Here is a 41,937-nt window from a genome sequence, read left to right on the forward strand (position 1 = left end):
TTCCCGCTCCGTTCGGTCCCACCAGTCCATAGAACGTGCCCGTCGGCACGGTGAGGTCGATGCCGTCGACGGCGTGGGTGCTCCCGAACCGCTTGGTGACCCCCCGGAGCACGAGCGCGTCGGCCGACCAGGAAACCGCGGCTGCGGCATCCCTTCTCCCTGCCGTGCCTCCGCTCGCGGCCCCAACGGGCGACGCGCTCGTGCTCCGGGGGGTCACCAAGCGGTTCGGGAGCACCCACGCCGTCGACGGCATCGACCTCACCGTGCCGACGGGCACGTTCTATGGACTGGTGGGACCGAACGGAGCGGGAAAGACCACGACGCTGTCGATGATCGCCGGCCTGCTCGAACCGGATCGCGGCACCATTCACATCGGGGGAGTGGATGCCGCCGCCAAGCCCCTCGCTGCCAAGAAGCTGATGGGCGTGCTGCCGGATCGACTGCGCACCTTCGATCGCCTCACCGGCCGCCAGCTGCTCTACTACTACGGCGTGCTGCGCAAGCTCCCGCCCGCCGTCGTCGAGAGCCGCACCGCTGATCTGGCGCGCGCGTTCGACCTCGAAGACGCCCTCGGTCGGAGTGTGTCCGACTACTCGGCCGGCATGCTGAAGAAGGTGATGCTGGCCGGAGCGCTGATCCACTCGCCGCGTCTGCTCGTCTTGGACGAGCCGTTCGAGGCGGTCGACCCGGTCTCGAGCTCGATCATCCTCGACATCCTCTCCGCCTACGTCGCGCACGGCGGCACGGTGATCCTCTCGAGCCACGGCATGGAGTTCGTCGAGCGCGTCTGCACCCGCGTGGCAGTCATCGTCGCCGGACAGGTGCTCGCCGAAGGCACGGTCGCCGAGGTCCGGGGCGAGCTGACGCTGGAGCAGCGCTTCGTCGAACTGGCCGGGGGCCTCAGCGACGTGGAGGGTCTCGAGTGGCTGCACACGTTCTCCGACTGAGGATCGCGCTGCTGCTCGGCACGCTCCGCGGAGACGCGGCGCACGTCGTCCGCGTCGTCGGCGCCCTGCTTCTTCTTCTCGTCGCGACGGGTGCGGCGTGCTGGAGTCTGCTGACGATGCGGGATGCCGCCACCGAGGAGGTGCTCGCCGTCACGGTTCTCGGTGGCTCGGCGGTCACTCTGGGCTTCGCGCTCGCGCCGCTCTTCGGGTCGGTGGACGACCCGCTGGACCCGCGGCGATTCGCGCTCTTCGGCCTGCCGCGCGGCGGGCTCGCGCTCGTGCTCGCGGTCGCCGGACTGATCAGCGTGCCGATCCTCGTGCTGCTGGCCGTCGCGGTGTGCGCCGCGATCGTCTGGGCCGACCACGGCGTTCCGGTCGGCGTCGGGATCGTCAGCGTCGTGCTGGGCGTCCTGACGTGCACGCTGCTGGCGCGCGTGTGCATGGCGCTGGCGTCGCTGTTCCTGAGAGAGCGACGCTCGCGCGAGCTGTCCGGCGTCTTCGTTCTCGTTGTGCTCGTGGTCGTGGTGCCGGTCGGCGTGTTCCTGGCATCGCTCGAATGGCAGGGCTCCGTGCCTGCGCAGCTGCTCGAGGCGGTGGATGCGCTGGCGGTGACGCCTCTCGGCGCTGCGTGGGCGCTCCCCGGCGTCGTCGCGGTCGGGGGCGAGGCCTGGCTGCCCGTCCTCGTGGCGGTGGGAACCATCATCGTGCTCGGTCTGCTGTGGGCCTGGGCGGTGCGCCGGCTGCTCACGACGACGGAACGGCCCACCACCGGCCGCGCGCGCGGCGGTCTCGGCTGGTTCGGGGTGGCTCCTGGCACCCCCGGAGGCGCGGTCGCGGCGCGCAGCCTCGTCTACTGGTTCGGTGATCGGCGCTACGTCGTCAACGGCCTCGTGATCCCTTTCGCGGCCGCCATCACGGTGGTGCCGCTGCTCGTCGCAGGCGTCCCGCCCGAGCTCGTCGCGCTCGTGCCCGTGCCGTTCGCCGCGCTGTTCCTCGGCTGGCTGCCGCACGACGATCTCGCCTACGACTCCACCGCGGTGTGGATGCACATCGCCAGCGGCATGCGCGGCGTCTCCGATCGCGTCGGACGCCTGGTGCCGGTGCTCCTCGTCGGTGTGCCGCTGCTGGCGGTCGCCATCCCGGTCGCGACGCTGCTGCATGGGCGTTGGGCGGTGCTGCCGGCGCTCACCGGGGTGTGCGCGGCGCTGTTCCTGTCGGGCCTGGGGCTGTCGAGCATCTCGTCGGTCGTCGCCCCGTACGCGGTGTCGCGCCCCGGCGAGAGCCCTTTCCAGCAGCCGCAGCGCACGACCGCCGTGGGCGCCCTGGCGCAGGGAGCGGTGATGCTGGGAGCGCTCGTCCTGTCGGCGCCGGTGCTGTGGTGCGGCTGGCTCGCGCTGCAGGGAGACACGGATGCCGCGGACATGGCGCTGTGGGGAGGGCTCGCCATCGGACTCGGCGTGCTCGCCGTCGGCATCACGATCGGTGCGATCGCCTTCGAGCGGCGCGGCGGGCGCCTGATGGAGTTCGCCGAGTCGACCTGACCTCGTCCGGACCGGCCCGACCGCGTCGAGCCCCGACTACACTGGCAGACCATGAGCACCCCGCTGGACAGCCCCGACCAGGGCGGAATCGCGACCCTCGATCGCGAGCTCGAAGAGCTCCTCAAAGAAGAGAACATCGAGCCGGGTGACCACGAGCGCTTCTCGCATTACGTGAAGAAGGACAAGATCCTCGAGTCAGCGATCACGGGAAAGCCGGTGCGCGCGCTGTGTGGCAAGAAGTGGACACCCGGCCGTGATCCGGAGAAGTTCCCGGTCTGCCCGACCTGCAAAGAGATCTACGAGTCCCTCGGCGCCTGAGGCGCGGTCGACCGTGCGCCCGTCCGGTCACTCCGCGTCCGCGTAGATCGTCGGGATGGCGGGGTCGGACCGGCTCAGGGCGAGAGCGCGCACCGGGAGCTCCTCCCGCACGCGGGCGTGATGAGCCCGCGCGGCCTCCACGCCGGCGGGGCCTTCGAATGCGGCATCCGGCTCCCCGTCGGTCACCAGCGGCACCTGCAGCGCACGCGCGCCGGGGTGCGACGCGCCGGTGTCCAGCGCCTCGAAGCCATCCGACACGACGACGAGCTCGCTCGTCGCGGTTCCCTCCTCGAGCGTGCGGAACGCGGCCTTGCGGCCGCCCTTGGATGCCTTGTCGGTGGACGCCTTCGCCACCCCCACCCACCCGCCTTGGGCGTCCTGCCGCGCGACGAGCTTGTAGACCATGCCCGCCGTCGGCGTGCCCGATCCGGTGACCACCGAGGTTCCGACACCGTACGAGTCGACGGGGGATGCCGCGAGCGCCGCGATGGCGTACTCGTCGAGGTCGCTCGTGACGGTGATCCGGGTGCCGGTCGCCCCCAGCGCGTCGAGCTGCGCGCGCACTTCGGCCGCCACGGTGGGCAGGTCGCCGGAATCTATCCGGACCCCGCCGAGCCCGGTGCCCGCGATCCGCACAGCGGTCTCCACGCCGCGGTGGATGTCGTAGGTGTCGACCAGGAGCGTGGTGTCCGTGCCCAGGGCATCGATCTGCGCGCGGAAGGCGTCCTCCTCGGTGTCGTGCAGGAGGGTCCACGAGTGCGCGGCGGTGCCCATCGTGGGGATGCCCCACAGCCGGCCCGCTTCGAGATTCGAGGTCGCGGCGAAACCGGCGATGTAGGCCGCGCGCGCGGCCGCCACGGCCGAACCCTCCGCCGCCCGCCGGGAGCCCATCTCGGCAAGCGGCCGGTCACCGGCGGCGACGCTCATGCGCGCGGCCGCCGTGGCGATGGCCGAGTCGTGGTTGAGCACGCTCAGCGCGAGCGTCTCGAGCACGACGGCCTCGGCGAAGCTGCCCTCGACCGTAAGGATGGGCGAGCCGGGGAAGTAGAGCTCGCCCTCGCGGTACCCGGTGATCGAGCCGGTGAAGCGGTAGCCCTCGAGGAAGTCGAGGGTCGAGGCATCCACCACCTTCTCGTCGCGCAGGAACCGCAGCTCTTCGTCGTCGAAGCGGAAATCGCGGATCAGCGAGAGCAGGCGGCCCGTGCCGGCCACGACGCCGAACCGTCGCCCCGCCGAGAGTCGCCGCCCGAACAGCTCGAAGACGCAGCGGCGGTCGGCGGTGCCGTCGCGCAGGGCCGCGTCGACCATCGTGAGCTCGTAGCGGTCGGTCAGCAGGGCGGTCGAGGCGCCCCCTCGCGAGGCGTGGCCGTGGGTCATGCGGGCCAGCCTAGTGAGCGGCTGGCGTAGGCTGGGGCATCGTGAACGACGCGCCGATCGGAATCTTCGACTCCGGAGTCGGCGGTCTCACCGTCGCGCGGGCCGTCTCGGCGCTGCTGCCCCAGGAGTCGATCCTCTACATCGGCGACACGGCGCGTTCGCCCTACGGGCCGAAGCCCATCGCGGACGTCCGCCGCTACGCGCTCGAGGTGCTCGACGACCTGGTGGACCAGGGCGTGAAGATGCTCGTCATCGCCTGCAACACCGCATCGGCCGCCATGCTCCGCGACGCGCGCGAGCGCTACGACGTGCCGGTCGTCGAGGTGATCAACCCGGCGGTGCGTACAGCGATGTCCACGACCCGCAACGGGCGCGTCGGAGTGATCGGCACCGCCGGCACGATCTCGTCAGGGGCGTACCAGGACATGCTCGGCGTCAACGCCCAGCTGACCGTGTTCGCGCAGGCCTGCCCTCGCTTCGTGGAGTTCGTCGAGGCCGGTGTCACGGGCTCGCCCGAGGTGCTCGCCGTCGCCGAGGAGTACCTGGCACCGCTGCGCCACGCCGGGGTCGACACGCTGGTGCTCGGCTGCACCCACTATCCGTTCCTGGAGGGTGCCATCAGCTACGTGATGGGACCGGAGGTGAGCCTCGTGTCGAGCGACACCGAGACCGCGAAGGACGTCTACCGCCAGCTGGTCTCCCGCGATCTGCTTGCGGGACCGGATGCCGAGCCCCAGCATGTCTACGAAGCCACCGGTGCGTCGGCCGACGACTTCCTTCGTCTCGCCCACCGCCTGATGGGCCGCGAGGTCAGCTCCGTGCGACTGGTGCAGACCGGCGCCATCGACCTGCCCACCCGCCTCAGCTGAGGCATCCGTGTCCCACAATCCCCCCACCATGTCCCGAAACCCACCGTTCCCGGCGTCGGGAAGCGATCGAATTCGGGACCTGCGCACCGTCAGAGGAGAGAAATGACCGACATCACCCGTGCCGACGGTCGCACCGTCGACCAGCTGCGTCCCGTCACGATCGAGCGGGGCTGGTCGAGTCAGGCCGAAGGCTCGGCGCTCATCTCGTTCGGCAACACCAAAGTGCTGTGCACGGCGTCGTTCACGAACGGCGTGCCGCGCTGGCTGAGCGGCAAGGGCAAGGGCTGGATCACGGCCGAGTACGCCATGCTGCCGCGCGCCACGAACGAGCGCAACGACCGCGAGAGCGTCAAGGGCAGGATCGGCGGGCGCACCCACGAGATCTCGCGGCTGATCGGACGGGCCCTGCGCGCCGTCGTCGACACGAAGGCGCTCGGCGAGAACACGATCGTCATCGACTGCGACGTGCTCCAGGCCGACGGCGGCACCCGCACGGCCGCGATCACGGGCGCGTACGTCGCTCTGGCCGACGCCATCGAGTGGGGCCGGCGCAAGAAGTTCATCGGACAGAAGGCGAACGTGCTCTTCGACTCGGTGGCGGCCGTGTCCGTCGGCATCATCGACGGCGAGCCGATGCTCGATCTCGCCTACGTCGAGGACGTGCGCGCCGAGACCGACATGAACATCGTCGTCACCGGCCGCGGCCTGTTCGTCGAGGTGCAGGGCACGGCGGAGGGCGCGCCGTTCGACAAGCGCGAACTGGATGCGCTCCTCGAACTCGGCGTGAACGGCTGCGCCGACCTGCGCACGCACCAGCTCGCCGCACTCGGCGAGGGAGCCGGCGAGGGCGCAGCGTGACGGCGCACCCGGACGACATGGCCGAGGCGATCGCCGCCGCAGAGGCCCAGACGGCGGTGGCAGGCTCGGACGTGAACGGGGCTGTGCGTCAGATCGTCCTCGCCACCCACAACCGTCACAAGGTCGAGGAGTTCCAGGCGATCGTGGCGGCCACGCGCCCGGACCTCGTCGTCGTCGCCTACAACGGCCCCGAGCCCATCGAGGACGGCGTCACCTTCGCCGAGAACGCGCTGATCAAGGCACGCGCCGCGGCGGAGCACACCGGTCTGCCGGCGCTCGCCGACGACTCGGGCATCTGCGTGGACGTGCTCGGCGGCGCCCCCGGCGTGTTCTCCGCCTACTGGGCAGGGCACGCGAAGGATGCCGCGGCCAACCTGAACCTGCTGCTCGACCAGCTCTCCGACATCCGAGACCCGCACCGGACGGCGCAGTTCGTCTCGACGATCGCGTTCGTCGTGCCCGGCGAGGCGTCGCGGGAGGGCGTGGTCGAGGGCGTTTGGCCCGGCCGCCTCGCCACCGCGGCGGCGGGTGAGGGCGGCTTCGGCTACGACCCGATCTTCATCCCGGACGGCCAGGAGGCCGACGCCGAGCGGACGGTCGGCGAGTGGACGGCGCTCGAGAAGAACGCCGCATCCCACCGCGCCCGCGCGTTCGACGCGCTCGCCCCGCTGCTCGCGGAGCTCTGAGCGGCGCGCGTGGGCTGCGACTGAGAATCACGATCATTCCCGACTAGCCGGAACGGCGGCCGGCGACAGCTGCCGGGCTTAGCCTGGGCGCATGCACGATCACGCGCCGACCGGGATCCGGGGAGCGGGCAACCGCCGCCTGCTCGCGATCTCGCTCGCGATCACCTCGACGGTGATGGTGGTGCAGGTGGTCGGTGCAGCGCTGTCGGGATCCCTGGCGCTCTTCGCGGACGCAGCCCATATGTTCACCGACGCGGCGGCCCTCGTGATCGCGCTCGTCGCCAGCACCGTGGCCGCGCGGCCGGCCAACGACCGCCGCACGTTCGGCTACCAGCGCGCCGAGGTGTTCGGCGCCCTCGTCAACGGCGTCATCCTTCTCGTGCTGTCGGCCTGGGTGGCGTACGAGGCGGTGGTGCGCCTGCTGAACCCGGGCGAGGGTGAGATCGCCGGCGGCCTCATGCTCGTGGTCGCCGTCGTCGGACTGGTGGCGAACGCCGTCGCGATGTGGTTGCTCAGTGCGGCGCAGCGGCACAGCATCAACGTGCGGGGCGCTTATCTCGAGGTGCTCGGCGACCTCATCGGCTCGGCCGCCGTGATCATCGCGGCGGTCGTCGTCCTCACCACCGGGTGGGATCAGGCCGACGCGATCGCGTCGCTGCTCATCGCGGCCATGATCGTTCCCCGCGCCATCCGGCTTCTCGGCGAGGTCGTGTCGGTGCTCGCCGAGTCGGCGCCGAAGGGGACGCACGTCACCGAGATCCGCGACCACATCCTCGCCACCCCGGGCGTCGTGGACGTGCATGACGTCCATGTCTGGCAGCTGACCCGCGGCGCACCGGTGTTCACGGCGCACGTGGTGGTCGACGACGCCGCACTCGGCGACGGCCGGGCCGCCGGCATCCTGAGTGGTCTGCAGAACTGCCTGTCGCAGCACTTCGACGTCGAGCACTCCACCTTCCAGCTGGAGCCCGCCGGTCACGTCGAGCACGACGCGCACGCCTGAGCGCAGCTGGGCGGTGCGCGCGGCGCGTCAGTCCTCCCGGCGCACCTCGTCCGGCCTCTTGTCGGGGCGCAGGCCGCGCCAGCGCGGGTGGCGCATGATGCCGGCAGGGGTGAACTCGCCGTACTCGACCTCGCCCACGAGCTCCGGCCGCACCCACAGCGCGTCACGCGCGTCCAGCGGCGGCACGCCGACGAGCGGATTGGCGTCGGTGCGCAGCGGCAGCAGCTTCTTCATGAGCGTGGCCAGGGTCGAGTCGCTGAAGCCCGTTCCGACGCGACCCGCGTAGCGGAGACCCGCTTCGTCGGGGATCCCGAGCAGCAAGGATCCGAAGGTGTTGCTGCGGCCGCCCTTGCCCGGGCGGATGCCGGCGATCACGACCTCCTGCGTGCGGGTGATCTTCACCTTCAGCCACGCCTCCGAGCGGCCTCCGCGCAGGTACCGCGAACTTGGATTCTTGACCACGATCCCCTCGAGCCTCAGCTGGACGCTCGTGTCGAGCGCGGCGTCCACGTCGTCGAACACCGGAGGGACTGCGATCGCGTCGACGGCTGCCGCGGCCACCGCTTCGAGGACGTCGCGCCGCTCTCGGAGCGGAAGGTCGGCGAGGTCGTCTCCGTCGTGAGACAGCACATCGAAGAGGTAGTAGTGCACCGGGGTCCGCCGGGCTTTGCGGGCGATGTCGCCCGCGCGCTCGAGGTTCATGCGGGTCTGCAGCAGCGGGAAGCTCGGCCGCCCGTCGGGTTCGAGCGCGACGAGCTCGCCATCGAGCACCGCGGGCTCGCCGCCGAGACCGGCGTCCACGGCCGTCAGCTCGGGGTAGCGATGGGTCACCTCGTTGCCGCTGCGTGCGAACAGACGCAGCCGATGGCCGTCCCACACGCCGACGGCGCGGATCCCGTCCCACTTCATCTCGACCCAAGCGGGCTCGCCCCATCGCTCCGACGCGGCGCGGGCGGCAGCGGGGGTGGCCGTCGTCGACAGCATGGGGCGCAGCTCCTCGCCCGCGGGGAGCGGCCGCGACGAACGTGCCGCGGAGTCGCCGTCGCCATGGTGAGGCGTCCTCCCGGCAGCAGGAGGATCCGCCGCGCGCCGCTCCGCCTGCGGCGTCTCTGCTGCCCCGGGTGCCCCGAGCCCCGGTTCCGCCGCGTGGGAGGCGCGTCGCTCGCGGCCGGCACGGGGCGACGGCCGCGCCTCATCGGCCTGCGGCGTGGCTTCGACGACGATGCCGTCCGGCTGCGGCCGGCCCTCGGCATCCGTCTTCATCCGGTGCAGGAGCCAGCTCGACTTCTCGCCCTCGCCCTCGGTGCGGATGAGCGCGAGGCGCACGCGTCCGAGGGGGCCGCCCGGGCGCCCCTCGAGGGTCGCGATGATCTCGTCGTCGCGCCACTTCTCGAGGTCGTACCGGCCGTCGTCCCAGATCGTCACCGTGCCGCCGCCGTACTCGCCCGCCGGGATCGTGCCCTCGAAGGTGCCGTACTCCATCGGATGGTCCTCGGTCATGACGGCGAGGTTGTTCCGCTTGTAGGAGTGCGGGACGCCCCGGGGGACCGCCCAGCTCACGAGCACCCCGTCGTGCTCGAGCCGGAAGTCCCAGTGCAGCCGGCTCGCGTGGTGCTCCTGGATCACGAAGCGGGGCCGCTCGCCCGACGGGGTGGCGCCGAGCGGGTTGGCCGGAACGGGCTCGGGGGTGCGCTGCGCACTGCGCTTGGAGATGTAGGCCGACAGCGGGCCGGACTCGGCCTCGCGTCCGCCGGCGTGGAAGCCGAGTGCCGCCATCGGATCGCCGATGGTCTCCATCCGCTCGAGCACCTCGGTGAACGTGAGGTGGCGCAGTTGCGGGTCGTCGAGCTCGTCCCACGTGCGGGGCGCGGCGACGGTGGGGTGTGCGCGACCGCGGAGCGAGTACGGGGCGATCGTCGTCTTCGACCCGTTGTTCTGGCTCCAGTCGATGAGCACCTTGCCGTGGCGCTCGCTCTTCTTCATGCTGCTGACCACGAGGTCGCGGTGGTCCGCCTCGATCGCCCGGGCGAGCTCGTTCGCGAGCGCGGACGCCTGCTCGGTCGACTGGCCGGGCGGCAGCGCGGTGTAGAGGTGGATACCCTTGCTGCCGCTGGTCACCGGGTACGGGTCCAGCCCCATGCCGAGAAGGATGTCGCGAGCCCAGCCCGCGACGACCGCGCACTCCTGCAGACCGACGCCGGGACCGGGATCGAGGTCGAGCACGAGGCGGTCGGCCGGCCCTCGACCGCCGTCCGGCGCGAAGCGCCACTGCGGCACGTGGAGCTCGAGGCTCGCCACCTGCGCCAGGTAGACGAGCGTCGGGATGTCGCCGACCAGCGGATACTCCTTGGTTCCGGTGGAGTGGGGGATCGGCATCCGTCTCACCCAGGAGGGCGCGCCGCGCTCGAGGTCCTTCGCGAAGAAGACCATTCCGGGATCGTCCTCGGTGCCCACCCCGTCGGGCCACCGCTTGCGCGTAACGGGACGCCCGATCACGTGGGGGATCAGCACCTCGCCGATGCGCGAGTAGTAGTCGATGACCTCGCCCTTGGTGGTGCCGGTCTCGGGGTAGAGCACCTTGCCGAGGTTGGTGATCCGCAGGCGTCGACCGCCGATGCGCACCAGCTGCTCGTCGCCCGCCATGCGGACAGAGTATCGGCGACGGGCACAAGGGGTGGCCCGGTGTCGGCGCACTGGTGTTCACTGGTGGGATGAGGGCGATCTGGAAGGGTGCACTGACGTTCGGGCTCGTCAACGTGCCGGTGAAGGTGTACTCGGCGACCGAGGACCATGACGTGTCGCTGCATCAGGTGCACAACAAGGACGGCGGCCGCATCCGGTACCAGCGGGTGTGCGAGATCGACGGCGAGGTCGTGCCGTTCTCCGATATCGACAAGGCGTACGACGACGGCGAGAAGACCGTCGTCCTCACCAAGGACGATCTCGCCGCGCTCCCGGCCGAGAAGAGCCGCGAGATCGACGTCGTCGAGTTCGTGCCGAGCGAGCAGATCGATCTGCTGACGCTCGATCGCGCCTATTACCTCGAGCCGGACTCCAGCTCTCCGAAGGCATACGTCCTGCTGCGCAGGACGCTGGAGCAGACCGACCGCACCGCGATCGTGCGCTTCTCGCTGCGGCAGAAGACGCGACTGGCCGCGCTGCGCGTGCGCGGCGACGTGCTCGTGCTGCAGACGCTGCTGTGGGCCGATGAGGTGCGAGAGGCGGCGTTTCCGGCGCTGGATGAGAGCGTGCGCATCTCGGCGAAGGAGCTCGAGCTGTCGGCATCCCTCGTCGAGAGCTTCTCGAGCGACTTCGACCCCGAGGAGTTCACCGACGAGTACCAGCAGGAGCTGCGCACCCTCATCGAGGCGAAGCTCGAGCAGGGCGACGCGCTCGATACCTCCGAGACGTTCGGCGATCAGGAGGAGGAAGAGGCCGGCGGCGAGGTCATCGACCTCATGGCGGCCCTGCGTGCGAGCGTCGAGAAGTCGCGTGCGGCTCGCGAAGGCGGCCCGAAGGGATCGTCAGGGAAGAAGGATGCCGCAGCCGACGACAAGCCCGCGGCCAAGGCATCCGCCAAGAAGCCCGCGGCGAAGTCGACGGCGAAGAAGCCCGCCGCCAAGAAGAAGGCCTCCTGACGGTCCGACCGGTCAGCCGCCGTCCGGTCAGGCGCGCGGTGCGCCACCCTCGTGGTGCTCGGGACCGCGGTCGAACACCTCGGGGTCGAGCACCAGCGCCTCGGCCTCGGAGTGGTCCGTGACCACGTCCTCACCCGCGGCGGCCGCCTTCTTGGCCTTGCTGCGCTCGCGGAAGTAGTGCCACAGGGTCACGAGCGCGGTGCCGCCGACGGCGGCCAGCAGGATCAGGTCGATGTAGTTCTCGACGAAGGTCGCGACCGGCGGGATGAAGCCGATGGCGTAGCCGAACATCGTGAGACCGAAGCCCCACAGCACCGCGCCGATGAGGTTGTAGAGCGTGTACTTCCACTTGTTCATGTGGCCGACGCCGGCCGCGACCGGTGCGAACGTGCGCACGATCGGCACGAAGCGGGCCAGGATGATGGTCAGCCCGCCGAACCGGTCGAAGAACGCGTTGGTGCGTTCGACGTTCTTGACGCTGAACAGCCCGGATTCCTTCTTCTCGAAGACCGCGGGGCCACCCTTGTGGCCGATGTAGTAGCCGACTTCCCCGCCCAGGAATGCGGCGAGGCCGATGAGCAGCGCCACCCACCAGACGCTGATGCCGAACACGCCGTTCGGCGCGTACGGCTGCGGGTGCGACAGCAGGCCGGAGATGACGAGCAGCGTGTCGCCGGGGAGCAGGAACCCGATGAGGAGACCCGTCTCGGCGAAGATGATGAAGCACACGGCGACGAGCGCCCAGGGGCCCGCCCATTCGATGATGGCGGCAGGATCCAGCCAGGGGATCAGCGCGGTGGGAACTGCGTGCACGATGGATTTCCCGTCGTCAGTCGGCGGAGGATGCGAGAACTCGCGTGCGGAAGGTGGGACTTGAACCCACACGCCCGAGGGCACAGGAACCTAAATCCTGCGTGTCTGCCGATTTCACCACTCCCGCGAGAGGCTCTCAGTCTACTGAGGGGAATGGGCGTCGGCTGTGGGGCTGGCCCCCGTTCCGAGGGCGGTCAGCGGCGGATGCCGAACAGGAAGTAGCTCGCCGGCCCGATCCAGTTCACGAGGATCGCGGGGACCCACGCAGCCTTCGGTCCGCGCACTTCCTCGGCGTCGCGATTCGCGAGGTCCCAGAATGCCAGGAACGCGAACGCGACCTGCACGATGCCGAGGATTCCGAGGCCGGCCTTCGCCGCCGGAGCCAGTTCCGTCTTGGTCATCTTCGTCATCTTCGTCGTCCTTTCTTCGGTGTCTCCATCCTGCCGCGCGGAGGCGCGTGCCGCACCTGTGGATAACTTTCGGCCGGCTCCGGGGCGAATTGCGAGGATGCTGACGTGACCTCACCCACCGCTCCCGTCGCGAGTCTCGTGGCGGAGCGCGTGCGAGAGAGGCTCCGCGCCGAGCGGTCGGATCCGTCGCGCGACCCCGAATTCGCGGCGCAGGTCGCCCGCGCCGAGGTTCGTCGCCACAACGACTTCGCCCTGGCACGCGGCATGGCACCCGTCGACGACGAGACGGCCTGCGTGCGAGAAGTCCTGGCTGCTGTGGCGGGGTTCGGCCCGCTGCAGGCGTACCTCGACGACCCGACCGTCGAGGAGGTGTGGATCAACGCCCCCGACCGCATCTTCGTGGCGCGCGGGGGCGTCGCCGAGCGGGTGCCGCTCATGCTCACCGACACCGCCGTGCGGGACCTGGTGGAACGGATGCTGCAATCCAGTGGCCGTCGGGTCGACCTGAGTCAGCCGTTCGTCGACGCCTCCCTTCCCGACGGCAGTCGGCTGCACGTCGTCATCCCTGACATCACGCGACGGCACTGGGCCGTCAACATCCGCAAGTTCCTCCCGGCGTACCGCGACCTCGGCCGGCTGGTCGCAGCCGGCTCGATCGCGCCGGAAGCCGCGACCCTTCTCCGTGACGCGATGATCGCCGGACGGTCGGTGCTGGTCTCGGGCGCGACGCACGCGGGCAAGACGACGCTGCTGGGTGCGCTCATCGCCGCGTGCCCTCCGGAGCATCGCATCGTGACGGTGGAGGAGACGTTCGAGCTCGCGGTCGCGGCGCCCGACCTCGTGTCGCTGCAGGGGCGGCAGCCCAGCCTGGAAGGCACCGGCGAGGTGACACTCCGACGGCTCGTGAAAGAAGCCCTGCGCATGCGTCCCGACCGTCTGGTGATCGGCGAGGTGCGCGACGCCGAAGCGCTCGACCTTCTGCTGGCGCTCAACACCGGCGTCCCGGGCGCCGCGACCATCCACGCCAACTCCGCGCGGGAGGCCCTCGGCAAGCTCGCCGCACTGCCGCTCCTCGCGGGGCGCAACATCGACGCGAGCTTCGTTCAGCCGGCGGTCGCGGCATCCGTCCAGCTCGTCGCGCACTGCGAACGCGACGCCTCGGGCGCTCGGCGGGTCGTGGAGATCGTCGCACCGACCGGCGTGGCGGACGGCGTGGTCACCGCACGCACCCTTTACCGGGCGGATGAGCGGTGACCTTCGTGTGGGGCGCCGTGCTGGCGGCCGGGCTGCTCCTGGTGGTGTCGCCCTGGCTGTGGCCTGCGGGTTCCCGTGACCGGACCGAGACGGTGCGCCGGGGGCGGATCGCCCGGCTGCTCGAAGACGCCGGGCTGTCCCGCGTCTCGGTCGCGTCCATCCTGGTCGTCGCAGGCGTGTGCGCCGTGGTCGCCGCCGCGATCGCCTGGCTCATCGCACCGGTCGCCGCCCTCGCGCTGGTGGCCACCGTGGCGGGGGCACTCGCGCCGTTCGCCGCGCTGCGCGCTCGTCGCTCGAAGCTGCTGCGCACCCGACGAGGCCTCTGGCCGGATGTCTGCGACCTGCTCATCGCCTCGGTGCGGGCCGGCATGTCGCTTCCCGACGCCGTCGCGAGCCTCGGGGACTCCGCACCCGCCGAGCTGCGGCCGGCCTTCGCCGGGTTCGCAGGCGACATGGCGGCATCGGGTCACTTCGACTCGAGCATCCAGCGCCTCAAGGTGGGCCTGGCGGATCCGGTGGCGGATCGCATCGTCGAGACGCTGCGGATGGCGCGCCAGGTCGGTGGCACGGAGCTCACCTCGGTGCTGCGGGCGCTCGCGACGTCGGTGCGCGCAGATGCCGCGCTGCGAGCCGAGGTGGAATCGCGACAGTCGTGGATCCGCGGCGCGGCGGTGCTCGGCGTTGTCGCCCCGTGGGTGATCCTCGCGCTGCTCGCCATGCGCCCCGAGGGGGCGCGGGCGTACGGGAGTCCGGAGGGCATCGCGCTGATCCTCGTCGGGGCGGCCGTCTCGCTCGTCGCCTACCGGCTGATGATCCGACTCGGCCGCCTGCCGGAGCCTCGGCGGTGGTTCGGATGATCGTCACCGGCACGAGCGACCTCGCCTTCGCCGTCGTGCTCGGCACGGCGCTCGGTCTCGGGGTGTGCCTGCTGATCTCGCTGGCGCCGCGTTGGGGTGCACCGAGCCTGGCGCGGCGGATCGCGCCGTACATCCGTGACGTCACCGACCCGCGTGGGCTCGACGTGGCGGCAGGCAACGGGGGAGGACCCTTCGTCTGGTCGGCACTGACGCGGGGCCGGTTCGCCCGCATGGCGGGCGGCGATGCCGTGCTGACACGGCGCCTGCAGCGTGCCGCCTGGACGATCGATGCCCCGAGATTCCGCAGCCGTCAGCTCGGGTGGGCGATCGTGGGCCTCGGCGCGGGCGGGTGCGTGGTCGTCGTCCTCGTCCTCACCGGGCGCGGATCGCCGGTGCTCGGACTGCTGCCGCCGGTCGCGGCCGTCGCGGCCGGGCTGGCGTACGACGCGTGGCTCACTCACGCCGCGAAAGCCCGTGCGGTGCGCATCGAGGAGGAACTGCCGACGGTGCTGGAGTTCCTCGCGCTGTGCCTGTCGGCGGGCGAAGGCATTCTCGACTCGCTGCGGCGCGTGAGCGAGGTCGGCGCAGGCGAGCTCACCACCGAGCTGAAGGGGGTGGTCATCGCCGTCGGCACGGGTTCGCCGCTGTCCGAATCGCTCACCCGGCTGGCGGCCGGGCTCGAGATCCCTGCGCTGACCCGTTCCATCGATCAGCTGGTCGCCGCGATCGAGCGGGGCGCGCCGCTCGCGCACGTCCTGCAGGCGCAGGCACTCGATGCGCGAGAGGACGCCAAGCGCACCCTCATCGAACGGGCGGGGCGGAAGGAGATCTACATGCTCTTCCCGCTCGTCTTCCTGATCCTGCCGTTGAGCGTGCTGTTCGCAGTGTTCCCCGGCATCTTCATGCTTCGACTCGGACTCGGCTGAAGGGCCGGAAGGAGAAATGATGAGTACACGGCTGCAGCGCTTCACGGCTCGGCTTTCCCGGGCGTGGGACGACCTCGCGGACGACGAACGGGGTGACGTGCCCGGCTGGGCGGTAAAGATCAACCACCTATAACGACAGCCGACGCTTGCCACCCAAAGTGAACCAGCGCGCATCGAGTCCGATGAGTTCGTCATAGTTGACTGGCTACCAACGCTTCCGCCCGCGGCCTGGTCTTGCTACGCCGCACGGGGCATCCAGAACCGCCGCGATGCCGCACAACGCCGACGCAGACCTTCGGCCAATCGAGCTTCTGGCTCGCGCGTGACTATTGAAAGCGGATGAAACCCTTCTTGCCGCAGTGACTCATGTACCGGTAGCCGCATGTGCGAGGATCGCGAAATGGCGGACGAAGAGACTGAACCTAATAGGCGCACGACGTACCACGACGGCGACACCGTCTATGTTCCATCGTCGACTTTCCCAGACCCCTCTCTCTCGCCTTTTGCTCTCGTCGCGCGAAAAGTCCTCCGGGTCGAGGGGCGGAGCGTTGTGGTCGATGTTCCGGGGCGACCAGGCGAAACGCATCGAATCGGATCAAGCCGCGTTCACTCGTCGAGCCTCGGAGTGGCGATCATCTCGGTCGGGGACATCGTCTCCGAGAACGGGCTCATCGAGCCTCTGCACAAGAGCGTTCTGCACTTCATGCGCCTACTACTTCCAGATGACCTCGTGCACAGTTGGCGCGTGCGCACGGTGACAGAACTGACTGCGCTGTGGAATGCGAACCACCGTTGGCGGGGCATCAGCCACGTGATTTTGGTCTCCCACGCTGGACAGAATGGACTTCAGTTCCTTGATCGGCAAGGGCCGGTCGGAGGTGTCGAACTCGGTCAGATTCTGGCGATACCAACCGGCGAAGCTCCGAAGATCTTCGTGTCGCTCGCTTGCGAGTCGGGCAAAGCGAACTTTGCACGCACCTTCAGCCAGACCGAGGTATGCCGTGAGCTTGTTGCTCCGTTCCAAACGATCCACGGAGCGAGCGCGAGTCAGTACGCTCAGGTGCTCCTGTCGCATCACATGCTTGACGGCCTGACTATGCCCATCGCGAAACGCAAAGCCGACCTAGCGACCACGTCAGGTATCCATTTCCGTCGCTGGAAGAACGGCACTCAGCGCGGCGTGTGAGTCGCTCGGTCCAAGAGCGGTGCGCGACTGGGCTTTTATCGCCTTGCACGTATGACGCCTCTGGGGCCGAGGTATCGACCCCGACGAGTCCTAGTAGGCCAGTACCAGACAGAGGGAGGACTACGCGAGGGAGATGCGCCAATCCCCGAGCGTCAGGGTGACTAGGCGCGCCTGCGGGTCTGTTCGCGAGTAGGAAGTCACGGGCGATCGGCGGTCGCACCAATCACATGTGACGCGTCAATCACGCCAAACGTGCGCTGATGTTACATCGTAGAACCGAAGGCGAAGCGGCCGTCCCCCGCTCTCACGGCGGTGACGCTTCATCTCCTTTGCGCGGTCGATCACCTTGCGAGCGCTCGGGGCATCTGGGTCTCCGTAGATCCCCACGTAGAGCGCGGTGATGGTGCTGGACTCGGTCTCGATGAGTTCCAACACATGGTCGTCGTTCGGCGACATTGAGACGCCGTGGATGAAAAGCGCGCCGTCGAGCAACCCGAACCTCTGGAGCGCGGTCCGCAGATAAGCGCTTCGTTCGATCCGGGCCTCTTTCTCGAGCCTCGTTCCTTCAGTCACAACGATTGGGTATTCACCGGCTTCGAGTCGCGAGCGAAGCTCTCCCACGATGGAACCATGGGAGTTGTAACTCAGCTTTGTCAGCTTGCGATCTTGCACGAAGAGGTGGAGAGCTCCGTGTAGGAAGTAGACGCGCTGTGGTCCCTGAGTAGGTCGGCGCTTCCAGATAAGCCGGGAGCGGTCCTTCCACGTCGGCCACTCGAACCCGTCGCGCTTCCGCACGAAGGGACCGACCTCCGAACGATTGACCGCCCAGTACAGGAGCAGGTCGTAGCTCAACGTGTAGATGTTGAGGAAGTGCGTTAGGAACTCGCGCGCGTGGCGTACTTCCTCATCCGTCACCGCGAGAGCGTTGAAAGGGTGACGGCTGGCAAGGACGTCTGCCAGGCCGTTGCGGACCACCACCGCATCCGCCGCCATCTGGTCCGCAAGCACCGGATCGCCGCCGTACAGCCGCTGGATGCTGGAGGCCGCGTTTAGCTTGTCGATGACGACTTCGAAGTTCTGCGAACTCAGGCTTGCAAATAGATCGGCCTTTGGCACGGACAGTGCGGCCAGTTCCGCCTCCTCAGCCAGCGACTCGTAGCTGAAGATCGTGCTGTCGTAGGCGATGCTGAAGCCGTTACCCAGCAGGACCGACAGGGAGTCGCACTTTCGATTCGCGTCAGCAATCGCTTCGGCAAAGGTGAGGATTCGTGTCACAGGCGTGAGCGTAGCTCGTAACGTGCCTTTCAGCTCGCGGCGATCGTCGCTCATTCGCTTCCGGCATGATTCCCGGAACGAGGCGTCGGATGACCGACCTTCTCTGCCGGAGCCTCCTCGCCGGTAGAATCCAGATGGCTCTTGGTTGAGACCTCGCCCCGTCCGACTCATCATCGGGCGGGGCATTCTCATGCACCAGCGAGTGCATAGTAACTATTAGTTGCTCCAGCGACTGCACAGTAACTTGTCTACCCCCGTAGGGGTGCACTGCACTCCACTGCACTGGGCTGTGGGAGCACACGTCACGCGCTACTGCGAACACACATCAGCCGCTCGGCGGCAGATGAAGCCGACCCTGACGTGCCGTCGGTGAGATACTGGACCCGATGCGCGGTCTCGTCGCAATCCAGCGACAGGGACGCCTGTAGAGGCTACGGGCGGGCATCCACGGTTCCGCCGACCCGTTGGATGATGCGAAGGCGATTCTCAACCGCTGGAGCCCCGATGACTCTTCAGAGACCCGACCGTGCCGATGTCCTTCCGGGGGACACATACCAGAACCTTGTGAGCACGCATCTGTGCTCGCTGGCCATGCAAGCACTTAGCCGCCGACACCTGGCCCAGGCCAGACGGGGACATACCCGCCCGCTCGACTCGCGGAGCGAGCGAGACGTCGCCGCGTTGGCGCGCTGGCTGCAGCTCGTGGCAGACGACAGGTTCGGGCACGAGTACGCCGACCCTTCGCACCCTCACGGGATGCGAAAGGGCTTGGTGCTCGTCGGTGGCTCGCTCGCTGCCACGATGCACGGACGCGCGTCGTGGGTGCTCCAACGCTGGGACAAGACGAAGGTGGAGCGCCGGGCCGCCGGAGGCCGGCATGGGCGCGCGACGGGCACCCGCAAGGGGCCGACGCCCCGCTTCACGGTTGCCGCGATCCTGCCGCACTACGGATTGCCGCCCGGAGAGCGCAAGGCTCGCGTCATCGCCGAGACCGGGATGAGCGAGAGCCGGTACTACCAGCTGTTGCGCGAGGTGCCCGCCGCGCTAGACCGGATTCAAGAGCGCAGTGATGTGGAGTCCGCTGTTCGTCCAACCGACGAGGAACTGCAGGCGTTTCTGAACGGCGACGACCTCGTGAAGCGAATAAGGGCGTGTAGCGCGTAACCCGATGATTGGGCGAGATCCCGCGTGTGCGCGTAGGTCTATTAGTCAGGACGCGCATACCGGGGGTGTCATCGTTTCCGGAAACGAACACCCCTCCGGGGTACCTGGATTCATACACCCCCTGGGTGGTAAATCGGTCCAGCCGGAGAGGTCCCTTGGGGCCTCAGACCGTTCTCCAATCAGGGTCGAAAGAGGCTCGGTCCTCCATCTCGTTCGCGAGAACCTGGACCGGGTGGCGACGACGAATGAAGACATTCTGCTCGGCGGGAGCCAGTTCATTCTGGGCGATGACGACGGCTTCGTTCAGGGCTCTGAGCCCTGCTTGGAGGCCCGCGTCGGTCTGCCTTCGAAGCTCGCGGTTGGCGTTGTGCAGATGCGCCAGGGCCTCTGCAAGTCGCTCGCTGGGAGAACCCATCGCGGTACTCGCCTCCAAGCTTCTGGACGGATCCAGAGCGTCCAAGTAGAAGTACGTCCACTCGCCCAGGCTCGGTTCGCTGTCCCTCAGGTACGTGAGCATGTTGATCTCGTTCCCTGCGATGTGGGGGAGCTGGATCCGTCTTGGTGCAGATCCGTTCGCGTTTTCATCGGATGGGAGCGGCTCCAGATCGTGCGTCTGGCCGTCCAGTGGGCCACCGACAAGTCGTATTGCGAGACTCAGCCCAGCGTCCACCTCGATGTCCTCGTCCTCCTCGGGGTCGTACTCGATCTGCGCCCGCAGGGTCTCCAGACGCTCGATGGCTCCGTATGCGCCTGAGAAGCGCTCGCTGAAGGTGGGCAACTCCGCTCGCGCAAGCGCAGCTCCGAGGGTCTGTGCACGATCGAGCAGGTCTGCCGCCTCCTGCTGTCGCCGCGTCGCCTCCTCGCCCCAGTCCATCGGGTGGTCGCGAAGCAGAGCGCGGTATGCATCCACAGACTCATCGATCATGGCAAGGGCGATCGCCAGAGCGAGGCTATTTGTCTGCATTGCATCTACCTCCGCACGAAGAGGCGCACCAGCCAAGCGACTGAGCGCCACAGCACCCACAGCACGAAGGTGGGAAGGAGGAGCGCGAGCGCCAGCGCGGAGCTGCTTCCTTGGTTGGACCCGGTGCCTTCGAAAGAGTCGAAGTACCGAATCCAGAAGTCCGATCCGCTCATGGATTCCCCTTGGCAGGATGTTCGGGAGGGCACAAGTTTCGGAGCCGACGACCGTGTCCACGCAAGGTCGTTATGGCTAACCATAAGTGTGCTGGCTAGCCATAACAGCACGCAACCGGCGAACGGGTGGCGTAGGGGTGTGCCCAACCTGTCGCCTGTCGCCGAACCGAACATCGCCGCGCTCCGCATCCATCTCGCCCGCCTACGGCACGAACGCGGATGGTCCTACGACGAACTTTCTGCGCGGTCGGGCGTGGCACGCGCCACCATCGTCGCGTTGGAGTCCGCCAAGCCGGACAAGCGCCGGGATCAGGAACGACCTGCGACGAGTGGAACGCTCGTCACCTGGTGGCGGCTCGCGCTGGCGCTTGGAGTCGATCTCGGAGATCTTCTACGACCGCTGTATGACGAACGTCCTCCGGTTTTGGAGCCGCACCCCGATGCGACATAGTGAACGAGTGGCAATACATGGGATCGCGTTGATCGGCGCGGAAGCGCACGGAGTGCTCGATGAGTACAACCATCGCCTCACACTCGGCCCGGACGAAGAGTTCACGATCATCTATGGGCCGAACGGTGTTGGAAAGACGAAGTTCCTAGAGATCATCCATGCGATGTGTCGAGTTGACGGCGGGACGCTGTCGCGGCTGCCGTTCACCGACGCTCGCCTTAGCTTTTCCGACGGCACTGTTCTTTTTGTCGGACCGACCTCCAGCGACGAGCCCGCCCCGAATGAGAGGCGACGCGCGCGGCGGCGTCTCACTTTCTCGTTGACTCGGCCGACCGGCGAACCTGAGACATGGGACTACGCCGGGGACGACAGCTTCGATTGGTTGATCGAGAACACTTCCTGGCGACCCATTGAGAACGATCTTTGGGAGGACTTCCGCGATGGAGAAGTCCTTCCACTCGCGGAACTGGAGGACAGATTCCCCGAGTTCAAGGAGCGGGAGGACCGCCTCCCCACGGTCTTTCGCAGTTTTCGACGCGTCGTAAAGAGTTATCTCATCGAGACTCAGCGACTGCGTATCGAGAGCATCGTAGACAGGCCACGCACTTTCGCGCCGCGTCCCAACCAGCGTCGGAAACACACATCGAAGATCGTGGATCACGCCGAGAAGATGCGCGGACTGCTTGGGGGTGCGCAAGCTCAGCACTCGACCATTACCCAACAGCTCGACCGGACGTTCCCCAATCGCGTGCTCGAAGGTTCAATGCCGCCCTGGGACGTGGAGCAGGTGCGACAGCGGTACGAAGAGCAGAATGCCTTCAGAAGCCGGCTAGGGCGAGTGGCCTCGGTGGACTTGGCCGAGGAGCTGTCGCTACCCGACCGCGAGCTGGAGGGTTGGGAGATCCGCCTGCTCACCCAGTATCTGGATGATGCAGTTCAGAAGCTCGCCCCATTTGAGACCCTTCTTCACAAGATCGAGCTCTTTGAGGCCATCGTGAACACTCGGCTCCTCCGGAAAAAGCTCCGAGTGACCGCGAAGGACGGCCTACTCGTTCAGCATGACCCTAAGGGCCACACAATCGATCTGAACTCCTTGTCATCCGGAGAACAGCACGAGATCATCCTCATGTTCGACCTGCTCTTTAACGTCCCTGAGGGCGCGCTTGTCCTGATCGATGAGCCCGAGATCTCCCTACATGTCGTCTGGCAGATGGCCTTCATACCTGATGTGCAGAGAATCGCTGAGATCGCCGGTTTCCGCTTCGTAGTCGCCACTCACTCTCCACAGATCATCAACGACTCCTGGGATAGGGCGATCGCGCTTGGGCCCGAGGAAGCGCCCTTCACGTGAGAAGTGCCCTAACAGGCGAAACCCTCTTCGCTACAGTCCTGCTCACGCGGCAGGCGACGTCAGAACTGATCCTGGTTGTCGAGGGGGACGACGATCACTTCCTCTTTGAGGCGCACATCAACGAACATGACGTGCGCCTCGTCAGGGGAACCGGCGGGAAGAGCAACGTGCTCCACGCCGCCGCACTCGCCGAACAGCAACGGCTTCGCGGAGTTCGCTTCTTCGTTGACTCCGACTTCGACGCACTTGCAAGCCCGCCCGTGCGCTACCCCGAGAATGTGACGTCTTCGAGCAACCATGACGTCCTGATGGACGTGTTACTCGCCGGACAGGTGCTTCTGCATCGTGTCATTGACACGCACAGCAGGGCGGCTCGAATGGCGGGAACGACCTTCTCAACGTCCGATGTACGTGAGCAGGCTTTCGCGCTTGCCGCCGCGATGGTGCCGCTCCGCATCGCTAACGAGACTGAGCAGTGGGAGCTTCGACTTCGCGACTTTCCTCTCGGAAACGTGTCATCACTTCCCGTAAGCGAAACCGAGCTCGCGGCGATTGCCATAGGGCGGTCTAGCACCGCGTTGGCGGTAGAGACGATCACGAGCGGAACCGCAAGGATCGCTGATCGCCTTCCGCAACAACATGACCAGTTCGTGGGAGACCACGACTTCTTCAGTGCGTTGTCCCGGGTTCTACGGGATCACGGTGTCACAGCTGGGGCACGTTCCCTTCTCACCGCATTTCTCGCTGGACTTCTCTGTGCACATCTCGGCGCTACCGATTGGTATAGGGATCTCGTGGGATGGGGTGAAACTCACGGCAGGATGACCTTCTCCTGCCCTTGCGCGGCCTGACCCGGACTGTCCGAAAACGATGATTCTCGGTCAGGTCGCTCAGCGCGTCGGATTGTGTTGAAAAAGTGTAAGAAAACTCGTGTCCGATTTCTATGTCAATCAGGCACCGTTTGGTTTACAGTGTGCAGATGACATGTCAGCGCATCGGATACAGCCGCGTCTCGACGATTGATCAGAATCCCGACGCGCAGAGAGACGCGCTTACCGCCGCCAACGTGGACCGCCTGTTCATCGAGCACTTCTCCGGTACGAAGGCATCTCGGCCAGAGTGGGACAAGGTGAAAGACCTCCTGCGACCGGGGGACACCCTGGTCGTGACGCGGCTTGACCGCATGTCTCGGTCTGCGAAGGACCTTCTCGAGATCGGCGAGTGGCTCGAGAAGCGGGGCGTCGATCTGGAAGCTACCGAGCAGCGGATCAACACAAAGTCCCCTGAAGGACGGATGTTCTTCACGATCCTTGCCGCGTTCGCCCAGTTCGAGAGGGACCTCATCGTCGCGCGCACCCGCGACGGGCTCGCAGCGGCCCGCGCTCGAGGACGAAAGGGGGGTCGGAAGCCGAAGCTGACGGCGCAGAAGATCGCAGACATCAAGCGAAAGTACGAGGGCGGCGACACTGTGCAGAGCATTGCAACTTACTTCGGAGTAAGCCGGCCGACGATCTACCGCGCGCTGGCCGCCTGATGTCCAGCCCCGCAACCGCAGCCAGTACGTTTGAACTGCCAGCTTGGACTGACGGAGGTGACGACATGGCGAAGACAAACAGAGTGCTTGACAGGGTCGCTGCCAAACCGCTCGTCAAATCCCGACAACGGGTGCAGGACCACGCCGAGGTTCTCACCCCGGCCTGGCTCGTCGACGACATGCTCGACCTGGTGAAGGATCAGACGGATCGGATCGACTCGCGGTTCTTGGAACCGGCATGTGGCACCGGGAACTTCCTCGTGCGCGTTCTCGCGCGCAAGCTGATGACCGTCCGGGCGCGGTATGGACGAAGCGACTTCGAGAAGCGCCATCAAGCGCTTCTCGCACTGATGTCGATCTACGGCATCGAGATTCAGGCGGACAACGCACAGGAGTGCAGGACGAACCTTCTTTCGCTCTTCGCAGCATATGTCGGCGCAAAGGCGGGGGATGACTGGATGCGAGCCGCGGCGGTAGTGGTCGGTGCAAACATCGTGGTGGGCGACGCGCTGGCGATGACAACGGTTGGCGCGTCACCCGAGTCTCACGGACAGCCCATCGTGTTTGCCGAATGGGGCTATCTCGGACGTGGCAGGTATCAGCGTCGGGACTTCCGGTTCGACCGGATGGCACGGAGCGGCGCAGCGCGTCCCGGAGATGCCCACCACGACGTCTTCCAGCCGATGACCGCCTACCCGGCTATGACGGTGGCGCAACTCGCCGATGAAAGGGGTGTCGAATGACCGATACCGCGACCGTTGGGATGTCCCTTTCTTTTGGGGAGTTGCTCCGCAAGGACCGACAAAACCGAGCCCCGGACGTGCTCAACACGATCGCGAACCTGTCAAGCGACGAGGTCTTCACACCCCCGGAGTTCGCTAACAAGATGCTCGACGCGCTTGCTGATGCATGGGCTGCCGATCACGACGGCGCGTCAATATGGGCCGACCCGAACGTGACGTTCCTCGACCCAGGCACGAAGTCCGGCGTTTTCCTTCGCGAGATCACAAAGCGCCTGGTGGAGGGTCAAGGTAAGCCACCAGAAGGCTCGGAAGAGCTCAAGGCGCTGGTCGATAGAGTGCTGACGAAGCAGGTCTTCGGCATCGGCATCACCGCACTGACATCGCTGCTGGCTCGACGGTCGATCTACTGCTCGAAGGATGCGACCGGCAAGCACTCCGTCGCGCCGTCGTTCACCCACCCGGACGGAAACGTCTGGTTTGAGCGCACCGAGCACACCTGGGTCGGGGCCCGCTGTGGGTACTGCCCGGCCACAAAAGAGGGTTACGAGCGTGGCGAGCAGGCCGAGACGTACGCCTACGCGCTACTTCATCACACGAATCCAAAGGCTGTCATCGCCCAGTTGTTCGGAGACAAGATGCATTTCGACGTGATTGTGGGCAACCCGCCCTACCAGCTTGACGACGGCGGCGCGGGCAAGAGCGCCGCGCCGATCTACCAGAAGTTCGTGCAGGCGGCCAAGCGTCTAGAGCCCCAGTACCTCACGATGGTGACGCCCTCCAGGTGGATGGCCGGCGGGAAGGGGCTAGATGAGTTCCGCGCAGAGATGTTGGCGGATGACCGGATCCGCACGATCGTGGACTACATCGACTCCGACGAGGCATTTCCTGGAGTCGACATCGCTGGGGGTGTGTCGTATTTCCTTTGGAGCCGGGATCAACGGGGGCCCTGTTCTGTCACGACGATTGTTCGTGGGCGTAGCAATCAGCCGACTCTGAGGACGCTCAACGAGTACGACGTGTTTGTGCGTCACTCCAACGCCATCTCGGTGCTGCATAAGGTCTGGCCCGACGGCCATGACGCAGGCAAGTCACTCAGTACGAAGGTGTCGGGGCGAAAGGCGTTCGGGTTTGCAACGAACGACCGGGGTTCGGAGTCGCGTCACGGAATCGCGAATCCCGTGACCCTCGTGAGCAGCGGCGGTGAAGGCTTCATTCCGCGGGACAGCGTTTCAATGAATGTTGCCTGGATCGACAAGTGGAAAGCGACGGTTAGCAGGGCGGCCCCGGCAGGCGGTCGGCCAGACCGAGATGGTCGGTATTACGGCTTGAGCAGCATCCGGGTGATCGGGCCGGGGTCCGTGACGACTGAGGCATACCCGGTAGTAAGTGCCTTCTCCACAGAAGTCGAAGCGACGCGGATGTGCGCCTACCTTCAGTCCAGGTTTGTGCGGTTCCTCATCTCTCTTCGGGCGGCGAACCAAAGCGTGACTCGGTCGAGCTTTGCCTTCGTGCCCGACCTGCCGATGGACCATGTCTGGACCGACGAGGAACTCTACGAGAAGTACGAAATCAACGGCGAAGAGCAGGCTTACATTGAGTCGCTCGTGAGGCCGATGGTTGTGGCAAGCACATCAGTCGAGAGCGACGGGGTTTAGTTCGTGGCGACAGCGAAATCACTGGCCGATCTGTTTCCCGAGAAGCCAGTCGGTGAGCCGCGACTCTACGCGTGGTCCAGCGAGGAGGTCGCTGAGCGGTGGCGCGGCTGCCTCAAGATCGGGCAGACCACTCGTGACGTGAACGCGCGGATCAGGGAGTCGCAAGGGCAGGCCCGCGTTGAGTACGTCTTGCAGGTGGACGAGCCCGCTATCGATGCAGATGGCATACGGATCACCGACACTGCGGTCAGAGAGCGCCTCATAGCGAAAGGCTTCTCGAACATTGTTTTCCAGTCGAGCAAGGAGTGGGTTCGCTGTACCGCTGACGACGTTCTCACCGCCATCACGGAGCTTCGCGAGCACCGCGAACTGACCGGAACGCACCACGAGACCTTCGAGATGCGCGACGAGCAGAAGGCTGCCGTCGAGGCGACACTCCGATTCTTCCAGCGCGAGTGGGACCAGGATGAGAAGGCGGTGCCGCGCTTCCTCTGGAATGCGAAGATGCGTTTCGGCAAGACCTTCAGCTCGTATCAGCTCGCAAAGAAGATGGGCGCGAGGCGTGTTCTTGTCGTCACTTTCAAGCCGGCCGTCGCGGATGCCTGGGAGACCGATCTCAACTCGCACGCCGACTTCGACGGTTGGGTTTACGCTTCGAAAGACTCGGGACCGAGCGATCCTCTGAAGGTGGATTCAAGCAAGCCGCTCGTTTACTTTGGCTCGTTCCAGGACCTCCTCGGACGCGAAAAGGGAACCGGCCTTATCAAGGCGAAGAACGAGTGGATCCACATCATCAACTGGGACCTCGTCATTTTCGACGAGTATCACTTCGGAGCCTGGCGCGAGAACGCGAAGGAGCTCTTCGAAGGCGAAGACGAGAAGGAAGCAAGGGCCGAGCAAGCCGTCGAGTTCAGCGCCGATCTGGCCGTTCTGGATGAGGAGCTCGACGAACAGGGCAATGATGAGGCCGATTTCCTGCCCATCACGACGAGGGCATTCCTCTACCTGTCCGGAACGCCGTTCCGTGCTCTCGCGGAAGGCGAGTTCGTAGACGACAACCTCTTCAACTGGACCTACACGGACGAGCAAAAAGCTAAGACTGAGTGGCCGGCCATCCACCCCGGCAAGCCGAATCCGTACGCCACGCTCCCGGAGATGGCTCTGATGACGTACCGAATGCCCGAAGACATCCTGACCGTGGCGATGGCGGGCGAGTTTGACGAGTTCGATCTGAATGAGTTTTTCGCGGCCACCGGGGTTGGCTCGAGTGCTGAGTTCAGGCACAAGAGCGACGTGCAGAACTGGCTAAACCTCATCCGGGGCCAGCACCAGCCTACGAGCGTGGATGCGCTTCGCGCGGGGACCAGGCCACCGTTTCCGTACTCCGACACTCACGTCCTGCCCTACCTAAACCACTCGTTCTGGTTCCTGCCGACCGTGGCGAGCGTGAACGCGATGGAGAACCTGCTGGGCGAGGCGCAGAACACCAATGGCTTTTGGGGCGATTACACGGTCATAAACGCAGCCGGACCTGGAGCCGGCATCGGTCTCGCAGCGCTCCCGCCCGTCAGGGCGAAGATTCGGGACGGCTTCAAGACGAAGACCATCACGCTGTCCTGCGGCAAGCTGACGACAGGCGTCACCGTCCCCCAGTGGTCTGCGATCCTCATGCTGCGCAACCTCCAGCGCCCGGAGACGTACTTCCAGGCTGCGTTTCGTGTGCAGTCGCCGTGGGCGATCTCCAACCCTAACGGCGATGATCCCAAGGAACTTGAAGTCGTTAAGCCTGTGTGTTTCGTCTTCGACTTCGCACCGACTCGCGCGCTTCGCCAGGTGGCCGATTACGCCCGGGGTCTCAACCCGAACGAGACTAACGACGACAAGGCGGTGGCCGACCTCCTGGCCTTTCTTCCCGTGCTCGCCTACGACGGCTCGAACATGGTGCCAATCGATGCGGGTAGCGTCCTTGACATCGCACAATCTGGCACGTCCGCGACGCTTCTCGCGCGCAAGTGGGAATCGGCACTGCTCGTAAACGTGGACAACGACACGCTGAGAAAGGTGCTCGCGAACCCGAACGCTCTCCAGGCGATCCAAAACATCGAGGGCTTCCGCTCGCTCGGCGACAACGTGTTCGAGACGATCATCAACAAGTCCGAGAAGATCAAGGATCTGAAGAAGACCGCGAAGGAGCGTGACCTTACACCGAAGGAAAAACAGGAACTCACGGAGGAGGAGAAGCAGCAAAAGTCCCTGCGCAAGCAGGTGCAGGAGAAGCTCATCAAGTTCGCCACGCGCATTCCGGCTTTCATGTACCTCACGGACTTCCGAGAGAATGCTCTAGTCGATGTGATCAAGGCATTGGAGCCTGATCTGTTCCGGACGGTGACGGGCCTCACCATTCCCGACTTCGATCTTCTGCGAGGGCTCGGGCTGTTCAACTCATCGCACATGAACGACGCGGTCAAGACTTTCCGCCGCTTTGAGGATGCATCGCTGTCCTACGCGGGCGTGGACTCCCACGAGGGACTGCGCCACTGGGGTCTGTTCGACACGGTCATCGAGGCTGAGGTGCAGACCCACTGATTTTCGGAGTTGTTCGTAATCGCGAAGCGTGGAACCCCGCCCGGGAATCACCTGGTGACTCGTGCTTTCTCGAGGTCGTGCTTGAACCCCAAGGTTCACGCTCCGAATCTACTGGCCGCTCGGCCCCACCACCGACTTCGCCGCTTCGTCGGCAAGATCTCTCGGAGGGGGTGGGTGCTGAAACGACGATCCCGTGACCGGAGGAGTGTCTGGCTAGCTACGGCTTGCGCTGAGTCGCCGTTCTATTGATTGGACGACGGGATGGGGAGCCGACGCACATTCCCGATTGACGCAGGTGGGTAAGAAGACCCTGGACTGAAATCCACGGCTTCTAGCATTCGGCCCGGATCGCTGTCATGGTGCTGTCATGCGGTACCTGGTGCGAGTGACAAAAGTCGAGGCCGCCGAACGCTGGATTCGCTCAGATGACGAAGAGTCGGCCGCCCAGAAAGTCCGCGACGAGATGGTTACGCCCTGGGCCTGGGTCGGATCATGGGAGAGGCTGGCTACCGAAGTGCAGGTCGTCGGTGAGGGGCCCCCAAAGGCTCCTCCACCGAACCCACTGTCTGAGACAGGCGCGATGTTGCACGGCCTCCGGGAGGCCGCGAGCGCGCTCGGCGTACCGTATTCAGCGCTCTACGCGATGACCAATCGGGGCGAGATCGAGTACACGCTGATCGGATCCCGTAAGTACATCTCGCGCGAGACCCTTGCGGCGTTCGTTCGGGACAATACGCATCGCGGCCCGATGCCCTCCAAGAGCGGAGACGACGGCGCGACGTCATGACGCGCATTGAGTAGACTCGCTGGGCTGGCCTCTGTAGCTCAATGGAAGAGCAGTTCCGTCCTAAGGAAATGGTTAGGGGTTCGAGTCCCTTCAGGGGCACTCCGTGTCTCAAACGTCGGCGCATTCAGCGCCCAGGTGCAACACGCCGTCCGCGAGGCGATCAGCCTCTGGGAGGTTCCAAGCTCACTCGCTCGACGCCACGTCCGCCGACCTTCACAACAGGACGGTAGCGCGCTCGGATCAGGGCGTGCTTGCGTTCGAGGGGCATACCGTCCCAGACCGACCAGAATCGGGTCTCCCACGCCGCGCGATCTTCGATACCGGTGAATCCCGCGTCGGACTGCCGCCACTCCTCCAGGAAGGCGGCGAGCGCACCGCCTTCCGCTGCCCGTGCGAGCAGTTGATCACGCTCCGCTTCAAGCTCCGCTCGCTCGACATCGAGCGCGGCGAGGTCTCCGTTCGCTTGGCGGTGGATCGACTTCATCTGGCGGTTGAGCAGGATGCGGCCAACGTGGGCCGTACTTTCGGAGTTCTCTTTCAGCCGGGAACTGACATCCGCGAGTGCCGCCGTCACGTCGTCCCCGGGGGTGTCGAGCCTCCCGGTGTACAAGTCGGCCCACAGCATCGCGACGATGAGGTCATCGACGATGTTCTGCACGATGGAGGCGTGCCTCCGCGACTTGTCGTAGAGGCTCCTGGAGCACTTGTAGTGCTGATACACGTACCGCCTCCCAGCAGGGACTCTGCCCCGGTCAGTGGCCCGCTGGCTGTAGCTCGTGGTGCCGTGCATAACCGCTCCGCACTCGCAGCGGATGATGCCGCCGAGCAGGGTTACGGCGCGTTCGGAGACAGGTGTGCCGGCCTTCACGCGGGCCTTCAGGTTCTCGTGCTCCTCCATCGTGATGATTGGCTCGATCTTGCTTTCGGGCATCGTCACTCCGTCATGCACGAGTAGCCCCGCGTTGCGCTCGCGGAGTAGGAGCTGACGAACGGTCGTCGCCGTCCAGAGGCCGCGAACGGGCCGCGCAACGCCATCCCGGCCCTTGCGCTCCCGGACGTCCCGACCGGCGTCCTCATCCGCTTTCCTAGGGCGCATCCCGTCTGTCTTGATCTGCGCCTTGTTCCAGTCCTTCGCGATCCTCAGCATCGAGCGCTCCCCGCTCAGGACGTCGGTGACGGCTTTACGGATGTGCGCCGCCTCCTCCTCACGCACCGTGATGCGATCCGGCTCGTAGCCGTAGGGACGGGGACCCCACAGGGGCATCCCAGCAGCCCGCTCGCGATCGTACCGGCGCTTCTGGCGAGCGTCACGGATGCGGCCCTCACGACGCCCAGAGGCGAAGATCGAGACCGCTGTCTCCTCACCGTTCGGGGTGGACGGATCGAGCGCGGTCCTCTCGCCGTCGAAATGCCAGATGACCCCGCCCATGGAGGAGGCGCGGATGAACTCCAGCCCATCGAGATAGGTTCGCGCCAGCCGTTCCCCTTCGACCGCGAGGAGCACGTCGAACTCCCCAGCACGAAGCGCAATGAGGAGCCGCTGGGCGTCCGGACGGTTCGCCAGAGTCGTGTCATCAATGGCCTTGCCAGACGCCGCCTTGCCGTCGTCGGCATAAATGTGGCCGGGATCGATCTCGTAGCCATGGTCATCGGCCAGAATCCTGCACGCCTCGATCTGGTTCTCGACCTTGGGAGCCCTGGTGTCCTTATTGCTGATCCTGGCGTAGATCGCGGCGCGCGATGTCATAGGTGAAAGCTTATCTGCGACTGGGTCCTGATCACCTTGATGACGGCCGGATTGGTCGTCGTGATCTGGGCCATGGCCGGACCGGCGCTCGCGGACCTGTTCGAGCAGGCGATCAGCCGCGTTTCCGGACTCTGACGTCATGCGCGTCACCGCGAGCCGCGCGACGGCGGGTCTGCGTGCCCGGCTCGCCGGCGACCTTCGCGATGACGCGGGTGCGAGCCCTGTCGAGTTCGTGCTCGTCGGCGCACTGCTCACGGTGCTCACGCTGGGCGTGCTGCAGTTCGGGCTCGCGGTGTACGTGCGCAACGTCGTGCACGATGCGGCCGTCGAGGGCGCGTATCACGCCGCTCTTGCCGACACGACGCTCGCGGACGGGGCGCAGCGCACACGCGAGATCGTCGCCCGCACGATCGGCGGCGAGTACGCGACCGACGTCACGGTGCGGGAGACGTCTTCGCTCGGCCAGGAGAGCGTCGAGGTGCGGGTTGCGGCGACGCTTCCGCTGGTCGGTCTGCTCGGTGCATCCCGCTCTCTGGAGGTGACGGCGCATGCGCCCGTCGAGTCGTTCGACTGAGCCCGCGGCCGGCCCCGACAAGACTGCCGAGCGTGGCGTGACGGCAGCCTCCGAGGGGCGCGACACTGACGACGATGGCGCCGAACGCGATGACACCGAACGCGGTTCCGCGGCGCTCGAGTTCATCCTGGTAGGGCTGCTGATGCTGGTGCCGCTGGTGTACCTCATCGTCTCGCTGGGGCTCATCCAGGGGCAGAGCCTCGGTGCCGAGGCGGCGGCCCGGCACATCGCCCGTGCGGTGTCGACCGCGACCGACACCGAGGAAGCCCGCGAGCGTGCCGATGCCGTGCTGGCTGCCGTCGCGGAGGAGTACGGTCTCGACGACGTCGACCTGTCGATCGACTGCACCCCTTCGGGTGCCTCCTGCCCGCGGGCCGGCGCGACGCTGCGCATCACCGTTCGCACCGCGGTGGCGCTGCCGCTCGTACCGCCGGTTCTCGGCCTCGAGCAGATCGCCGCGATCCCGATCGAGGCCACGGGCGCTCACAAGGTGTCGCGGTTCTGGAGCGAGCAGTGAGGGCGCGGCTGCAGGCATGGGCCCGCGCAAAGACGCCGGCGGACGACGGTGAGGAGGGCAGCGTGCTGATCCTCACTCTCGGCTACGCGGTGCTCGCGATCGCCGTGATCCTGGTGTGCACCGCTGCGACCAGCCTGTACCTCGCACAGAAGCAGCTCGATGCGGTGGCGGATGCCGCGGCCCTCGCCGCCGCGGACGGCTTCGAGCTGTCCATCGTCGGCGGAGAGCCCGTCGCCACGCTGACCGACGCCGGCGTGCGTCGCGAAGCCGATGCGATGGTCGAATCGATGGGAGGAAGGGCACGCCTCGTCGCGGCGACGAGCCCTGACGGCGTCTCTGCGCGTGTCACGGTCGCCGGGCAGTGGCATCCGCCGATCGTCACCATGTTCGTTCCCGACGGCGTCGCGCTGGAATCGACGGCGACCAGCCGCACCGCCCTGCGCTGACGCGCGCCGCCCACCGCCCACCGCCCATCCGGTTCGTCCACCGCCTGACGGAACCTGGCATCGCGACCCCGCGCTCCGCTACAGTGAAGCGAATCGGTGCCACGGCACCCTGACCGGAAGGAGGAACGATGATGGCCGTCTTCAGCACGCCCCGTGTCAAGTTCCCTTCCCTCGAGGTCACCCGCACCCATTGATCCGGTGACCTCCCATCCAGGAGTGTCCATCCGATGTCATCCGTGCGCTTCGACGCGTCCGCATCTCTCCTTCCGCCCGAGCTCGAGCCCGGCGCCGACCAGCGCTGGTCGACGTGGCCGGCCTCGTCTCCCACCCAACGCGGTCCACTGCCGCATCCGCACTGGCTCGTGACCGCCTCGGCGGCGTTCGACACCGAGCTCGGCATCGTCAAGACCGGCAAGGAGGCCGACGTGCATCTCATCGAGCGCGCCGTGCCCGGTACCGCCGGCGTGCTGCTCGCCGCGAAGCGGTACCGCAACACGCATCACAGCGACTTCCACCGCTCGGGCAGCTACGAAGAGGGCCGCACGATGCGGAACACCCGCGACGCCCGCGCGGTGGGCCGCAAATCAGCGCATGGCCGTTCTGTCGCCGCCGGGCACTGGGCGCATAGCGAGTTCGAGGCGCTGTGCCGTGCCTGGCAGGCCGGCGTTCCTGTGCCGTATCCCGTGCAGGTGAGCGACACCGAGGTGCTCATGGAGTTCATCGGCGACGGGCGCGCCGCAGCACCGCGGCTCGCGCAGAGCCGGCTGCACGGCGAACACCTGCGGGATGCGTTCGCCCAGGTGGTCGGCATCCTCGAGGCGTTCGCGGGCGCCGGATACGCGCACGGCGATCTGTCGCCGTACAACCTGCTCGATGACGAGGGGCGCATCGTCGTGATCGACCTGCCCCAGATCGTCGACGTCGCTGCGAACCCGCAGGGGCTCGACTTCCTCCATCGCGACGTCGTCAACGTCTCGACGTGGTTCGCACGGCGGGGGCTCGACAACGACCCGGAGGAGCTGTTCGCCCACCTGATAGGGATGCTGTGGTGAGCCCGCCGGCCTTGGGAGGCGTCAGGTCGACGCGCGCACGTTGATCGTCGGCGTCAGCTGGACGTGCTGGGCCGGTGCCTGGTCTCGCTGCTCCAACCGCATCAGGCAGGTCTCCAGTGCACGGCGGCCGACAGCCAGCTTGGGCGGCGCGATCGCGGTGAGCGGAACCGTGGCGAACGACGCGATCTCGTCGTCGTAGGCGACGATGGCGAAGTCTTCGGGAACGCGAAGCCCCCGACCTTCCGCGATTCCGAGCAGTCCCACGGCGAGGTCGTCCGGCAGGACGATGGCTGACCTGATCCCCGCGGCCAGGCAGTCGTCCAGGAACTCCCTCAGCACGTCCGAGGTGGAGCCGTCACCCCATCGCGGCGAGGGTGCGGTGACGACCGGTCCCGGCATCATCTGACGCCGGCGGGTGGCGCGTGCATGCCCGCGAGCGATCCAGGGCGCCGTCGCCGTCTCGCGCAGGAGGAGGCCGACGCCGCGGTGTCCTCGTTCGAAGAGATGATCGACCGCGAGTTCCGCGCCGAACTCGTGATCCGAGCGCACCGAATCGACCCGCATCGTTGTCGGAGCCCCGTCGGGGGAGCGCTCGACGAGCACGACGGGCGTGCGGATGCCGGCGATCGCCTGCCACGTCATGTCATCGTCGATTCCGGGGCGAGCGGTTACCAGCATGATCGCGTCCGCACCGCCCGCGTCCAGTCGTGCCAACTGGTGGATCTCTTCGCGCGGGTCATAGTTGGTCGTGCCGAGAACGATCCGGATGCCAGAGCCGTGGGCTGCCCCGCTCACGCCGCGGATCACGGGCGGAAAGTAATAGGCGGCATCCGGCACGATCAGTCCGATCGTGGCGACCGGTCGTGATGACGTGCCGATGCCGCGTGCACCGACGGCCGGCGCGTCGGCGGCTTCGGGAAGGACGGCGCCGCCGTGCACCCGGCGGACGAGCCCTCGCTCAGCCAGCACCGAGAGGTCTCTGCGGATCGTCATGCCGGTCAGTCCGGCGCGCTCAGCGAAGTCCGTCACCTCGATGCGGCCGCGCAGCACGATCTCCCGCAGTATGCGTTCGCGACGTTCCTCGGCGATCATCGGGCTCACCATAGCCTCTTCGTGTTCGGCGTGCGTTGAGGGCGCTCGGCCCCCGGGCGGAGGGGAAGCGGGGACGGCGCCTGCGCCGCCCCCGCTTCGGAGCCGCGGCTCAGCGGCAGTCGATCCCGGTGTACGGCACCGTCGTGGTGGTCCGTGCGCCGCTGCCGGCCGTCGCCACCACCGTCACCGCGCCGTCGGCGAGCTCGCCGTTGATCTTGAAAGACGAGCGGATCTGCTTGCCCGGATCGACGTTCACTCTGACGTCGTCGCCGAGTTCCGTGGCGACAGCGACGGCCACCCGTGCATCGTGGTCGTTGACGGTGGTGACGTGCACCCAGGCGTTCGGACCGCGGCACTCGGTGAGCACGCCCACCGAGGTCGGCACGGCGCTTCCCGCAAGCTCGATCGCGAGCAGGCTGACTCCTTCCCCGGTCACCGGGCTGCCCTCCGGGAGGGTCACAGCGGCCACCGGCTTGCCCGACAGCGGGATTCGCTGCGCGAACACTGAGGCCGGTGCCGTCACGGTCGAGATCGTTCCGCCCAGATAGGGTCGCGTCCGTTGCAGGAACGTGGCGGCGCTGCCGAGCAGCGCCGTGTCGGCGGCATCCGTCGACGCATCGCCCCACAGCGGAAGCGAGAGCTGCACCTGCTCGCTCGACCCGTCCTGGTAGTGGACGGTCGCGCCCCCCGCCGATGCGGTGCCGGTCGAGAAGCCCGCAACGATGAGCTCGTCGCCTTCGCCCACCAACGACACGTGCTGGCCAGCTGCCTTGATCGCATCGGGGGTGCCGACCGCCGTCGGATGCCAGTCGAGGGGGTGCCCGAAAGCTGTCGCCTTCTCACCGACGGAGAGACCGGCGTGCGCCAGCGCCTCGGCAGAGAACATGCGGAAATCGGTGGTGATGGCCCCGTTGCGCGGATTCGCAGTGGAGGCCACTGCCGTCTGGTTCACCAGTGCTGCGAACGGCAGCGGGGCGACCTCGATACCGGCACCCTGATACGCGCCGATGTTCGGCGTGGCGGGCACCGGGTTGCCGAAGAAGTCACGCTCACCGGCATCGACGACCGGCGTGCCGGCACCGAGCAGTGGCGATCCGACAGCGAGCTGGTAGCCGGGGAGCGCCCGTGTCTGCTGGCCACTGCCTGCGGCGATGAGCTGTGGGTCGCCGACGACAGGATCCGTTTCCGTCGCGGGGGGCTGGATGCCGCCGAAGTACGCGTTGTTGGCGTACACCCCGTTCGTCGTCTTCAGGCTGCCGCCCTGGGCGATGATGATGTTGTTCTTCATCTGCCGCGGTGCGGTCATGTCGTCCTCGAACGGCCGGTTCAGGCACGAGAACGTGTTGTTGTAGATCAGGTGCAGTCCCGGTCCACCGCTTGCCCCACCGAGCCGGCAGTCGTCCTGCGACACGTTGTAGCGAAGGATGGCGGTGGCCGTGGTGGATGCGGTTCCGCAGCCCGAGATGCAGTCCAGGTAGAAGCCGCCGGCGTTGCCGTACGAGTAGTTGTACTGGAAGGTGCAGCTGCCCTTGATCTTCATGTCGCAGTCCCAGGCGGTGGAGTCGTAGGTCGAGCCCACGCTGTTGCCCACCACGTTGAATTGGAACAGCGGGTCGACGGAGTTGTACGGCCACATGCCCGCGAAGTTGCCCTTGAGGAAGGGGTACTCGCCGTGTCCGAGGTCGATCGCCGAGTTGTACTCGATGACCGGCTTGTCGGAGTTGTGGATCACGATGCCGTCGCCGCCCACGGCGCGGATGTCGTTGCGTGCGACGTACACGTCAGTGTTGTAGTGCTTCGTCGTGTCAGGCGCCGAGAGCTTGATGCCGCCGGCGGCCGTGTCGTTGACGACGTTGTCGGTGACGGTGATGCCGTCGAACCAGCCGACGCCGTCTCCGAGCACCGAGATCCCGGCCGAGCGCGAGAACGCGTTCCCGAGCGTGGTCTTGTCCGACCAGCCGGCGACCTTTTCGACGTGGTTGCGTGTCAGCACCACGCCACTGCGCTTGGTGCCGTCGTTGATCTCGTAGAGGATGCCGACGCGACGCTTGTCGGGTGTACCCGGGTTGATGACGCGCATGCCGTCGACGGTCCAGTTGCTGACATTGAGGAGATGGATGCCGGCGAGCCGGCCGTCCCCGTTGATCGTGGCCGGCGCGTCCCCGTCTCCGTAGGGCGAGACGGTGATCGGCGCGCCGCCGAGGCCGGAGCCGGTGGGGGCGAAAGTGCCGACGCATTCGCTCCCGCGGTGGAAACGGACGGACTGGCCCGGCTGGAACGGCTGCACGCTCGCGAGCTCATCGAGGGAGCGGAAGGGCCTCGCCTCGGAGCCGTCGCCGGCGGCGGGGGCCGAGCAGTCGACGAAGTACACGGTGTCGGAGACGGCCACGACGTGGGCGGAGATCTCGCCTTGGGCCACGGCGCCGAAAAGTGACTCTGCGCGCGCAGTGATCCGGTATTCACCCGCGGTCGTGCCGGCCGGGACGACGAACGAGGCGGTCGCACGACCGGTGTCGTCGGCGTTGGCGACGATCTCGGTGCCGGCGAAGCCGACGGTCACCGGAACCTGCGGGTTGGCGCCTTCTACGGTGACGGCGACCGGGGAGCCCGCGGCCAGCAGCGACAGGTCCACGTCGTCGGGCGTGATCGTGAGCGGCTGCGCGAGGTATTCGTCGGTGCAGTTGATGCGCAGGTCTGCCCAGTCGGCGTGGTCGTTGCCGTTGCCCTCCGGCCCGGGCTCGGCGATCAGTTCGACGGTGCTCGCCCCGCGCAGATCCAGGTTGAGGAGGCCGGCGGCATCGACGCCGCCGCGGGCGATCCGGAACTTCTCGGCGCCGTCGACCTTCACGACGAAGTCGACGCGCCCCTTGCCTGCCTGGCTGTCGTCGATGCCGACATAGCCGAGCAATTGCGTGCACTGCTGCGCCACGTCGTACACCACGCGTGCGGGGGCGTGCGTGCCGAGGCCTTTGGGGTACGGGACGCCGCGGATCGACTGGATCGTCCGCGTCGTGTCGGGCACGGCCTTGGCGCCGTTGCTGTAGTCGCGCTCGACCGGACCCCAGCCGTTCTCGGCCGATGCCCACTCCAGGTCGCTGGCGTAGTGGACCTCGCCGGCGAGGTCCTCGGCCGCGACCGCGGCGGCCGGCGCGCCGGCGAGGCAGAGCCCGCCGATCGTCACCGCGGCCAGCAGCGTCATCCGTTTTCTCAGCAAGGGATTCCTCCTCGAATCTCACGGTCCGCCGCCGGGTTCGACGGGGGACGCAGCCATCGTGTCAGCGCCGGAGTGTTCAGCCGATCGAACTGAACACAACTGAACATTCGAGCACCGACCGATGGCGAGATCACCTCGGAGCGACAGCACGGAGGGCCCCGACGCGTGTGCGTCGGGGCCCTCCGTGGCGTGGTCGGACTAGCGGACGCCCTTGGCCGGCGTCGCCTGGAACGCGCGCTCGATCTCCTGCGAGAACGTGTTGCCCGCGGCATCCTTCGCCGTCACCCGCAGGTCGACCCAGCCGCCCTTGTCCGACACCGGGATCTGCGCGGAGTACCCGCTCACCCAGGCACGGCTGGTCACGAACACGTCGCCGTCGCCCTCGACGGCGCCGGTCGGGGCATCCGTCTCGGCCGTCTTCAGCGTGACCGGCACCCATGCGCCGCCCGCGGTGCGGGCCTCGAGCGTCGCGTCGGTGATGGCACCCGCGGGGGCGGTGCCGGCGACGTGGCCGAGCTCGAGACCGAGCGGGATGCCGGATCCCTTGCGACGGCCCTCGCCCACGAGGTTGTCGACGTTGACGTCGACGTCGTAGTAGGCCTGGATCATCGGCAGCAGCCGGTTGGTCCAGTCGCCGAGCTTGCCCTCCGAGCGGAAGGTCCAGTCACTGACCGTCTTCGTCGATCCCGCGAGGTGAGAGCCATCGTGGGTCGCGGTGCTCACCACGCGCCATTCCTGGTCGCCGTCCGGGAGCTCGTACACGTTGACGCCCTGGTGCTCCGCCTGCTTGATCAGCTGACCGTCGATGTACACGTCGGCCGTCTGGTGCACGGTCGAGGGCTCGATCCACGTGTCGAACGTGCCGGTGTGCTCCGGGTCGCCGCCGTCCGCCCAGCTGGGGATGTTCACCTGCGCGTAGTCCGACACGCGGTAGGGCACCCAGAAGCCGGTCGCGACGTACGGGCGCACGATGCCGCCGAAGTACTCGACCTCGAGCTCCTGGCCGGGCTCGTAGGTGCGCAGCATGTCGCGCATCTCCCAGCGGACGGACTCGACGCCGACGCCCTGGTTCCAGCGCAGGTCGTCGGTGTTCACCCATTCCTCGCGCACCGTGCCGCGCTCGGCGCGCATGAAGTAGCCCGAGCCGTACTGGGCGCCCGGCACGAAGTCGTACCGGAATTCGCCCATGAGCTCCTTCTGACCGTGGTACGTCGTGTCGATGCGCGTCAGGTTCTTCGGCGCGTAGGCGAGGTCGGTCGGGATCTCGCCGTCGCTGTAGCGGGCGATGTCGTAGACGACGTCCGGGTACGAGTCACCGACGGCCTTCACCGTGACCTTCTTCTTCGCCATGTCGGCGAGGAGCTGACGGCCCTCGATGCCACTGACCGCGGCGACCGCGATCGGCGCGTCGGTGGTGAAGTCGTCCGAGCCGACCCAGGTGCTCAGCTCGCCGTCCGCGTCGTTGACCAGGATCATCAGCTTCGCGCCGGCCGCAGCCGCGTTGGCGGCGGCCTGCCCGGGCGAGACCTGGCCGGACAGGGTCACGACCGCGACCTTGCCGCTGACGTCGATCGCAGCGAACTCGTCGACGCTGCCGGTGCCGGCATCGACCGCCGCCGCCTTGATCTCGCCGTCCAGGAACGTGGATCCGACCTGCAGGATCACGTCGAGCGGCTTCTTGCCCGCCGCCACAGTGAGCATCGGCTCCCAGAGCCGCCAGCGCGTCGTGAGGTGGAAGTCGGCGTCGTCGACCTTCATGGGCTGTGCCCACATCTCGTCGATGAGCACCGGCATGATGACGCTCGCGGAGAAGTCGTCGGCGTGGAAGTCCATGCGACCGAACGACTGCTCGAGGTCGTCACGGCCGACGTCGACCGTGACCTGCTTCGCCGTGCGGGCATCCAGGGAGACCGTCGCATCCTTCGTGAGGGTCAGCTTCGGGTCGCCGGCCAGCACGGTCGCCATCGTGTCGGCGTTGCGGTTGATGTCCATGTACGACATCACCGTGTAGTCGCCCTTCATGAGGCGCAGCGTCGTCTCGCCTTCGACGAGGACCGGCTCGGCCCACTGCGCAGCGGCATCCCACAGCATCGCGTAGACGCTGACGGGCTCGCCGTCGAAGCCGGTGGCCGTGATGGTGAGGTCGTAGCGCTCGGCCTCGGCGATCGTGCCCAGGGCTGTCCGCGTCACGGTCTCCCCGTCCACGGAACCCGTCAGCGTGCCCGAGAGCTGGGTGCCCGCGGGTACCTTGGCCGGGTCCACCGTCATCGTGACGGATGCGCTGCCGCCGGCGGGGATCGTCAGCGAATCGGCGTCGATCGTCAGCGCGTCGAACGCGATCCCGTCGGACAGCGGACCGGGGCCCTCGCCGCCGCCGGGCGTCGTGTCGCTCAGCGTCGCCTCGAGAGCGACGGTGATCTCGGCATCCGTGCGGTTGGTGTACTCGACGGTGCGCTCGACGGGCGTCGGCTCTTGGCCCCACATGAGCATGCCGAAGTCGCCGGAGCCCGAGGCGACGACGGGCGCGTTGAGCGCGGCGTCGACGTTGATGACGCCGGTGCCGCCCTGGTACGACGTGTAGCCGAGGTCGGTGGCCGTGCTCGCGAGCGCCGCCTTCAGCTGCGCGGTCGTGAGCTCGGGGTTCGCGCCGAGGAGGATCGCCGCGGCGCCCGCGACGTGCGGGGTGGCCATCGACGTCCCACTCATGGTGCTGTACGAGCCCTCACCGCCGCTGTCGGCGGAACGCGCCGCCGTGACCTCGTTGCCGGGGCCCGTCACGTTCGGCTTCAATGCTCCCGAGCGCGACAACGGACCCTGGCTCGTGAAGTAGGAGAGCTCGCCCGACGGGTCGTCCACCGATCCGACGGTGAACGCCTGCTCGGCCGAACCGGGGGCGCCGATGGACTCGGGGGAGCCGGCGTTGCCTGCGGCGACCACGAACAGCGCGCCGGTCTCCTCCGCGATCTGGTTGAGCGACTCGGCCATCAGGTCCTTGCCGTCGGACGGCGACTGCGAACCCAGGCTCATCGACACGATCGGGGCGTTCTGACCCGCCCACTCCATCGCCTCGATGATCCACGAGTCCTGGCCGTAGCCGTCGGCGCCGAGCACCTTGCCGATCAGCAGGTCGGCGCCGTCGGCGACACCGCGGTGGGTGCCGTCGGACGCGGCACCGGTGCCCGCGATGGTCGAAGCGACGTGCGTGCCGTGGCCGTTGGGATCCCAGGCGACCTCCTCGCCGGGAACGAAGCTCTGGGAGCCGTCGAGGATGTGGCCCTCCAGGTCGGGGTGGGTGTCGTCGATGCCGGTGTCGAGCACGGCGACCGTGACGCCCTCACCGGTGTATCCCTGGGCCCAGGCCGCGGGGGCGTCGATGTAGGGCACGCTCGAGTCGAGCGTGGAGCGGACCTTGCCGTCGAGGTGGATCGCCTCGATGCCGTCGGCGAGGGCCGGCGTGGCTGAGAATGTGCGCGCCGAGGACGCGGTGAGCGACTGCCACGCGGCGGCGGCGTCGTCGTGGCCCAGCGTCGCGGCCGCGCCGCCGATGCTCTCGAGCGGCGCGGTGACCTCCAGTCCCGGGACGGGCGCCGAGAAGGTGCGCGCGGCCGCGGCATCCTGCTCCACGATGATCGGGGTGGCGTCCACCGAGGCGTCGTCGTAGCCGTACTCGATCAGCAGCGACACGTTGAACAGATCCTCGTCGAGGGCACCCGAGGCGAGATAGGGCATCGCGCCCTGGGGCACGACGTGCAGATCGTCGCCCACCTCGTACGTCTGCACGCCCGCGCCGTCGACAGCCGTGTCGACCGAGACGGTGTGGGTGCCGTCCGACATGTCGGTGACGGTGACGCGGTCGCCGGTGATGAGGGTGACGGTGTGCGCCTGGCCGGCCGTCGCTCCGGCGGCCGGCCAGGCGCACACCGTCACCC

Annotated in this window: 36 protein-coding genes and 2 tRNA genes; 26 read left to right on the forward strand and 12 right to left on the reverse strand. The window is 67.2% G+C overall.

All coding sequences use genetic code 11. From position 1 onward, the window contains the following. Positions 1–164 precede the first annotated feature (164 nt). Genes ACI3KY_RS14470 through ACI3KY_RS14480 form a run of 3 tightly spaced genes read left to right on the forward strand, consistent with a single transcriptional unit; the run spans position 165 to position 2,806 of the window. The gene (locus ACI3KY_RS14470; RefSeq protein ID WP_404930857.1) at positions 165–947 is read left to right on the forward strand and encodes an ABC transporter ATP-binding protein; all 783 of its coding nucleotides are present in this window, start codon (positions 165–167) and stop codon (positions 945–947) included. Then, on the forward strand, positions 923–2,488 hold the full coding sequence (locus ACI3KY_RS14475; protein WP_404930858.1) for a hypothetical protein: 1,566 nt from the start codon (positions 923–925) through the stop codon (positions 2,486–2,488). Before ACI3KY_RS14470 ends, ACI3KY_RS14475 begins: the two co-directional genes overlap by 25 nt. Positions 2,489–2,539: 51 nt before the next feature. Beyond that, entirely contained in the window at positions 2,540–2,806 is a 267-nt protein-coding gene (locus ACI3KY_RS14480) for a DUF3039 domain-containing protein (protein ID WP_163617487.1), read from the forward strand. A 27-nt stretch (positions 2,807–2,833) separates the two neighbouring features. Here the strand turns inward: ACI3KY_RS14480 and ACI3KY_RS14485 are convergent, their stop codons facing one another. After that, positions 2,834–4,183, reverse strand: a complete 1,350-nt coding sequence (locus tag ACI3KY_RS14485; protein ID WP_404930859.1) for a nicotinate phosphoribosyltransferase — start codon at positions 4,181–4,183, stop codon at positions 2,834–2,836. A 41-nt stretch (positions 4,184–4,224) separates the two neighbouring features. Here ACI3KY_RS14485 and murI point away from each other — a divergent pair, with 41 nt between their 5' ends. From murI to ACI3KY_RS14505, 4 genes are all read left to right on the forward strand, one after another. Beyond that, entirely contained in the window at positions 4,225–5,052 is an 828-nt protein-coding gene (gene murI / locus ACI3KY_RS14490) for a glutamate racemase (protein ID WP_404930860.1), read from the forward strand. 102 nt (positions 5,053–5,154) lie between these two features. Continuing rightward, positions 5,155–5,910 (forward strand): ribonuclease PH, encoded by a 756-nt coding sequence (rph, locus tag ACI3KY_RS14495; RefSeq protein WP_404930861.1) that lies wholly within the window; start codon positions 5,155–5,157, stop codon positions 5,908–5,910. Positions 5,911–5,993: 83 nt separating this feature from the next. After that, the gene (rdgB, locus tag ACI3KY_RS14500; RefSeq protein ID WP_404930891.1) at positions 5,994–6,596 is read left to right on the forward strand and encodes an RdgB/HAM1 family non-canonical purine NTP pyrophosphatase; all 603 of its coding nucleotides are present in this window, start codon (positions 5,994–5,996) and stop codon (positions 6,594–6,596) included. A 91-nt stretch (positions 6,597–6,687) separates the two neighbouring features. Next, positions 6,688–7,599, forward strand: coding sequence for a cation diffusion facilitator family transporter (locus ACI3KY_RS14505; RefSeq protein ID WP_404930862.1), 912 nt, complete (start codon positions 6,688–6,690; stop codon positions 7,597–7,599). A gap of 27 nt (positions 7,600–7,626) precedes the next feature. Here the strand turns inward: ACI3KY_RS14505 and ACI3KY_RS14510 are convergent, their stop codons facing one another. Next, entirely contained in the window at positions 7,627–10,242 is a 2,616-nt protein-coding gene (locus tag ACI3KY_RS14510; protein WP_404930863.1) for an ATP-dependent DNA ligase, read from the reverse strand. Between the two features lie 68 nt (positions 10,243–10,310). On the opposite strand from ACI3KY_RS14510, the gene ACI3KY_RS14515 reads away from it, so the two are divergent. Then, positions 10,311–11,237 (forward strand): Ku protein, encoded by a 927-nt coding sequence (locus ACI3KY_RS14515; protein ID WP_404930864.1) that lies wholly within the window; start codon positions 10,311–10,313, stop codon positions 11,235–11,237. Positions 11,238–11,264: 27 nt separating this feature from the next. Here the strand turns inward: ACI3KY_RS14515 and ACI3KY_RS14520 are convergent, their stop codons facing one another. From ACI3KY_RS14520 to ACI3KY_RS14530, 3 genes are all read right to left on the reverse strand, one after another. Continuing rightward, the gene (locus ACI3KY_RS14520) at positions 11,265–12,050 is read right to left on the reverse strand and encodes a DedA family protein (RefSeq protein ID WP_404930865.1); all 786 of its coding nucleotides are present in this window, start codon (positions 12,048–12,050) and stop codon (positions 11,265–11,267) included. Between the two features lie 45 nt (positions 12,051–12,095). Further along, positions 12,096–12,177, reverse strand: a tRNA-Leu gene (locus tag ACI3KY_RS14525). A 67-nt stretch (positions 12,178–12,244) separates the two neighbouring features. Beyond that, positions 12,245–12,460 carry a PLDc N-terminal domain-containing protein gene (locus ACI3KY_RS14530; RefSeq protein WP_404930866.1) on the reverse strand — a complete coding sequence of 72 codons (216 nt, stop codon included), beginning with the start codon at positions 12,458–12,460 and terminating at the stop codon, positions 12,245–12,247. Between the two features lie 105 nt (positions 12,461–12,565). Between ACI3KY_RS14530 and ACI3KY_RS14535 the strand changes: the two genes are divergently transcribed. The 4 genes from ACI3KY_RS14535 (at position 12,566) to ACI3KY_RS14550 (ending at position 16,683) form a co-directional block, all read left to right on the forward strand. Beyond that, positions 12,566–13,714, forward strand: coding sequence for a CpaF family protein (locus tag ACI3KY_RS14535; protein ID WP_404930867.1), 1,149 nt, complete (start codon positions 12,566–12,568; stop codon positions 13,712–13,714). Beyond that, positions 13,711–14,571, forward strand: a complete 861-nt coding sequence (locus ACI3KY_RS14540; protein WP_404930868.1) for a type II secretion system F family protein — start codon at positions 13,711–13,713, stop codon at positions 14,569–14,571. The genes ACI3KY_RS14535 and ACI3KY_RS14540 overlap by 4 nt, the downstream gene beginning before the upstream one ends. Then, positions 14,568–15,497: a type II secretion system F family protein gene (locus tag ACI3KY_RS14545; RefSeq protein WP_404930869.1), complete on the forward strand. Its 930-nt coding sequence runs from the start codon at positions 14,568–14,570 to the stop codon at positions 15,495–15,497. Before ACI3KY_RS14540 ends, ACI3KY_RS14545 begins: the two co-directional genes overlap by 4 nt. A gap of 625 nt (positions 15,498–16,122) precedes the next feature. Next, positions 16,123–16,683: a hypothetical protein gene (locus tag ACI3KY_RS14550; protein WP_404930870.1), complete on the forward strand. Its 561-nt coding sequence runs from the start codon at positions 16,123–16,125 to the stop codon at positions 16,681–16,683. 237 nt (positions 16,684–16,920) lie between these two features. Here ACI3KY_RS14550 and ACI3KY_RS14555 read toward each other — a convergent pair whose 3' ends face one another. Continuing rightward, positions 16,921–18,012: a DUF4917 family protein gene (locus ACI3KY_RS14555; RefSeq protein WP_404930871.1), complete on the reverse strand. Its 1,092-nt coding sequence runs from the start codon at positions 18,010–18,012 to the stop codon at positions 16,921–16,923. Between the two features lie 702 nt (positions 18,013–18,714). On the opposite strand from ACI3KY_RS14555, the gene ACI3KY_RS14560 reads away from it, so the two are divergent. Further along, on the forward strand, positions 18,715–19,122 hold the full coding sequence (locus tag ACI3KY_RS14560) for a hypothetical protein (protein ID WP_404930872.1): 408 nt from the start codon (positions 18,715–18,717) through the stop codon (positions 19,120–19,122). A gap of 163 nt (positions 19,123–19,285) precedes the next feature. On the opposite strand, the gene ACI3KY_RS14565 is transcribed toward ACI3KY_RS14560, so the two are convergent. Further along, positions 19,286–20,086 carry a hypothetical protein gene (locus tag ACI3KY_RS14565; RefSeq protein WP_404930873.1) on the reverse strand — a complete coding sequence of 267 codons (801 nt, stop codon included), beginning with the start codon at positions 20,084–20,086 and terminating at the stop codon, positions 19,286–19,288. Positions 20,087–20,091: 5 nt separating this feature from the next. Then, positions 20,092–20,259 carry a hypothetical protein gene (locus ACI3KY_RS14570; protein WP_404930874.1) on the reverse strand — a complete coding sequence of 56 codons (168 nt, stop codon included), beginning with the start codon at positions 20,257–20,259 and terminating at the stop codon, positions 20,092–20,094. Between the two features lie 139 nt (positions 20,260–20,398). Here ACI3KY_RS14570 and ACI3KY_RS14575 point away from each other — a divergent pair, with 139 nt between their 5' ends. The 9 genes from ACI3KY_RS14575 (at position 20,399) to ACI3KY_RS14615 (ending at position 29,465) form a co-directional block, all read left to right on the forward strand. After that, entirely contained in the window at positions 20,399–20,710 is a 312-nt protein-coding gene (locus tag ACI3KY_RS14575; RefSeq protein WP_404930875.1) for a helix-turn-helix domain-containing protein, read from the forward strand. Then, positions 20,664–22,061: an AAA family ATPase gene (locus ACI3KY_RS14580; protein WP_404930876.1), complete on the forward strand. Its 1,398-nt coding sequence runs from the start codon at positions 20,664–20,666 to the stop codon at positions 22,059–22,061. Before ACI3KY_RS14575 ends, ACI3KY_RS14580 begins: the two co-directional genes overlap by 47 nt. Continuing rightward, entirely contained in the window at positions 22,058–22,912 is an 855-nt protein-coding gene (locus tag ACI3KY_RS14585) for a hypothetical protein (RefSeq protein ID WP_404930877.1), read from the forward strand. The genes ACI3KY_RS14580 and ACI3KY_RS14585 overlap by 4 nt, the downstream gene beginning before the upstream one ends. Positions 22,913–23,022: 110 nt before the next feature. Then, positions 23,023–23,595, forward strand: coding sequence for a recombinase family protein (locus tag ACI3KY_RS14590; RefSeq protein ID WP_404930878.1), 573 nt, complete (start codon positions 23,023–23,025; stop codon positions 23,593–23,595). Between the two features lie 65 nt (positions 23,596–23,660). Then, positions 23,661–24,338 (forward strand): SAM-dependent DNA methyltransferase, encoded by a 678-nt coding sequence (locus ACI3KY_RS14595; RefSeq protein ID WP_404930879.1) that lies wholly within the window; start codon positions 23,661–23,663, stop codon positions 24,336–24,338. After that, positions 24,335–25,993, forward strand: coding sequence for an Eco57I restriction-modification methylase domain-containing protein (locus tag ACI3KY_RS14600; RefSeq protein ID WP_404930880.1), 1,659 nt, complete (start codon positions 24,335–24,337; stop codon positions 25,991–25,993). The genes ACI3KY_RS14595 and ACI3KY_RS14600 overlap by 4 nt, the downstream gene beginning before the upstream one ends. Positions 25,994–25,996: 3 nt before the next feature. After that, on the forward strand, positions 25,997–28,579 hold the full coding sequence (locus ACI3KY_RS14605) for a DEAD/DEAH box helicase family protein (RefSeq protein ID WP_404930881.1): 2,583 nt from the start codon (positions 25,997–25,999) through the stop codon (positions 28,577–28,579). 367 nt (positions 28,580–28,946) lie between these two features. Further along, complete coding sequence (locus ACI3KY_RS14610; protein WP_404930882.1) at positions 28,947–29,366, forward strand: helix-turn-helix domain-containing protein; 420 nt, start codon at positions 28,947–28,949, stop codon at positions 29,364–29,366. Between the two features lie 27 nt (positions 29,367–29,393). Beyond that, positions 29,394–29,465: transfer RNA gene (locus tag ACI3KY_RS14615), tRNA-Arg, on the forward strand. A gap of 61 nt (positions 29,466–29,526) precedes the next feature. Here ACI3KY_RS14615 and ACI3KY_RS14620 read toward each other — a convergent pair. Continuing rightward, a complete protein-coding gene (locus ACI3KY_RS14620) occupies positions 29,527–31,113 on the reverse strand; it encodes a recombinase family protein (protein WP_404930883.1) in 1,587 nt (528 codons plus the stop codon). A 139-nt stretch (positions 31,114–31,252) separates the two neighbouring features. Between ACI3KY_RS14620 and ACI3KY_RS14625 the strand changes: the two genes are divergently transcribed. From ACI3KY_RS14625 to ACI3KY_RS14640, 4 genes are all read left to right on the forward strand, one after another. Next, positions 31,253–31,687: a TadE/TadG family type IV pilus assembly protein gene (locus ACI3KY_RS14625; RefSeq protein ID WP_404930884.1), complete on the forward strand. Its 435-nt coding sequence runs from the start codon at positions 31,253–31,255 to the stop codon at positions 31,685–31,687. A gap of 37 nt (positions 31,688–31,724) precedes the next feature. Beyond that, entirely contained in the window at positions 31,725–32,204 is a 480-nt protein-coding gene (locus ACI3KY_RS14630) for a TadE/TadG family type IV pilus assembly protein (RefSeq protein ID WP_404930885.1), read from the forward strand. Between the two features lie 62 nt (positions 32,205–32,266). After that, the gene (locus ACI3KY_RS14635) at positions 32,267–32,650 is read left to right on the forward strand and encodes a pilus assembly protein TadG-related protein (protein ID WP_404930886.1); all 384 of its coding nucleotides are present in this window, start codon (positions 32,267–32,269) and stop codon (positions 32,648–32,650) included. 227 nt (positions 32,651–32,877) lie between these two features. After that, the gene (locus ACI3KY_RS14640; RefSeq protein WP_404930887.1) at positions 32,878–33,702 is read left to right on the forward strand and encodes a serine protein kinase RIO; all 825 of its coding nucleotides are present in this window, start codon (positions 32,878–32,880) and stop codon (positions 33,700–33,702) included. A 21-nt stretch (positions 33,703–33,723) separates the two neighbouring features. On the opposite strand, the gene ACI3KY_RS14645 is transcribed toward ACI3KY_RS14640, so the two are convergent. The 3 genes from ACI3KY_RS14645 to ACI3KY_RS14655 all read right to left on the reverse strand — a co-directional run. Continuing rightward, positions 33,724–34,794 (reverse strand): LacI family DNA-binding transcriptional regulator, encoded by a 1,071-nt coding sequence (locus ACI3KY_RS14645; protein ID WP_404930888.1) that lies wholly within the window; start codon positions 34,792–34,794, stop codon positions 33,724–33,726. Positions 34,795–34,903: 109 nt separating this feature from the next. Further along, positions 34,904–38,008, reverse strand: coding sequence for an NPCBM/NEW2 domain-containing protein (locus ACI3KY_RS14650; RefSeq protein WP_404930889.1), 3,105 nt, complete (start codon positions 38,006–38,008; stop codon positions 34,904–34,906). Between the two features lie 198 nt (positions 38,009–38,206). Then, on the reverse strand, positions 38,207–41,937 hold a 3,731-nt coding region (locus ACI3KY_RS14655; protein ID WP_404930890.1), incomplete at its 5' end, for a S8 family serine peptidase.

This window comes from Microbacterium sp. ZW T2_14 (assembly GCF_044987405.1).
Taxonomy (GTDB): Bacteria; Actinomycetota; Actinomycetes; order Actinomycetales; family Microbacteriaceae; genus Microbacterium.

What these genes read in the sequence shown, in the direction of transcription:
- ACI3KY_RS14625 (WP_404930884.1), top strand. Translation starts at nt 31,253, where the DNA reads ATGCGCGTCACCGCGAGCCGCGCGACGGCGGGTCTGCGTGCCCGGCTC.
- ACI3KY_RS14620 (WP_404930883.1), bottom strand. Translation starts at nt 31,113, where the DNA reads ATGACATCGCGCGCCGCGATCTACGCCAGGATCAGCAATAAGGACACC.
- ACI3KY_RS14600 (WP_404930880.1), top strand. Translation starts at nt 24,335, where the DNA reads ATGACCGATACCGCGACCGTTGGGATGTCCCTTTCTTTTGGGGAGTTG.
- ACI3KY_RS14640 (WP_404930887.1), top strand. Translation starts at nt 32,878, where the DNA reads ATGTCATCCGTGCGCTTCGACGCGTCCGCATCTCTCCTTCCGCCCGAG.
- rph (WP_404930861.1), top strand. Translation starts at nt 5,155, where the DNA reads ATGACCGACATCACCCGTGCCGACGGTCGCACCGTCGACCAGCTGCGT.
- ACI3KY_RS14645 (WP_404930888.1), bottom strand. Translation starts at nt 34,794, where the DNA reads ATGATCGCCGAGGAACGTCGCGAACGCATACTGCGGGAGATCGTGCTG.
- ACI3KY_RS14545 (WP_404930869.1), top strand. Translation starts at nt 14,568, where the DNA reads ATGATCGTCACCGGCACGAGCGACCTCGCCTTCGCCGTCGTGCTCGGC.
- ACI3KY_RS14510 (WP_404930863.1), bottom strand. Translation starts at nt 10,242, where the DNA reads ATGGCGGGCGACGAGCAGCTGGTGCGCATCGGCGGTCGACGCCTGCGG.
- ACI3KY_RS14555 (WP_404930871.1), bottom strand. Translation starts at nt 18,012, where the DNA reads ATGAGCGACGATCGCCGCGAGCTGAAAGGCACGTTACGAGCTACGCTC.
- ACI3KY_RS14610 (WP_404930882.1), top strand. Translation starts at nt 28,947, where the DNA reads ATGCGGTACCTGGTGCGAGTGACAAAAGTCGAGGCCGCCGAACGCTGG.
- ACI3KY_RS14570 (WP_404930874.1), bottom strand. Translation starts at nt 20,259, where the DNA reads ATGAGCGGATCGGACTTCTGGATTCGGTACTTCGACTCTTTCGAAGGC.
- ACI3KY_RS14565 (WP_404930873.1), bottom strand. Translation starts at nt 20,086, where the DNA reads ATGCAGACAAATAGCCTCGCTCTGGCGATCGCCCTTGCCATGATCGAT.
- ACI3KY_RS14560 (WP_404930872.1), top strand. Translation starts at nt 18,715, where the DNA reads ATGCGAAAGGGCTTGGTGCTCGTCGGTGGCTCGCTCGCTGCCACGATG.
- ACI3KY_RS14485 (WP_404930859.1), bottom strand. Translation starts at nt 4,183, where the DNA reads ATGACCCACGGCCACGCCTCGCGAGGGGGCGCCTCGACCGCCCTGCTG.
- ACI3KY_RS14505 (WP_404930862.1), top strand. Translation starts at nt 6,688, where the DNA reads ATGCACGATCACGCGCCGACCGGGATCCGGGGAGCGGGCAACCGCCGC.
- ACI3KY_RS14580 (WP_404930876.1), top strand. Translation starts at nt 20,664, where the DNA reads ATGACGAACGTCCTCCGGTTTTGGAGCCGCACCCCGATGCGACATAGT.
- ACI3KY_RS14515 (WP_404930864.1), top strand. Translation starts at nt 10,311, where the DNA reads ATGAGGGCGATCTGGAAGGGTGCACTGACGTTCGGGCTCGTCAACGTG.
- ACI3KY_RS14480 (WP_163617487.1), top strand. Translation starts at nt 2,540, where the DNA reads ATGAGCACCCCGCTGGACAGCCCCGACCAGGGCGGAATCGCGACCCTC.
- ACI3KY_RS14530 (WP_404930866.1), bottom strand. Translation starts at nt 12,460, where the DNA reads ATGACGAAGATGACCAAGACGGAACTGGCTCCGGCGGCGAAGGCCGGC.
- ACI3KY_RS14595 (WP_404930879.1), top strand. Translation starts at nt 23,661, where the DNA reads ATGGCGAAGACAAACAGAGTGCTTGACAGGGTCGCTGCCAAACCGCTC.